At 68.4% G+C, this 57,671-nt stretch carries 51 protein-coding genes (1 of these 51 running past the window's edge); 18 read left to right on the top strand and 33 right to left on the bottom strand.

Annotated elements, in window-relative coordinates:
- Window positions 1-675, bottom strand: partial view of an LLM class F420-dependent oxidoreductase gene (locus JZ792_RS08095; protein ID WP_216908415.1) — the 5' portion only. It extends 363 nt beyond the left edge of the window; only the first 675 of its 1,038 coding nucleotides appear in the window; it begins with the start codon at window positions 673-675; its stop codon lies beyond the left edge, outside the window.
- A 138-nt stretch (window positions 676-813) separates the two neighbouring features.
- On the opposite strand from JZ792_RS08095, the gene JZ792_RS08090 reads away from it, so the two are divergent.
- The gene (locus JZ792_RS08090) at window positions 814-1,473 is read left to right on the top strand and encodes a cyclodeaminase/cyclohydrolase family protein (RefSeq protein WP_216908413.1); all 660 of its coding nucleotides are present in this window, start codon (window positions 814-816) and stop codon (window positions 1,471-1,473) included.
- Between the two features lie 42 nt (window positions 1,474-1,515).
- On the opposite strand, the gene JZ792_RS08085 is transcribed toward JZ792_RS08090, so the two are convergent.
- Window positions 1,516-1,938 carry an ester cyclase gene (locus tag JZ792_RS08085; protein ID WP_216908411.1) on the bottom strand — a complete coding sequence of 141 codons (423 nt, stop codon included), beginning with the start codon at window positions 1,936-1,938 and terminating at the stop codon, window positions 1,516-1,518.
- A 192-nt stretch (window positions 1,939-2,130) separates the two neighbouring features.
- On the opposite strand from JZ792_RS08085, the gene JZ792_RS08080 reads away from it, so the two are divergent.
- On the top strand, window positions 2,131-2,883 hold the full coding sequence (locus tag JZ792_RS08080; protein ID WP_216908409.1) for a L,D-transpeptidase: 753 nt from the start codon (window positions 2,131-2,133) through the stop codon (window positions 2,881-2,883).
- Between the two features lie 69 nt (window positions 2,884-2,952).
- On the opposite strand, the gene JZ792_RS08075 is transcribed toward JZ792_RS08080, so the two are convergent.
- The gene (locus tag JZ792_RS08075; protein WP_438804305.1) at window positions 2,953-4,710 is read right to left on the bottom strand and encodes an ABC transporter ATP-binding protein; all 1,758 of its coding nucleotides are present in this window, start codon (window positions 4,708-4,710) and stop codon (window positions 2,953-2,955) included.
- An 82-nt stretch (window positions 4,711-4,792) separates the two neighbouring features.
- On the opposite strand from JZ792_RS08075, the gene JZ792_RS08070 reads away from it, so the two are divergent.
- Together JZ792_RS08070 and JZ792_RS08065 are read left to right on the top strand one after the other, a co-directional pair.
- Window positions 4,793-5,221: a MarR family winged helix-turn-helix transcriptional regulator gene (locus tag JZ792_RS08070; protein WP_216908407.1), complete on the top strand. Its 429-nt coding sequence runs from the start codon at window positions 4,793-4,795 to the stop codon at window positions 5,219-5,221.
- Window positions 5,222-5,477: 256 nt separating this feature from the next.
- Window positions 5,478-6,212, top strand: a complete 735-nt coding sequence (locus JZ792_RS08065) for a DUF8176 domain-containing protein (RefSeq protein ID WP_216908405.1) — start codon at window positions 5,478-5,480, stop codon at window positions 6,210-6,212.
- Window positions 6,213-6,232: 20 nt separating this feature from the next.
- Here JZ792_RS08065 and JZ792_RS08060 read toward each other — a convergent pair whose 3' ends face one another.
- Window positions 6,233-7,087 carry a bifunctional 5,10-methylenetetrahydrofolate dehydrogenase/5,10-methenyltetrahydrofolate cyclohydrolase gene (locus JZ792_RS08060; protein WP_216908403.1) on the bottom strand — a complete coding sequence of 285 codons (855 nt, stop codon included), beginning with the start codon at window positions 7,085-7,087 and terminating at the stop codon, window positions 6,233-6,235.
- A gap of 209 nt (window positions 7,088-7,296) precedes the next feature.
- Here JZ792_RS08060 and JZ792_RS08055 point away from each other — a divergent pair, with 209 nt between their 5' ends.
- Entirely contained in the window at window positions 7,297-8,166 is an 870-nt protein-coding gene (locus tag JZ792_RS08055; protein ID WP_216908401.1) for a YdcF family protein, read from the top strand.
- A 140-nt stretch (window positions 8,167-8,306) separates the two neighbouring features.
- Complete coding sequence (locus JZ792_RS08050) at window positions 8,307-9,137, top strand: putative protein N(5)-glutamine methyltransferase (protein WP_216908399.1); 831 nt, start codon at window positions 8,307-8,309, stop codon at window positions 9,135-9,137.
- 35 nt (window positions 9,138-9,172) lie between these two features.
- Here the strand turns inward: JZ792_RS08050 and JZ792_RS08045 are convergent, their stop codons facing one another.
- The 4 genes from JZ792_RS08045 to JZ792_RS08030 are packed head-to-tail and all read right to left on the bottom strand — an operon-like array spanning window position 9,173 to window position 12,259.
- Window positions 9,173-9,493: a hypothetical protein gene (locus JZ792_RS08045; protein WP_216908397.1), complete on the bottom strand. Its 321-nt coding sequence runs from the start codon at window positions 9,491-9,493 to the stop codon at window positions 9,173-9,175.
- Window positions 9,490-9,777: a hypothetical protein gene (locus JZ792_RS08040; RefSeq protein WP_157978633.1), complete on the bottom strand. Its 288-nt coding sequence runs from the start codon at window positions 9,775-9,777 to the stop codon at window positions 9,490-9,492. Before JZ792_RS08040 ends, JZ792_RS08045 begins: the two co-directional genes overlap by 4 nt.
- A 46-nt stretch (window positions 9,778-9,823) precedes the next feature.
- Window positions 9,824-10,654 carry an SDR family NAD(P)-dependent oxidoreductase gene (locus JZ792_RS08035; protein WP_216908395.1) on the bottom strand — a complete coding sequence of 277 codons (831 nt, stop codon included), beginning with the start codon at window positions 10,652-10,654 and terminating at the stop codon, window positions 9,824-9,826.
- 30 nt (window positions 10,655-10,684) lie between these two features.
- Complete coding sequence (locus JZ792_RS08030) at window positions 10,685-12,259, bottom strand: succinic semialdehyde dehydrogenase (RefSeq protein WP_109527017.1); 1,575 nt, start codon at window positions 12,257-12,259, stop codon at window positions 10,685-10,687.
- Between the two features lie 169 nt (window positions 12,260-12,428).
- Between JZ792_RS08030 and JZ792_RS08025 the strand changes: the two genes are divergently transcribed.
- Window positions 12,429-13,133: a TetR/AcrR family transcriptional regulator gene (locus JZ792_RS08025; protein WP_216908393.1), complete on the top strand. Its 705-nt coding sequence runs from the start codon at window positions 12,429-12,431 to the stop codon at window positions 13,131-13,133.
- A 15-nt stretch (window positions 13,134-13,148) separates the two neighbouring features.
- Here JZ792_RS08025 and JZ792_RS08020 read toward each other — a convergent pair whose 3' ends face one another.
- From JZ792_RS08020 to JZ792_RS08005, 4 genes are read right to left on the bottom strand one after another with little or no spacing between them, the layout of a single operon-like run.
- Window positions 13,149-14,114 carry a short-chain dehydrogenase/reductase gene (locus tag JZ792_RS08020; RefSeq protein WP_216908391.1) on the bottom strand — a complete coding sequence of 322 codons (966 nt, stop codon included), beginning with the start codon at window positions 14,112-14,114 and terminating at the stop codon, window positions 13,149-13,151.
- The gene (locus JZ792_RS08015) at window positions 14,111-15,595 is read right to left on the bottom strand and encodes a flavin-containing monooxygenase (RefSeq protein WP_216908389.1); all 1,485 of its coding nucleotides are present in this window, start codon (window positions 15,593-15,595) and stop codon (window positions 14,111-14,113) included. The genes JZ792_RS08020 and JZ792_RS08015 overlap by 4 nt, the downstream gene beginning before the upstream one ends.
- Window positions 15,596-15,641: 46 nt before the next feature.
- Complete coding sequence (locus JZ792_RS08010; protein WP_254189497.1) at window positions 15,642-16,652, bottom strand: PDR/VanB family oxidoreductase; 1,011 nt, start codon at window positions 16,650-16,652, stop codon at window positions 15,642-15,644.
- A gap of 47 nt (window positions 16,653-16,699) precedes the next feature.
- Complete coding sequence (locus JZ792_RS08005) at window positions 16,700-17,575, bottom strand: metal-dependent hydrolase (protein WP_216908385.1); 876 nt, start codon at window positions 17,573-17,575, stop codon at window positions 16,700-16,702.
- Between the two features lie 74 nt (window positions 17,576-17,649).
- Here JZ792_RS08005 and JZ792_RS08000 point away from each other — a divergent pair, with 74 nt between their 5' ends.
- The 3 genes from JZ792_RS08000 to JZ792_RS07990 all read left to right on the top strand — a co-directional run bounded on the left by JZ792_RS08000 (window position 17,650) and on the right by JZ792_RS07990 (window position 19,554).
- Window positions 17,650-18,387 carry a TetR/AcrR family transcriptional regulator gene (locus JZ792_RS08000; protein WP_232839946.1) on the top strand — a complete coding sequence of 246 codons (738 nt, stop codon included), beginning with the start codon at window positions 17,650-17,652 and terminating at the stop codon, window positions 18,385-18,387.
- A gap of 208 nt (window positions 18,388-18,595) precedes the next feature.
- Complete coding sequence (locus tag JZ792_RS07995; protein ID WP_216908383.1) at window positions 18,596-18,985, top strand: hypothetical protein; 390 nt, start codon at window positions 18,596-18,598, stop codon at window positions 18,983-18,985.
- Entirely contained in the window at window positions 18,982-19,554 is a 573-nt protein-coding gene (locus JZ792_RS07990; RefSeq protein WP_308165195.1) for a DUF3558 domain-containing protein, read from the top strand. The genes JZ792_RS07995 and JZ792_RS07990 overlap by 4 nt, the downstream gene beginning before the upstream one ends.
- 33 nt (window positions 19,555-19,587) lie before the next feature.
- On the opposite strand, the gene JZ792_RS07985 is transcribed toward JZ792_RS07990, so the two are convergent.
- Window positions 19,588-20,232, bottom strand: a complete 645-nt coding sequence (locus tag JZ792_RS07985) for a TetR/AcrR family transcriptional regulator C-terminal domain-containing protein (protein ID WP_216908381.1) — start codon at window positions 20,230-20,232, stop codon at window positions 19,588-19,590.
- An 85-nt stretch (window positions 20,233-20,317) separates the two neighbouring features.
- On the opposite strand from JZ792_RS07985, the gene JZ792_RS07980 reads away from it, so the two are divergent.
- Window positions 20,318-21,778, top strand: a complete 1,461-nt coding sequence (locus JZ792_RS07980) for an FAD-dependent monooxygenase (RefSeq protein ID WP_216908379.1) — start codon at window positions 20,318-20,320, stop codon at window positions 21,776-21,778.
- Between the two features lie 20 nt (window positions 21,779-21,798).
- Here JZ792_RS07980 and meaB read toward each other — a convergent pair whose 3' ends face one another.
- From meaB to JZ792_RS07965, 3 genes are read right to left on the bottom strand one after another with little or no spacing between them, the layout of a single operon-like run.
- Window positions 21,799-22,842 carry a methylmalonyl Co-A mutase-associated GTPase MeaB gene (gene meaB / locus JZ792_RS07975; protein WP_216908377.1) on the bottom strand — a complete coding sequence of 348 codons (1,044 nt, stop codon included), beginning with the start codon at window positions 22,840-22,842 and terminating at the stop codon, window positions 21,799-21,801.
- Window positions 22,839-25,103 carry a methylmalonyl-CoA mutase gene (gene scpA, locus JZ792_RS07970; protein WP_216908375.1) on the bottom strand — a complete coding sequence of 755 codons (2,265 nt, stop codon included), beginning with the start codon at window positions 25,101-25,103 and terminating at the stop codon, window positions 22,839-22,841. Before scpA ends, meaB begins: the two co-directional genes overlap by 4 nt.
- A complete protein-coding gene (locus JZ792_RS07965) occupies window positions 25,103-26,959 on the bottom strand; it encodes a methylmalonyl-CoA mutase family protein (protein WP_216908373.1) in 1,857 nt (618 codons plus the stop codon). The genes scpA and JZ792_RS07965 overlap by 1 nt, the downstream gene beginning before the upstream one ends.
- A 177-nt stretch (window positions 26,960-27,136) precedes the next feature.
- Between JZ792_RS07965 and JZ792_RS07960 the strand changes: the two genes are divergently transcribed.
- On the top strand, window positions 27,137-27,841 hold the full coding sequence (locus JZ792_RS07960; RefSeq protein WP_216908371.1) for a TVP38/TMEM64 family protein: 705 nt from the start codon (window positions 27,137-27,139) through the stop codon (window positions 27,839-27,841).
- A gap of 446 nt (window positions 27,842-28,287) precedes the next feature.
- Window positions 28,288-30,282: a TerD family protein gene (locus JZ792_RS07955; protein ID WP_254189482.1), complete on the top strand. Its 1,995-nt coding sequence runs from the start codon at window positions 28,288-28,290 to the stop codon at window positions 30,280-30,282.
- Between the two features lie 25 nt (window positions 30,283-30,307).
- Here the strand turns inward: JZ792_RS07955 and JZ792_RS07950 are convergent, their stop codons facing one another.
- Window positions 30,308-30,829: a hypothetical protein gene (locus JZ792_RS07950; RefSeq protein ID WP_216908367.1), complete on the bottom strand. Its 522-nt coding sequence runs from the start codon at window positions 30,827-30,829 to the stop codon at window positions 30,308-30,310.
- A 633-nt stretch (window positions 30,830-31,462) separates the two neighbouring features.
- Here JZ792_RS07950 and JZ792_RS07945 point away from each other — a divergent pair.
- Both JZ792_RS07945 and JZ792_RS07940 read left to right on the top strand, forming a co-directional pair.
- Entirely contained in the window at window positions 31,463-31,984 is a 522-nt protein-coding gene (locus tag JZ792_RS07945; protein WP_216908365.1) for a DUF8020 domain-containing protein, read from the top strand.
- Window positions 31,985-32,172: 188 nt separating this feature from the next.
- Window positions 32,173-32,319, top strand: coding sequence for a DUF1059 domain-containing protein (locus JZ792_RS07940; RefSeq protein WP_109527364.1), 147 nt, complete (start codon window positions 32,173-32,175; stop codon window positions 32,317-32,319).
- 139 nt (window positions 32,320-32,458) lie between these two features.
- Here JZ792_RS07940 and JZ792_RS07935 read toward each other — a convergent pair whose 3' ends face one another.
- The 9 genes from JZ792_RS07935 to JZ792_RS07895 all read right to left on the bottom strand — a co-directional run bounded on the left by JZ792_RS07935 (window position 32,459) and on the right by JZ792_RS07895 (window position 48,503).
- Entirely contained in the window at window positions 32,459-33,499 is a 1,041-nt protein-coding gene (locus JZ792_RS07935) for a 4Fe-4S binding protein (protein ID WP_254189481.1), read from the bottom strand.
- Between the two features lie 151 nt (window positions 33,500-33,650).
- Entirely contained in the window at window positions 33,651-34,574 is a 924-nt protein-coding gene (locus tag JZ792_RS07930; RefSeq protein WP_216908537.1) for a S1C family serine protease, read from the bottom strand.
- A gap of 119 nt (window positions 34,575-34,693) precedes the next feature.
- On the bottom strand, window positions 34,694-36,088 hold the full coding sequence (locus tag JZ792_RS07925) for a condensation domain-containing protein (RefSeq protein ID WP_216908361.1): 1,395 nt from the start codon (window positions 36,086-36,088) through the stop codon (window positions 34,694-34,696).
- A gap of 9 nt (window positions 36,089-36,097) precedes the next feature.
- Complete coding sequence (locus tag JZ792_RS07920) at window positions 36,098-37,537, bottom strand: MFS transporter (protein ID WP_308165193.1); 1,440 nt, start codon at window positions 37,535-37,537, stop codon at window positions 36,098-36,100.
- Entirely contained in the window at window positions 37,534-43,938 is a 6,405-nt protein-coding gene (locus JZ792_RS07915; protein ID WP_216908360.1) for a type I polyketide synthase, read from the bottom strand. Before JZ792_RS07915 ends, JZ792_RS07920 begins: the two co-directional genes overlap by 4 nt.
- Before the next feature lie 361 nt (window positions 43,939-44,299).
- A complete protein-coding gene (locus tag JZ792_RS07910; RefSeq protein WP_216908358.1) occupies window positions 44,300-45,232 on the bottom strand; it encodes a CorA family divalent cation transporter in 933 nt (310 codons plus the stop codon).
- 276 nt (window positions 45,233-45,508) lie between these two features.
- On the bottom strand, window positions 45,509-46,324 hold the full coding sequence (locus tag JZ792_RS07905) for an Rv1486c family protein (protein WP_216908356.1): 816 nt from the start codon (window positions 46,322-46,324) through the stop codon (window positions 45,509-45,511).
- 82 nt (window positions 46,325-46,406) lie between these two features.
- Window positions 46,407-47,234, bottom strand: a complete 828-nt coding sequence (locus JZ792_RS07900; protein ID WP_216908354.1) for a DUF3097 domain-containing protein — start codon at window positions 47,232-47,234, stop codon at window positions 46,407-46,409.
- Between the two features lie 57 nt (window positions 47,235-47,291).
- Window positions 47,292-48,503, bottom strand: a complete 1,212-nt coding sequence (locus JZ792_RS07895; protein WP_216908352.1) for a DUF7373 family lipoprotein — start codon at window positions 48,501-48,503, stop codon at window positions 47,292-47,294.
- Between the two features lie 193 nt (window positions 48,504-48,696).
- On the opposite strand from JZ792_RS07895, the gene JZ792_RS07890 reads away from it, so the two are divergent.
- From JZ792_RS07890 to JZ792_RS07880, 3 genes are read left to right on the top strand one after another with little or no spacing between them, the layout of a single operon-like run.
- A complete protein-coding gene (locus JZ792_RS07890) occupies window positions 48,697-49,128 on the top strand; it encodes an NfeD family protein (protein WP_216908350.1) in 432 nt (143 codons plus the stop codon).
- Window positions 49,128-50,435, top strand: a complete 1,308-nt coding sequence (locus tag JZ792_RS07885) for an SPFH domain-containing protein (protein WP_216908348.1) — start codon at window positions 49,128-49,130, stop codon at window positions 50,433-50,435. The genes JZ792_RS07890 and JZ792_RS07885 overlap by 1 nt, the downstream gene beginning before the upstream one ends.
- Before the next feature lie 49 nt (window positions 50,436-50,484).
- Window positions 50,485-51,231 (top strand): S1 family peptidase, encoded by a 747-nt coding sequence (locus JZ792_RS07880; RefSeq protein ID WP_216908345.1) that lies wholly within the window; start codon window positions 50,485-50,487, stop codon window positions 51,229-51,231.
- Here the strand turns inward: JZ792_RS07880 and JZ792_RS07875 are convergent.
- The 7 genes from JZ792_RS07875 to JZ792_RS07845 form a co-directional block, all read right to left on the bottom strand.
- A complete protein-coding gene (locus JZ792_RS07875; RefSeq protein WP_216908343.1) occupies window positions 51,228-52,325 on the bottom strand; it encodes a hypothetical protein in 1,098 nt (365 codons plus the stop codon). The two genes, JZ792_RS07880 and JZ792_RS07875, sit on opposite strands and share 4 nt — an antisense overlap.
- A 96-nt stretch (window positions 52,326-52,421) precedes the next feature.
- Window positions 52,422-52,799 (bottom strand): DUF1330 domain-containing protein, encoded by a 378-nt coding sequence (locus JZ792_RS07870; RefSeq protein WP_216908341.1) that lies wholly within the window; start codon window positions 52,797-52,799, stop codon window positions 52,422-52,424.
- A gap of 42 nt (window positions 52,800-52,841) precedes the next feature.
- Window positions 52,842-53,915: a ferrochelatase gene (locus JZ792_RS07865; RefSeq protein WP_216908340.1), complete on the bottom strand. Its 1,074-nt coding sequence runs from the start codon at window positions 53,913-53,915 to the stop codon at window positions 52,842-52,844.
- The gene (gene inhA, locus JZ792_RS07860; protein ID WP_216908338.1) at window positions 53,915-54,748 is read right to left on the bottom strand and encodes an NADH-dependent enoyl-ACP reductase InhA; all 834 of its coding nucleotides are present in this window, start codon (window positions 54,746-54,748) and stop codon (window positions 53,915-53,917) included. The genes JZ792_RS07865 and inhA overlap by 1 nt, the downstream gene beginning before the upstream one ends.
- Before the next feature lie 53 nt (window positions 54,749-54,801).
- A complete protein-coding gene (gene fabG1, locus JZ792_RS07855) occupies window positions 54,802-55,524 on the bottom strand; it encodes a 3-oxoacyl-ACP reductase FabG1 (protein WP_109526989.1) in 723 nt (240 codons plus the stop codon).
- 94 nt (window positions 55,525-55,618) lie between these two features.
- Window positions 55,619-56,623 (bottom strand): VWA domain-containing protein, encoded by a 1,005-nt coding sequence (locus JZ792_RS07850; protein ID WP_109526988.1) that lies wholly within the window; start codon window positions 56,621-56,623, stop codon window positions 55,619-55,621.
- Window positions 56,620-57,570 (bottom strand): DUF58 domain-containing protein, encoded by a 951-nt coding sequence (locus JZ792_RS07845; RefSeq protein ID WP_216908336.1) that lies wholly within the window; start codon window positions 57,568-57,570, stop codon window positions 56,620-56,622. Before JZ792_RS07845 ends, JZ792_RS07850 begins: the two co-directional genes overlap by 4 nt.
- Window positions 57,571-57,671: the final 101 nt, after the last annotated feature.

The following is a 57,671-nucleotide window of genomic DNA, read 5'->3' as shown; positions in this document are numbered from 1 at the left end:
CGCCGGACCCGCGAAAACATCCAGGTCACCGAGGATCGGGTCGCGCTTGGCCTGGCCTGCGGCCAGGGATTCGCCCCAGATCTCCCCGGCCTTCTCCGGCAGGAAGAAGATGGGCTGCCAGCCCTCGGCGATCTCGGCGGCCAACTCGACGTTCTTGGGGCCGAGGGCGGCGAGCAGCACCGGGACGCGCTCGCGGACCGGGTGGTTGATCAGCTTCAGCGGTTTGCCCAGGCCGGTGCCGCGCTCGGCGGGCAGCGGGATCTGGTAGTACTTGCCCTGGTATTCGAGTTTCTCCCGGCGCCACACCTTGCGGCAGATCTCGACCAGTTCCCTGGTTCGCCCGATCGGCGCGTCGTAGGCGACGCCGTGGAAACCCTCGATGACCTGCGGCCCGGAGGCGCCGAGGCCGAGCAGGAAACGGCCGTCGGACACGAAGTCCAGGCCTGCCGCCGTCATCGCGGTCAGGCTCGGCGTGCGGGTGTAGATCTGGAGGATGCCCGAGGCGAGTTGCAGACGCTCGGTCTTGGCGGCGAGGGACCCGAGCGCGCTGACCGCGTCGAAGGAGTAGGCCTCGGGAACGAACACGACGTCGAGTCCGGCGCGCTCCAAATCGGCCACCTCGGCCGCTGCCTCCTTGAAGCCCCCCGAGTAGTTGATGCTCAATCCGATCCGCATGGCATTGAACATAACCGCAGCTACGGGCAGAGCCCGCATCGGCACGGCCCGAACACCCCGGCGCGGGCCGCTCGCGGCGCGCGACCCGGTAGGTTGAAGCTGTAGCGTCCGCGTCGCAGAACGAAAGGCAACAATTCCGTGTCGCAGTCAAGCACGTCGTACCAGGACACTGCGTCCTCCTTCGGCGGGGTCGCCCTCGCGCAGTACCTGTCCGAGCTGGCCGCCAAGGTTCCCGCGCCCGGTGGCGGCGCGGTCGCGGCACTGCACGCGGCACAGGGCGCGGCGCTGGTCGCGATGGTCGCGCGCTACACGACCAGGGCCAAGGACGCCGAGCATCGCCCCGTCGTGGATCGCCTCATCGACGCCGCCGACGCCGCCCGCGAACGCGCGCTCGCCCTGGCCGACGCCGACGCCGCCGCGTTCACCGCGGTCGGAAACGCCTACAAACTGCCGAAGACCACCGAGGCCGAGACCGCCGCCCGCACCGCGGCGATCACGGTGGCGCTGATCGAGGCCGCGCGGGTGCCCGCCGCCGTCGTCGACGAAGCCGACGAGGTGCTGTCACTGGCCGCGGAACTGCTGCCGATCGGCAATCCGAACGTGGTGACCGATATCGGAGCGGCGGCCGACGCCGCCCGCGCCGCCGCCACCAGTTCCCAGCTCAACATCGAGATCAATGTGGCCTCGCTGCCCGCCGAGCACGGTGACCGTTTCGCCCCGACCCTGCTGCGCATCGATGAGATCTGCGCCCGCGCCGACGCCCTGCACGCGGACGTCCTGCACGTCGTCCGGGGCTGAGCGGACCCCGCCGAATCATCGGGGCCTAACGAGGGATCCCGGTCAGCCCAGTCCGAGTTGCAGAAGCAGCGACGCCTGGTTCAGATATTGGCGATCGCGGGTGACCATGCCCCATTCGTCCACTTCGAGAACTTTCGCGTAGGACAACTCGAACGGATTACCGGTGGCGGGTAACAGCACCTTGCCGTCGAGGACGAAGGCGCCGGTGGCGGTCGCGCGGCCGACCAGTTCGTAGACGACCGAGGATCGCGTGGCGTGCACGTGGCCGACTTCCTCGGTGTAGTCGGGGAACGCGTAGAACCAGGCGCGGCTCCACCGCAGCGTCTCCTCCTGATTCATCCGGTAGCCGATGCCGGTGTCGAAGAGATAGTCCCGCGCGCAGGTGTCCGCCCAGTCTTCCCATCGCTGTGTGCTCCACGCTTGCTGAACTCGACGCTGCACACCGGTCACCGCGTCCGGATCCACTTCCCACTCCCCTCGATACGAACGACCGTGTTTCATCCTTGTTCGGGCGGGATGCAGGGTCAAGTTCGCCGATCGACCCCTGGCGTTCGCAAATCCGAAACAGGACTGTCACGTTCGGGTCGACGGTGTTGATCATGCTGACGTAGACTGAATTTCCGCCTACCACACCCGTCTCGAAAGGGGTGGATATCTATGAGGGGCGCATTAAGACAAATGTTCCTCGCCTCGGTGGTCATCGCTCTGGCCACCTTCGGGTCCGGTGCGGCGGCAGCGACACTGATCGGAAAACCTCCGGTGGACACGGTTGCGGCGATTTCGCCGGCGGTCGGTCAGACGGTAGGTATCGCGCATCCCGTGACCGTCCGTTTCGCCGCTCCCGTCGCCGACCGGGCCCGCGCCGAGAGCAAACTCGGAGTGAGTTCCCACCGACCGCTCGCGGGCACCTATTCGTGGGTCGGTGACACCGAACTGACGTGGACGCCCGATGAATTCCTGCCCGCGCGTTCGCCGATCACCGTGCAATTCGGCAATTCGCGCAGCGAGTTCACGACCAACGCGGGCGTGGTGGCCGAGGGCGACATGTCCGCGCACACCTTCACCGTCAGTGTCGGCGGCAAGGTGCAGTGGGTCATGCCCGCGTCGTTCGGCAAACCCGGATGGGAGACGCCGGTCGGCACCTATCCCGTGCTGGAGAAGTTCCGCTCGGTGGTGTTCGACTCCCGCACCATCGGCATTCCGCTGAATTCCGCGGAAGGCTATTACATCAACGGCGAGTACGCCGAAAGGCTCACCTGGGGTGGGGTATTCGTGCACTCCGCGCCCTGGTCGGTCGATTCGCAGGGCTATGCCAACGTCAGCCACGGATGCGTGAACCTGTCCGCGGAGGACGCGGCCTGGTACTACCAGAACGTCGGCGTCGGCGATCCGGTGACACTGCACTGGTGAGGACTCCGACGAGGATCGGCGAACGCTCGCGTGCCGCCGATCCTCGTGGTGTGTGCGCACTTTCGATTCTCACGCGGCGGTGAGCACCGTCTGGTCGCGGGCCACGAGTTCGGCGTAACGTCCGCCCTTGCTCATCAATTCCTCGTGGGTGCCGCGTTCGGCGACCCGGCCGTGGTCGAGGACCACGATCTGGTCCGCGCCGCGGATCGTCGACAACCGGTGGGCGATGGTGATGGTGGTGCGCCCCGTCGACAGCGCGTCGATGGCGGCCTGCACCTCGCGTTCGGTGTGGGTGTCCAGCGCGCTGGTCGCCTCGTCCAGGATGAGGATCGGCGGATCGCGCAGGATCGCCCGGGCCACCGCGAGACGTTGTTTCTCGCCGCCGGAGAACCGGTAGCCGCGTTCCCCCACCATGGTGTCGTAGCCCGCGGGCAGTGCGGCGATATGGTCGTGGATCTGCGCGGCACGGGCCGCCGCGTGCAGTTCCGCGTCGGTGGCGTCGGGTTTGGCGAACCGTAGGTTGTCGGCGACCGAGGCGTGGAACAGGTAGGTCTCCTGCGAGACGACACCGACGGCGGCCGCGAGATCGGCGAAGGACAGGTCGCGCACGTCGATGCCGTCGATCGTCACCCGCCCCGATGTCGCGTCATACAACCGGGCGACCAGGTAGCCCAGCGTCGTCTTACCCGATCCCGTCTCGCCGACGACGGCCAGACCCGATCCGGGCGCGACGGTGATATCGATATCGTCGAGTACCGTGCGCTCGCCCGGCGTGTAGGAGAAGTCGACGTTCTCGAAACGCACCTCGCCGCGCGGACGGGCCAGCGGCGTCGGCCGCGCGGGCTCCTCGATATCCGGTTCCAGATCGAGGTATTCGAAGATCCGTCCGAACAGGGCCAAGGAACTCTGCACTTCCACCCCGGTGTAGAGCAGTTGCACCATGGGCCTCAGCAGTCCCGCTTGCAGGGTGGTGAACGCGACCAGGGTGCCGATCGAGACCAGCGGATGGCCGGTGGCGACCGTCAGCCCGGCCACCCAGTAGATGATCGCGGGCATGGCGGCGAGCACGATCTGGATCGTCGACTGCCGCCAGCGGCCCGCCATGCTCGCGCGGATCTCCAGGTCGACCAGCCCGCGCGATTCCCGCGCGAAATCGTCGACGAGCGCCGGAGAGCGGCCCATCGTGCGGCCGAGCAGGATGCCGCTGACCGACAGCGATTCCTCCACGATCGCCGACATGGACGCGAGCTGACGCTGCTTCTGCCCGGTGATCCTGCGGCGTTCGTCGCCGACGCGGCGGCTGATCCACACGAACAGCGGCAACATCATCAGCGAGACCAGAGTCAGTCGCCAGTCCAGCGCCACCATGGCGACGACCGAGGCGAGGACGGTGGTGAAATTCGAGACCAGGGAGGTCGCCGTCGAGGTGACGGTGGACTGCATGCCGCCGATATCGTTGGCGAGCCTGGACTGCACCTCACCGGTGCGGGTGGAGGTGAAGAACGCCAGCGGCATCTGTTGCAGCCGGGCGTAGACCGTCGAGCGCAGGTCGTGCATGACGTCCTGGCCGACGGTGGTCGAGATATAGGTTTGCAGGACGCCGAACACGCTGGTCAGCGCCGCGACCGCGACCATGCCCGCGGCGAGCAGGGTCAGCAGGCCGGTACGGCCGTGCGGCAGGGCGTCGTCGAGAACCGCGCGCAACATGAACGGCGAGGCGAGCGCCACCACCGACGAGAGGCCGACGAGACCGGCGACCGACATCAGCCTGGCGCGATAGGGACCGAAGAGCCGGAGTATCCGGCGAAGTTGAGATGGGGGCTGCACAGGCGCCTCCTTCCGAGGATCAACTCATGAAACCGAGTATTACTCATAATTGTTCCATTGAACAATGAGTTAAGCTCAGTATATGGACAGCGGCCCCGAACCCGACCTCCCCGAACTCTTCCTACGTACCGCCAAACGCATCCGCCGCAATCAGATGACCCGCCTCGCGCCGCTCGGCCTCACCCCCGGACAGGCACGGGCGCTGCGCTTCCTCGGTCACGCGCCCGAACCGTTGCGCATGGCCGAACTCGCCGAGCGGCTCGGAATCGTCCCCCGCTCGGCCACCACGGTGGTGGACGCGCTCGAATCCGCGGGCCTGGCGGCCAGGACCCCGGACCCGGGCAATCGCCGATCCACCCTGGTCACCCCGACCGACGCCGGGACCGCCGTCCTCGAACGGATGGCACGGGCACGGCGCGAGGCCGCCGCCGAAGTGTTCGCCACCCTGAGTCCCGATCAGCGCGACACCCTGCGCGAACTGCTCGCGGCACTGGACGCCGCGGGGGCCTGAGCCGCGACATCAGCGCGCCACCACCCCTTTACGGCGGGTGCTGGCTAGAATCGGCTGCGATAGAACGGTTTCGAAGAACCGATCAGCACTGGCACGACCGAGACCCGTCGAGGTCGGCGCGACGGCAGTATCGTTCCGGGGGCGGAATCGAATGCGGGAACGAACTCGACGGGTGTGACCTGATGGAGGCGGGGTAATGGATCGACCGGACATAGGTCTGCGACCGGGAGCATGGCGAAGGACCTCCGGCGTACCGGTGTCATCCGACCGGGAATTCGACGGCGACTGGTCGGACTGGATGGCGGACGCACCCACCATTCCGATGTACCTACCGCGTTTCGACGAGGATCCATCGCCTTTCGAGCCGGGTCCGCAACGCGAGACGGTCCCCGCCGACGCCTTCGCCCGCCTCATCGATCGATCCACCCGCAGACGTCCCCAGCGCAAGCCGGCGATACCGAAATGGCTGATGCCGTTGGCCGGATCGGTCGCGGTGGCCGTTCTGCTCGGCGTCGCCTTCTTCCAGCTCCGTGGCGCTCCGGCCGCGGAATCGGTCATGTCGAGCAGTGCGACCGAAATCGTCGTCGTCCCCGCCTCTTCCCGGGGCACGGCGGTGGCGCAATGCCCCGCCGAACGTGTCGGCAATCGCATTCAGGGCAACGGCGCGGGCGGTTCGGATTCCGGGCCCGCGGCCATCTTCGCCTTCCAGCACGCCTACTACGTGGCCCGTTCCGCCACCGTGGCACGCTCGATCGTCGCGCCGAACGCGTCGGTGTCCACCGAGGCCGCCATCCAGCAGGGCATCGATTCCATTCCGGTCGGCACCACCCACTGCGTGAGCATCACCCCCGGCGCGTTCGCCGGGCAGTACCTGGTGACCGTCACCGAATACCGGCCGGGTGCGGCGGCGTTCACCTACAGCGCCCAGGCCGTCGCCACGGCGAAGGTCGACGGCAAGACGGTGATCACCGGAATCGCACCCGCGCCGTAATCGGCCCCGCTACTCGAACCTCAGTGGGCGCGAGCCTTTTCCGCGGCGACCACCACGTGTCGCATGAGCAGCGCGGTCGTGACCGGCCCGACGCCGCCGGGCACCGGGCTCAGGGCGGACGCTGTGCCGCGCACCGATTCCGCCTCGACATCGCCGACGATGCCGCCGTCCGCGGCCTCGTTGGTGCCCACGTCGACGACGACCGCGCCTTCGGCCACGTGCTTGCCGGTGACCAGCCCGATCCGGCCCGCCGCCGCGACGACGATATCGGCGGCCGAGGTCACGGCGGGCAGGTCGACGGTGCGCGAATGGGCGATGGTGACGGTCGCGTTCTCGGCGAGCAGCAGTTGCCCGAGCGGTTTGCCGACCACGTTGGAGCGGCCGACGACGGCGACATGTTTGCCGGTGAGCGGAATGTCGTGATGCTTCAGTAGTTCCACCACCGCCTCGGAGGTGGCGGGCACGAAACCGTCGAGTCCGGCGGCGAGCAGGCCGAGCGACAGCGGGCTGACGCCGTCGACGTCCTTGCTCGCGACGATGGACGAACTCACGTCGTCCAGGGTGACGCCTGCGGGCAGCGGGGTCTGGAGCATGATCGCGTCGACCGCGGCGTCGGCGCTGCGAGCCGCCAGTTCGGCGCGGATGACCTCGGCGCTCGCGTCGGCGCCGAGATCGATACGGTCGCAGTCGATTCCGAGTCGTTCGGCGGCTTTACGCAGCGAGTTCACGTACCAGGCGCTGGCCGGGTCGTCGTTGGCGACGACGAGGGCCAGACGTGGCGCGGTTCCCGGCTCGGTGAGCGTGGCGGCGCGCGCCTTGGTGTCGGCGTTGATGGCGGCGGCGAGTTCCTTGCCGGTCAGCGAAACGGTATCCACGGTGTTCCACCCTATCGGGGACGCCGCACGGCCGGTCATGCCGGACCACCGCTGCGGCCTGTCGCGGCCGACACAGTTCGCGCGATCCCCTTCGCAATTGCGCACCTATCGCGCTGACCAGCCGTATCGTATGGACAGCTTGCCCCCGGCTAACTGCCAGCTGACGTGCCGACAACCCCCGTTTCACGCGTGGAAAGGTGTCAACTGTAGTGAGAATCTCGAGGCATTGGAAAACCTTGGTCGCGTCCACCTTCGCGGCCGTTTCACTCACCGGACTGGTCGGCGTCCCCGCGCACGCGGCCGATACCGACGCACTGTACAACTCCGCCCAGCGCAATTTCGGCAACGGCAACGACGACGCGGGCCGCGCCGATCTACGGGCCCTGATCGGGGCCGATCCGGCCGACGCCGAGGCGTTGTCGCTCCAGGCCATCTGGTCGCAGTACGCGAATGATCTTCCCGCACTGGCGGATTCGATGGCCAGGCTGAACGCGGTCGATCCCGGCATGGCGGCGGGCACGACCAATGTGCTCAACGCCGTCAACGCCGCGGTCGGCACGCTGCCGAATCCGCTGCCCGCCCTGGTCGGCCCGCAGACCGGCATCGTGGTACTCGGCTACGGTCTGCTGCCGGGCGGGGTGTTGCGGCCGGAACTGGTGAACCGGCTCGCGGCCGCCTGGTTGCAGGCGATCGTGTCGCCGCTGTCCCCCGTCATCGTCACCGGCGGCGCGCCGGTGGACGGGATCACCGAAGCCGACGCCATGTTCCACTGGCTGGTCCGCCAGGGTCTGCCGCCCAGCCGCGTGTTCATCGAGAACCGGTCCGGGTCCACCGTGCAGAACGCGCTGTTCAGTACCCGCATGCTGCGCGATCTCGGGGCGTCGAGCGCGGTGGTCGTCACCTCCCCCAACCACATCAGGCGCGCCGTCGCGGATTTCATCGTCGCGGGCACCCACGTCGTCGGAGCGACCACGTCCATGGACGAACTCGTCTCGCAGTTGCCGCCGCCGTCGCGCGCGAGCCAGCGCTACATCTATCTGGACGCGACTCGCACGTTCCAGCTGTCGACCGCGCGCTGACCGGTGTCGGTCGCCGTGTTCGCCCGGCGTGACGCGGGCGGACACGGCTTCCCCCGAAGTATGTCGGTCGACTTCCGCCTCACCGACGCGCGCCCGGAATACGCTGGCGTCTCCCCGGCAGGAGAGGGCAGTATGGCCCCGTGACATCGACGGACCGTATCGAGGTGGTGGCGAGACTGCGCGCGGCCGGATGCGTATTCGCCGAGGCCGAGGCGGCGCTGCTGACCGAGGCCGCCGCGGAGACGGGCGCGGATCTGGACGTGCTGGTCGCACGCCGGGTGTCGGGGACACCGGTGGAGCATCTGCTGGGGTGGGCCGAATTCCACGGGATCAGGGTCGGGGTGACGCCCGGGGTGTTCGTGCCGCGGCAGCGGACCGGATTCCTGGTCGACGAGGCGGTGGCCGCGGTGCGGGCGGCGGGAATCGCTCGGCCCGTCGTCCTGGACCTGTGTTGCGGATCGGGCGCGCTCGCCATGGCCTTCGCCACGGCCTTGGCCGCCGATCGGATACCGGTGGACCTGGTGGCCGCCGATATCGAACCCGCCGCGATCGCCTGTGCCCGCCGGAATCTGGCCGCGTGGCACGCGCTGGTCTACGAAGGCGATCTGTTCGACCCGCTGCCGGTCGACCTGCGTGGACGCGTCGACATCCTGCTCTGCAATACGCCCTACGTCCCGACGGACATGATCGCGCGGATGCCGCCGGAGGCTCGCGATCACGAACCGCGCCGGGCGCTCGACGGCGGCGTGGACGGTCTGGACATCCTGCGCCGTGTCGCGGAAGCGGCTCCGACCTGGCTAGCTCCCGGGGGGCACCTGCTGGTCGAGGAGAGCGACGAACAGGCTCCCGACGCCGCCGATATCCTGCGCGCGCACGGGTTGGCGGCGGAGGTGCGGTCGAGCGAGGAGTACTACGCCACGGCGGTCATCGCACGCAGGCCCGTAGCGGGACAGCTACCGCTGTCCGAGTGACTCGGGACCGGCATCCTCCCTCGGACGAGGTTCCCCTACGCCGACGGCCGCAGATTCGAGAGCACGCGGATGGCGTCGGAGAGCGGGATCATGCGTTCCGGCTGTTCGGCGGCCAGGCCCATCTCGATGTATTGGCGGATGAGCATGGACTGGGTGACGCAGTGGGCGGCGGCGGCTTCTTTGACGCGCCGGTCCATCTCCGGTGACATCTTCAGTGATCTGACCACCGACATGGCGTGTTCGATCTCGGTGGTCGTCGGCGGCAGCGGGGGTGTCACCGCGGTATCCGCCGGGTTGTCGTAGGTCAGCGAGTCCAGGATCGTTTCCGGATCCTCGCCTGCGCGTAGATCTCTCACCGCTGGGCCTCCCATGCCTCGTACTCACGCATTTGGAGTGGTCGCATGGGGGCGGCCATCACGACCTCCCAGGTGCCCGGCGCGGACGGCGGCTGCCGCAGCAGCACCACGATCGGGCGGCCCTCCTCGGTACGGCCCCACACCGTGAGCACCGGCAGGTTCTCGGGCGTGCGCGCGGGCCTGGGCCAGCGCGTGGGCGAATAGAGGACTTCCATGACTTCCCAGGGTTCGACCCCGGCTCGTCGCAGATGATCCCGGGCTCCATACCACCACTCGTATTGCATTGTGTGTCGATAATACCAAGGTATTACCGCAGCTGGGAGTGCCGATTTATTTGTCGCGGCCGGTGTACTCGTCCATGGAGTGGTAGACGCCGACGGTATTCAGGAACAGATCGCGCGCCTTGATGGGCAGCACGCCCGACAGCGCCTTGTTCAGGCGCGAGGTCCACGGCAGGACGACCAGCGGATTACCCGCCTTCATCTGCTTCCACGAGGTGTCGACGACCGCGTCCTGTCGCAGGATCGGGGTGAACCAGAAACCCTTCGCACCGTCGAACATGCCGGTGTCGATATAGGTCGGGCAGACCGTGGTCACCTTCACGTGGGCATGGCCCGCCTGTTCCAGTTCGATGCGCACCGAATCCGACCAACCGAGCGCGGCCCATTTGGACGCGGCGTAGACGCTCATGCGCGGATTGGACACCAGACCGGCGGACGAGGCGATGTTCAGCACCCGCGCCTCGCCCGTGCCGCGCACCATGGCGGGCAGGAATTCCAGCGTGATGTACATCGGCGCCAGCGAATTGATCGCCATCGTCTTGTCGATATCGGCGCGATTCTCGGTTTCCCAGAAATACCTGTTGCCGCGCACGATGCCCGCGTTGTTGACCAGGATGTCGATATCGCCGACCTCGTTGCGCACGGCGGCCGCCGCCTCGGCGATGGCGTCGCGATCGGAGACGTCGACCACGTGGTGGTGCACCCGTCCGCCGCGTCCGGCCAATTCGGCGGCGGTCTCCTTCAGCGTGGTCTCGTTGATATCCCACAGCACCACCGCCGCCGCGCCCTCGCTGACCGCGCGCTCGGCGAACAGTTTGCCCAGGCCCATCGCGGCGCCCGTGACCAGGACCTTCTTACCGGCTACGGTGTCGAGCTTCATCGGTTTCCCATTCCTGAATCGTGGTGCGGGCTATTTCTGGCGCAGCGATTTCATGACCGAGAAATACAGCGTCATCGTCTTGGCCCACAGTTCCTCCGACATTCCCGGCAGCGGCGCGATCGGCAGCACGCGCTGCGTCGCGATCGTCTGGGTGTCGATGTACTTGAGCAGTCCTTCCGGACCGTGACGGCGCCCGGTTCCGGAGATGCCGAGTCCGCCCGACGGCGCGTCGGCGCTGCCCCATGCCGCGATGAAACCCTCGTTCACGTTCACCGATCCGGCGTTGATACGCGCCGCGACCGCACGCCCACGACTCGTATCCTTCGTCCACACACTGGCGTTGAGTCCGTAGGCGGTGTCGTTGGCGGCCGTGATCGCCTCCTCGTCGCTGCCGACGCGGTAGATCGAGACGACGGGACCGAAGGTCTCCTCGCGGTACACCGTCATTCCGGGGCGCACATCGGCGAGCACGGTGGGTTCGTAGAAGTAGGGGCCGAGATCGGGCCTGGCGCGGCCGCCCGCGAGCACCGTCGCGCCCTTGGCGACGGCGTCCTCGACGTGCGAACGGACAGTGTCGATCTGACGCCGGAAGGTCAGCGAACCCATGTCACTGCTGAAATCCAGTGCGCCGCCGAGTTTTATCGCCTTCACATGCTCGACGAACTCGGACACGAATCGGTCGTACACGCTGTCGTGCACGTAGATACGCTCCATCGATTCGCACAGCTGCCCGGCGGAGGCGAAACAGGCGCGAATGGCGATGCGGGCGGCGCGCGAGATGTCGGCGTCGGCCAGGACGAGCAGCGGATTCTTTCCGCCCAGTTCCAGCGAGTAGCCGATGAGGCGTTCCCCGGCCTGCTGGGCGATGGTGCGGCCGGTGGCGCTCGACCCGGTGTAGTCGACGTAGTCGGCGCGGGCGATGACCTCGCCGCCGATCGCCGAACCGCGGCCGAGAACCGCCTGCCACAGCCCGGACGGGAGTCCGGCGCGCTCGGCGGCGGCGATGGCCCACAGTGCGGTCAGCGCGGTCTGGTTGTCCGGGCGCGAGACCACGGCATTGCCCGCGACCAGCGCGGGCAGCGCGTCCGATACCGCGAGCGCGAGGGGATAGTTCCACGGTGAGATGACCGCGACGACGCCCTTCGGACGGTGGCGCACCTCGACGCGGGTGAGTACCGGCAGCACGCCGCGCGGTTTGCGGTCGGCCAGAAGTTTGTCCGCGACCGAGGCGTAGTACCTGGCGTTGACCGCGACGTCGCCGACCTCGTCGAAGGCGTGGGCGCGCGATTTCCCGGTTTCGACCTGCACTATGTCGAGAATCGTCTGCTGCTCGTCCAGCACGATGTCGTGGAAGCGGCGCAGGATCGCGATCCGCTCGCGCACCGGACGCAGCGCCCAGGCGCGCTGAGCTTCCCGCGCGGTGGCGAAGGCGCGGTCGATATCGGCCGTGGACGACTGCGGCAGATCGGCGATCTTCGCGCCGGTGGCTGGGGCGAAAACCTCCACGGCGGGCGCGCCGCCCGCGACGGCGAGATCGAGCAGGGGCTGCACCAGGGTGGCGGGCAGTGCGGTGGGTTCTGCGGCGAGCCTGCGGGCGGTCGTCATCGGTCGGCCCCTCTCGTGGATCGGATACGGCTCGTGGGTCCGGCGGTACACCGAGCCCGTCAGCTATTTACTGAACACTAGTGTTAGATTAATCCTTGTGCCGTATCCCGTGTCAAGCTCTCCGGTGTGCACCACAGATCCGCAGGTCGGGCCGCTGTGAGGAGTCACCATGTCGACAAGTAGCTCCGACGCGGCCGAAACCTCCACCACCCGGCGGGGCAGGCCGCCGCAGACGAGGGAGCAGGCCGACGAGGTCCGCGCCAGGATCGTGACCGCCACCGCCGCCGTGTTCACCCGAACCGGGTCGCGGGGGCTCAACGTCGCGCAGATCATCGAACAGGCCGGACTCGCCCGTCCGACCTTCTACCGCTACTTCGGCAACGCGGTCGAACCGCTGCACGTGCTGCTGACCACGTCCAATGCCGGGCTGGTCGGTGGCATCCGCACCGCGCTGTCGGGCACCGACGAACCCGTCGAACTCGGCATCCGCCTCATCGACGCCTATCTGGACTGGGCGCGCGGCCACGGCGCGATGCTGCGCCCGCTCTTCGCCGAACTCCACGACCCGGCCTCACCGGTGTCGGAATACCGCGAACGCGCCTTCGACGACATCCGGGCCTCGGTACGCGACACCTTCTCCGCGCTCGGCCGCCCCGCGCCCAGCCCCCTCGACCTCGACGCCGCGCTGCACGTCTGCGAATACGTGGTCTTCCGGATCTCCGCCGACGCCGGTCCCGGCGCGGAACCCGATCCCGAGGTGGTCGCCGAGGCCAGGTTGACGATGATCCGTGTCCTGCTGACCACCCTCGGGACGAGGACCGACCTGGAATACGCCCTCGGGCTGCCGGGACTGTTCCCCGAAAGCGTCGATTGAGGGGACCGGTTCCGGCTACTCGACAGCCGAGGGAGTCACGGTGCGCTCCCGCGATCCGTCACCCACCGCGCGACGGGCGATCACCCGCTGTTCCACACGCCGGATCAGGTCCGCGACGCGTGCGTCGCGGGTCAGGCGATCGTCGAGGACGACGTTGATCGCGCCGCGCAGCAGGGCGTAGGGCTCCCACTGGATGGGGGCGATGGTGCGGGGGGCGCGGCGGACGATGCCTTCGGCGACCGACGCGGCGGCCTCGCGGGCGGAGATGCGGCGGCTCAGCGGCCACGGCAGCAATTCGCCGACCGCGCGGCCCAATTCGTCGTCGTCGAGGGTGCCGTGGGTCATGGCGGTGTCGACGATGCCGAAGTAGGCGACGCCCGCGGTCGCGCCCGCCGCCGCCAGTTCGACGCGCAGTGCGCGACCGAATTGTTCGACGGCGGCTTTGGTCGTCATGTACGGCGAACCGGCCATGCCGGGGGCGAAGGCGGCGGCCGAGGACACCACGACCACGTGTCCGCCGACGTCGATGATGTGCGGCAGCGCCGGGTGCACGGTGTTGAACACGCCGATCAGGTTGATGGCCACGACACGATCGAAGACGGCCGGATCCATGGTCGCGATCGTCGCGGGTTCCGGTACCACTCCGGCGTTGGCGACGACCACGTCGATGCGGCCGAAGGTCGCGTGCACCCGCTCGACGGCGGCGCGCACGGTCTCCCGGTCGGCGACATCGGCGGTGACGGCCAGCGCGCGCTCCCCCAGCTCCCGCGCGGCGGTCTCGGCCGCGGTGGCGTCGATATCGAGGATCGCGACGCGCGCGCCGCGTTCGTGCAGATCCTCGGCCAGCGCCCGCCCGATCCCGGTGGCCGCGCCGGTGATGAGCGCGACCTTCCCTCGGAGGTCGAGGGTGCCCGCGCTCTGCGACACCGACGGCACCGCCGCGAGCAGTTTGCGTACCGACAGCAGGTCCGTCAGGCTCATCGGCCGCTCAATTCGTAGGATTCGGCGTCGAAACGCCTGGTGCGACGGCGGTATTCGAAACTCCAGTTCGGATACAGACCGGAATTGTGGCCGTCGGCGGTCTGGTAGTAGCTGCGGCAGCCACCGGTGAGCCACGCGGTCTCGCGGCTGCGTTCGGCGACCTCGTCGAGGAAGGCGCTCTGCACGTCCTTCCTGACCTCGACACGACCGAAACCCTGCTCGCGCATGGTCCGCAGCGCGTCGACGATGTAGTGCAGTTGGGCTTCGATCATGTAGATGGCGGACTGGTTACCCGCCGCCCCGAACGGACCGAGGGTGCAGAAGAAATTCGGGAAACCGGCGATGGCGGCGCCGAGGTAGCTGCTGGGACGGCGATGGTAGTGGTCGGCGATGGACAGTCCGTCCGCGCCGTGGATCCGCTCGAAAACGCCCGCGGGCATGCCGAATCCGGTTCCCCAGATCAGGGTGTCGACCGGATGTTCGACACCGTCGGCGGTGACGACGGAATGCGGGCGGATCTCGCGGATGCCCTCGGTCACCACCTCGACATTGGGCTGGGTCAGGGCGGGGAAATAGGCGTCGGAGAAGATCGCGCGCTTACAGCCGATGACATAGTCGGGGGTGAGTTTGCGGCGCAGTTCGGGGTCGCGGACCTGGCGCAGCAGTTGCAGTTTCGACAGCGTCTCGTAGGGATGCCGGAAACGTTTGTCGACGAATCCGACGAGTCCGAACCCCTCGATACCCGCGTAGAACGCGCCGCGAATCGCTTTGCCGAGCAATGGCATCCGGCGCAGCGCCGCGCGCTCTACGCCGGTGGTGGTGCGGTCGAGACGGGAGACGATCCACGGCGCGGAACGCTGGAAGACCGTCAGCGAGTCGACCACCGGCTGGATCTCGGGGATGAACTGCACCGCGGACGCGCCGGTGCCGATGACGGCCACCCGCTCGCCGGTCAGATCGTGCTCGTGGTCCCAGTGCAGCGAGTGGAACTGCTTGCCCGCGAAGGTGTCCCGGCCCGGCATCGCGGGGATCTGCGCCTCGCTGAACGGTCCGACGGCCGAGATCAGGATATCGGCGGTGAGTTCGCCGCGGCCGGTGCGCAACCGCCACCGGTTCTCCGGTTCGTCCCAGCGCGCCTGTTCGAGGTCCGCGCCGAAACGCATGTACCGCCGCACGTCGTGTTCGTCGGCGACACCGCGCAGATAGGCGAGGATCTCCGGTTGCGTGCCGTAGGTGCGCGACCAGTCGGGGTTGGGCGCGAACGAGTACGAGTACAGGTGCGACGGCACATCGCAGGCGGCACCGGGATAGGTGTTGGCCCGCCAGGTGCCGCCGAGATCGTCGGCGCGTTCGAAGACGAGGAAGTCCTCGAATCCGGCTTCGCGCAATCTCACCGCGAGTCCGATACCGGCGATACCCGCGCCGATGACGGCGATCGAGAGGTGTTCGGGAATATCGTGTGCGCGAATATCTACGGCCATGCCAGCCAAATCCTTTCCGGCGCGGGCATCCTCGCCCGCCGAGCAGCTAGAGGTCGAGCGTGAGTTCGCCACCGCGCGAGCGTGATACGCAGGTCAGCATCGAATCGGGGCGCTCGGTGTCGGCGAGCAACCGGTCGCGGTGCTCGACCGTGCCGTCGAGCACCCGAACCTTGCAGGTTCCGCAGAATCCCTGCTGGCACGAGTAGGCGACGCCGGGCAGCACCCGCCGGATGGCGGAGAGCGCCGATTCCCGCGCGCCGACGCGCACGGTGCGGCCGGTCCTGGTGAGCGCGATATCGAACGCGACACCGTCACGCACCGGCGGCGCGGAGAATCGTTCGGTGTGCAGGGCGACCGACGGATCCAGGGAAGCCACCCGCGCGCAGGCCGTCTCCATCAGCGCGGGCGGACCGCAGATGTAGACGGTGGAATTCGGGGCCACCCGGTCGACGAGATCGGCCGGGCCCGCGAGGCCGAATTCGTCGTCGGGTCGCACGATCAGCTCCCCGCCGCGCAACCGCGACAGTTCTTCCAGGAACGGCATACTCGCGCGTGAGCGCCCCGCGTACACCAGCCGCCACGGGATGCCCGCGCGAGCGGCCGCGGCGACCATCGGCAGGATCGGTGTGATGCCGATACCACCGGCGACGAAGAGATAGGATTCGGCGGCGATGAAGGGGAATGCGTTGCGGGGGCCGCGGATTCGGAGTCGGTCACCGGGACGCAGCGCGTCGTGCACCTCGGCCGAACCGCCGCCGCCGTCGGCGATGCGACGTACCGAGATCCGATAGCTCGCGCGATCGGCCGGGTCGCCGTCGAGCGAATACTGGCGTTGCCTGCCCGACGGCAGGAATACATCCAGGTGCGCACCCGGCGTCCATTCGGGTAGCAGCTCGCGTCGCGGATCGCGCAAGGTCAGGCTGACGACGTCGTCGACTTCGACTCGGACGCGGTCGATCACCACGGTGCGGTCGTATCCCTCGCGGCGCACCGGACGCGGGCGCGAGAGCACCCGCGCGGCAGCGGTTTCCACGAAAACCAGCTTGTAGGCGTCCATCGCCGAGACCAGCAGCCGCACCCCCGCGCCGGGACGGAACCCGTCGCTCACGACACGCCGCCTCGCGCGGCGGGCGATTTCGCCAGGTAGCGCAGCGCGTTGTCCATCGGGCCCAGTTGCGAGGGATGGAATCCGGGACGCAGGTAGCGCGGGATCTCGGTGAAGAAGGTGGTGAAACTCGGGACCACGCCCCGCACCGAGGCGCTGGCCAGTTGCCACGGCCACCAGCGGCCCTTCGTCGGCTCGGGATCCCGGTGGAACAGGTAGCCGCCGGAGGCGGCGAACAGGGCGAGCAGTCCCACGCTCGCGATGACCGCCTGTCGCGCCTTCCTGGCGTAACTGCCGTCGACGTACATGTACGCGTCGTAGACGACGCTGCGGTGTTCCACCTCTTCGGCGCCGTGCCAGCGGATCAGGTCGAGCATCGCCGGATGCATTCCCGCGGCTTCGAGTTTGTCGTTGGTGAGCAGCCATTCGCCGATCACGGCGGTGTAGTGCTCCATCCCCGCGAACAGAGCGAGCCGTTCGCACAGCCACGCGTGTTTGGCGCGGCCGGTGAGACCGTGATCGCCGAGCAGTCGATCGGTCAGCCACGACATCAGTTCGACCATCGGTCCGACCTCGAGACCGAGCTGTTCCAACTGCCGACGCGCTTGTTCGTGCGAACCGGCGTGCATGGATTCCTGGCCGATGAATCCGCGGACTTCCTCGGCGAGGCGTTCGTCGGAGATCAGCGGAAGCGCTTCGGTCAGCGCCTGCGCCATGGCCCGCTCCCCTTCCGGGAGCACCAGGTGCATGACGTTGATGATGTGCGTCGCCATGACCTCGCCGGGAATGTAGTGCATCGGCACCGAGGCGAAGTCGAAGCTGACATCGCGGGCGTGGATGGCGTGCGCCTGATCGGTATATGCAGCGGAACCCATGGTCCTCACGTCTCCTCGATGAAACCGGACATACGAAATGTATTTCTGAAATCACATGATGTCAACATCAGCTGATGTCTACTTCTGGATATGAGAAGATCGGCGTCATGGTCGCCGAATCGGACGCAACCCAGCCCGGCACCCGACGCTGGCGCGGGCTCGCCCCCGCCGAGCGGGTCACCGCGCGCCGCGAACAGCTGGTCGCGGCGGGAATCGAGCTGATGGGCACCGTCGGCGCGGGCGAGACGTCCATGCGCGGCATCTGCCGTCAGGCGGGACTCACCGAGCGGTACTTCTACGAGAGTTTTCCCAATCTCGACGCCCTGATGACCACCGTGCTCGAAACCGTGGTGCTGGCCGCGCGCGACCATCTCCTCGACGCGCTGACCACCGCGCCGATCGATCGCGACGCCATGTTCCTGCACTGCGTCGCGGCGTTCACCGATTTCCTGACCGACGATCGCCGACGCGGGCGGATCATGTTCGTGGAATGCCAGGCCACCCCCGCGCTCACCGCGCGCGCCGACGAGCTCATCGAATTGTTCACCGCGCCCATCGCCCTGACGATCGGCGCGGGCGACTACCGCAATCCGGCCCCGGATCACACCGACAGCGTGCTCAACGCCAACGCGATCTTCGGATCACTGGCGTATCTGTACCGGCCGTGGCTGACCGGTTCGATCCCGGTGTCGCGGGAGCGGTTCGACGAACACGCCGCTCGACTGCTCACCGGTATCGCGCTGATCCGCTCCGGGCCGCCGGAGCCCGAATCCGTCGCGCGGGAACGTGGTTCGCGCGAATCGGAATTCTAGGATCGTGGATCCGCGAGAGGGTCGCGCCCGCGCCCCGGCGGCGGACTTCCGGTCCGCGGTTCCCGATCCGATGATCGACGGCCGTGTCATTCCAGGACGCTTCGTCCGTGAATGACACGGCGCGAACCGCCTCTCCTGTGTTTCGATGGAACCGTTTTCCCGGCGCGTGCGTCTCAATGGGTAACGCGACTATCGGAAGGGGCGACGGATGTCCGTGGAGAGTCCGTTCGGGGGGTTCGTCGAGGACGCGAAATCCGGCGCGCTGACCGTGCGCATGGAACCGCAGACCTTCCTCGAACTCGACAGGGCCTGCGAGGAGCTGATTCTCGAACTGTCGCTGGCCCGGAACGACGCGCGGGCGCTTGGTGAGCGCACGGCCTGGGGACTCGGCGAGACGAACACGCGCCTGTCCTCGGCACGGGAACTGGTCACCCTGTTCAGGCAACAGGCGTTCGGCGGGCCGGACAACGCGTACGACACCCTCGCCGAATACATCGACGTCGCCACCGAGATCCGGTCGCTGCTCACCACGATTCGCGAAACCTACGAGCGGACCGACGAGGACTTCGCGCGCGGGATCCGGGAAATACGGCAGTGAACCGCCGAAGACACGGCGGGCGTGTCCTCGGATTCGGCGTGGTGGCACTGTCGCTCGCCCTCACCGCGTGCGGCGCCGACGGTACCGCGATGCCCACCGCCGACGCACCGGTCACCACGGCGACACTCACCACCAGCGCCGACTCGGGATCCATCAATTTCGACCCGTGCGCGGCGTTGACGCCACCGTTCCTCGCGCAGCGCCGATGGGATGCTCGCCCGCCACAGCCACGGATCGACAATGCGGGCGGCTCCTCCTGGAAGGGATGCGCCTACACCGCCTCGGGCGCGTACACCTTCCGCGTGCAGACCACCGACACGACCCTGATCGCCGTGCGGGAGAAATTCCCCGTCGCCATGGCGACGACCGTCGGCGGACGCCGAGCGATGCGGTACGAGGCACGCCCCGACGTGCCGGGCGGGTGCAGCATCAATGTCGAGATGAAATCCGGCTCCCTGTTCATCCTGGTGGACGATCCGCGTCGCGCCCATCCGCGCGGACTGTCGCCCTGCGACAACGTCACCGAGATCGCCGAAGCGGTGGTTCCGCTACTGCCCGAAGGCAGTTGACACCCGAACCGCCGAACGGCAACGCGGGGCAGCTCAGCCGGTCGTACCGGTGGCGACGATTCCCGCGAGAATGACGCGCAGGCCGTATTCGAACTCCGCGTCGGGGTCGGCGGACGCGACCTCGGTCACCATCGCGGCGGTGCGGGGATAGCGCGCGGGATCGACGACCGAACCGATCCGTTCGGATCGATAGGGATTGCCCTCGACGTAATCCTCGCCCGCGCGGGCCTGCTCCTCGATGACGTATCCGACGGTGTAGTGCAGCAGGATCGGGAACACGCGCCGCGCACCGGACTTCTCGAAACCGGCGTCCTCCAAGGTACGCAACGTCAATTCCACGGTACGCCACATGCTCTCGTCGTCGACGTAGGTTCCGGACAGCACCTTCGCACCGTCGCGATAGCGCGTCATCGAACGACGCAGTCGGGCGCTGAGGCCGACCAGCCAGTTCTGCCAGTCCTCGCCCTGCCGTGGCGCTTCGACGCCGTCCACCGCATCGACGAACAGCGACCGCGCCATCTCGTCGAGCAGTTCACGTTTGTTCTTGACGTGCCAGTAGAGCGCGGGCGCCTGCACGTCCAGCGCGGCGGCGACCTTGCGCATGGTCAACCCGTCCAGGCCGATCTCGTCGAGCAGTCCCAGTGCGGCGTCCGCGATAACCCTCGCGTCGAGTTTCACCCTCGTCTCCTTCGTCCTTGACAGCTTAACAACGTTCTGCTGTCCTTAACATCGTTAAGGTTTTAACGTTGTTAAGGAGTGGATCGTGGACACGACCGATGTGGTGATCGCCGGCGCCGGACCGACCGGGCTGATGCTGGCGTGCGAACTGCGGCTCGCCGGGATCGAGGTGACGGTGGTCGATCGGTTACCGGCACGGACCGGGGAATCGCGCGCGGGCGGAATCCACGCCCGCACCATGGAGATCTTCGATCAGCGCGGAATGCTCGATCCACTGATCGCCCGGGGTCGGCGGATCGCCTCGGGACATTTCGCCGGGCTCCCGTTGGATTTCACGGACCTCGACACCCGCTACCCCTTCACCCTCGCCGTACTGCAATCGGTCATCGAAGAGGAACTCGATATCCGCGCCGTCGCCGCGGGGGCGTCGATCCGATGGGACGCTCCGGTGACCGGTGTCAGGCAGGACACCGACGGCGTCGACGTCGAAATCGGCGGCGCGCGCACGATTCGCGCGGCCTATCTGGTCGGATGCGACGGTGGACGCAGCGCCGTGCGCAAGTTGACGGGGATCGACTTCGCCGGAACCGACGCGACGATGACCGGCATGATCGCCGACGTCGAACTGTCCGATCCGCCCGAGGGGCCCGTGTTCGGCCGCAGGCGCGGCGCCGGTGACTACTCGATCATCCAGTTCGAGCCGGGCTGGTACCGGCTCATGCTCCAGCGCTACGACCGCGCCCTCGATCGCGGTGCGACACCGGATTTCGAGGATTTCCGCGCGCGGTTCATCGAGATCGCGGGCACCGATCCCGGGATGCACAGCCCGCGCTGGGTGACACAGTTCGGCGACGCCGCTCGGCACGCCGAGCGTTACCGCCACGGCCGCGTCTTCCTGGCGGGCGATGCCGCGCACATCCATTTCCCGGCGGGCGGGCAGGGGCTGAATCTGGGCGTGCAGGACGCGGTCAACCTGGGGTGGAAACTCGCCGCGGCCGTCCGAGGACGCGCACCGGAGGGCCTGCTGGACACCTACGAGAGCGAGCGATATCCGGTCGCGGCGCGGGTGCTGCACAACACCCGCGCCCAGACGGCGTTGTCGCGGCCGGGGGCCCATACCGACGCGCTTCGCGACATGGTCGGGTCGTTCCTCGATTCCGACGAGGTGCGGCGGCGACTCGCGTCGATGATCACCGCACTCGACATCCGCTACGAGACGGGCGGCGCGCACCCGAGCACCGGATATCGGGTGCCCGACGCCGATCTCCGTGTCGGCGGCGCCGATACCCGCGTGCACGCCCTGCTCCGGACAGGTCGCCCGATCCTGCTCTGCCACAGGCGGATACCCGATATCGCCGGTTGGAAGGATCGGGTCGACGTCATCGAGACGCACGACCCGGCCGGAACCCGGACGACGACGAGATCGGGCGAAATCACCACTCCCCCCGCCGTGCTTGTCCGGCCGGACGGCTATGTCGCCTGGGCCGGACCTGGCGACGGCGGCCTGACCGAGGCTCTGACGAGATGGTTCGGTCAGGCTGCCTGATCCGGCAGACACCGGCGGGATCAGGATCCGTCGAAGGCGTCGAGCAAACGCTGAGCGGCGAGCGCGGCGGTGAGAGTGCCTTCGCGAACCTGCGATTCGACCTCGGCGCGAAGGGATTTCACCCTCGGATTGTCGGCGAGACGGCGCAACAGTTGATCGTGCACCATGGTCCAGGTCCAGTCGATCTGCTGACGTCGGCGCTTCTCGTCGAATTCGCCCGCGTCGGTGAGGACCCGGCGGTGTTGCAGGACGGTGTCCCAGAACTTGTCCAGGCCGATGCCTTCCAGCCCGCTCATGGTGAGAACCGGTGGGCGCCACAGTGCGTCGTGCGGGTGGATCAGACGGAGCGCGCCCTGGAGTTCACGGGCGGCGGCCTTGGCCTCGATCTCGTGTCTGCCGTCGGCCTTGTTCACCGCGACCAGATCGGCGAGTTCGAGAACGCCTTTCTTGATGCCCTGCAACTGATCTCCGGTGCGGGCCAGGGTCAGGAAGCAGAACACGTCGACCATATTGGCGACGGTGACCTCGGACTGGCCGACGCCGACGGTCTCGACCAGGATCACGTCGTAACCCGCCGCCTCCAACAGCACGATGGTCTCGCGGGTCGCCTTGGCGACACCGCCGAGCGTGCCGGCGGTCGGCGACGGCCGGATGAAGGCGTCGCGTTCCACCGAAAGCCGCGCCATCCGGGTCTTGTCGCCCAGGATGGAGCCGCCGGTGCGGGTGGAGGACGGGTCGACAGCCAGGACCGCGACCCGATGGCCCTTCCCGATCAGCGACATGCCGAGCGCGTCGATGAACGTCGACTTGCCGACGCCGGGAACACCGGTGATGCCGACCCGATTCGACACCACGGTGCTGTCGGATCCCTGCACCTCCGGTGTCAGCTTCAGCAGCAGCCGCTGAGCCAGATCCCGGTGGTCGGCCCTGGTCGATTCCACCAGGGTGATGGCCCGCGCCAAGGCGGCCCGCTCGTTGGCGCGGACCGCGTCGGCGAGTGCGTCGACATCGATGGCACGGCGCGTGGCCGCCCGCTGCGGGGCGGCCGAACCTGCTTCGCTCATTCCGTCGCGGTGGCGTCCGCGCCGTGACCGAGTTCGGCGCCGAGCTTCTTCAGCAGGTCGATCGCCGCGTCGGCGATGACCGTGCCGGGCGGGAAGATCGCCGCGGCGCCCGCCTCGTAGAGCTCGTCGAAATCACCGGGCGGGATCACGCCGCCGACGATCACCATGATGTCGGGACGACCCGCGTCCGCCAGTGCCTGCCGCAGAGCGGGCACCAGCGTGAGGTGGCCCGCCGCGAGCGAGGACACACCGACGACGTGCACGTCGTTGTCGGCCGCCTGCTGCGCCACCTCTTCGGGGGTCTGGAACAGCGGGCCCACATCGACGTCGAAGCCGATGTCGGCGAAGGCGGTGGCGATCACCTTCTGTCCTCGATCGTGCCCGTCCTGACCCATTTTCGCGACGAGGATACGCGGGCGACGGCCTTCGGCCTCCGCGAATTCCTCGACGAGTTCGACCGCGGTGGTGATGTTGGTGACCTTCCCTGCCTCGTCGCGGTACACGCCGGACAGAGTGCGGATCTCGGCCTGATGCCTGCCGTAGACCTTCTCCAGCGCGTCGGAGATCTCGCCGACGGTGGCCTTGGCGCGCGCGGCGTCGATGGCGAGGGCGAGCAGGTTGTTCTGCATGCCGCCCTCGGAAGAGCCCGCCGCACGGGTCAATTCGTTCAACGCCCGCTCGACCGCGTCCGAATCCCGGTCGGCGCGCAGCCGCTGCAACTTCTCGATCTGCTCGGCCCGCACGCGGGAGTTCTCGACCTTGAGAACCTCGACCTGCTGATCCTCTTCGACCTGGTACTTGTTCACGCCGATCACCGGCTGCTGCCCGGTGTCGATGCGCGCCTGGGTGCGCGCGGCGGCTTCCTCGATGCGCAACTTCGGGATGCCCTCGCCGATGGCCTGGGCCATACCGCCGTGCGCCTCCACCTCGGCGATATGGGCCCTGGCCCGGTTGGCCAGCTGGTGGGTGAGCCATTCGACGTAGTACGAGCCGCCCCACGGATCGATCGGGCGGGTGGTGTTGGACTCCTGCTGGATCAGCAGCTGGGTGTTGCGGGCGATGCGGGCGGAGAAATCTGTCGGCAGCGCCAGCGCCTCGTCCAGGGCGTTGGTGTGCAGCGACTGGGTGTGGCCCTGGGTCGCGGCCATCGCCTCGATGCAGGTGCGCGCCACATTGTTGTAGGCGTCCTGGGCGGTCAGCGACCAGCCGGAGGTCTGCGAATGGGTGCGCAGCGACAGCGATTTGGCGCTCTTGGGGTTGAACTTCGCGACGAGCTCGCTCCAGAGCAGCCGTCCCGCACGGAGTTTGGCGACCTCCATGAAGAAGTTCATGCCGATGGCCCAGAAGAAGGACAGTCGCGGCGCGAACTTGTCCACCTCCATACCCGCCTCGATACCGGCCCGGATGTACTCCACGCCGTCGGCGAGGGTGTAGGCCAGTTCCAGATCGGCGGTCGCTCCCGCTTCCTGGATGTGGTAGCCGGAGATGGAGATCGAGTTGAACTTCGGCATCTTCGAGCTGGTGTAGGCGAAGATGTCGGAGATGATCCGCATCGAGGGCTTGGGCGGATAGATGTAGGTGTTGCGGACCATGAACTCTTTCAGAATGTCGTTCTGAATGGTTCCGGCCAGCTGTTCGGGCGTGACGCCCTGTTCCTCGGCGGCCACGACGTAGAGGGCGAGAATCGGCAGCACCGCGCCGTTCATCGTCATCGACACCGAAACCTGGTCCAGCGGAATGTGATCGAAGAGCTGGCGCATGTCCAGGATCGAGTCGATCGCGACACCGGCCATGCCGACGTCACCCTGCACGCGCGGATGATCGGAGTCGTAACCGCGGTGCGTGGCCAGGTCGAAGGCGACCGAGAGGCCCTTCTGTCCCGCCTGGAGATTGCGGCGGTAGAAGGCGTTGGAATCGGCGGCGGTGGAGAAACCCGCGTACTGGCGGATCGTCCACGGCTGATTCACGTACATGGTCGGGTACGGACCGCGCACGAACGGCGCGACACCGGGAACGCTGTCGAGCGGGAAGCCCTCGGCGACGATGGCGTCACGATCGGCCTTGGTGAACACCGGCGGCACGTCGATGCCCTCGGGGGTCGCCCACACCAGCTGATCGGGGGTGTAGTGATTCGCCTCGGCGGCCTCGGCGACGAATTCCTTCACCTGCGCGGCGTCGACCGCGGCGGGTTCGGGCGCGCGCTCGTGCAGCGGCACATCGGCGAAACTGCCGATCACATGTTCGACTTCGCGCGTAGTCATCAGGCTCCTACCTTCTCCAGCAGGCCGGACAGTGCCGCGACCGCGTCGATCTTCGCGGCGAGGTATCCGTCCGGACGCTGTGTCTCACTCAGATCGGCGACCGCCTTCGCGGCACCGGCCAGCAGTACCGTGCCGACACCCGCCGCGCGCAGGGCGTCGACAGCCGCGCCCGCCTCGGCGCCGTAACGCTTGTCCGAACCGCACAGCACCGCGATCGTGGCGCCGGATTCGGCGGCGGCAGCGGCGATCGCGTCCACGTCGAGCGGTCCCGGGTTGACCGATTCGATACCGCCGGAGGCCAGCAGGTTCGCGATGAAGGTGACGCGCACATTGTGTTCGGCCACCGTGCCCAGCGGAACCAGCAGCGCCTTCGGCCGCGCGCCGTTCGCCGCCAGGTAGGCGTCGGACCGGTTGCGCAACCCTTCGAAGGCCGCGCCGTATCGGGTGGTGAGACCGCTTTCGCGAGCGGTTTCCGACAGCGGCTTCTCGGCCAGGTTCGGGAATTCGTTCACACCCGTGACCGCGGTCTTGCGGTGGGCCACATCGGCGTCGCGGGCCGCGCGGGTCTCGGCGATCCGCTCGGCGAGCAGACCCGAGTCGAGCGCGGCGGTGTAGCCGCCCGCGGCCTCGAGTTCCCGCATGAACTCCCACGCCTTGTCCGCGAGGGCGGCGGTGAGGTCCTCGACGTACCAGGAACCCGCGCCCGGGTCCTGGACGTGCCCGAGGCGCGATTCCTCGAGCAGCAGCAACTGGGTGTTGCGCGCCATGCGGTCGGAGAACGACTTCGAGACGCCGAGTTCGCCGACGGGAAGCGCGGAATCGAAGGGCAGCACCGTCACGGTGTCCGCGCCGCCGACGCCCGCGCCGAACGCGGCGAGGGTGGTGCGCAGCAGGTTCACCCACGGGTCGCGCTGGGTCATCATGGCCGCCGAGGTCACCGCGTGCTGGGGCGCGTCGCCGAAGGCGGGCGCACCGCACACGTGCGCCACTCGCGCCCACAGCTGACGCGCGGCGCGGAATTTGGCGATGGTGGCGAACTGGTCGTCGATGGCGGCGTACCGGAATTCCAGCTGACCGAGCACATCGGCGATATCGCGGCCGGGGCTCAGCGCGCGCAGGTATTCCAGGCCGGCGGCCACGGCGGCGCCGAGTTCCTGGGCGTCGGACGCGCCCGCGTCGTGGAATACGGTGCCGTCCACGGTGATCGCGCGGATCGTCTCCTCGCGTGCGATGGCCCGGTCGGCGAGGGTCAGCGTCTCCGGCAGGCCCGCGTCGTCGACGCCGGCGAAACGGCTCGTCAGCGGAGCGGCCCCGAGGGCGACCGTGATCGCCGCCCGGTCCGGGGTCTTGTACTCGTCGAGTACCGCGAAGATCCGCGTGGCGGCGGCGGCGACCTCGGGGCCCGCGCTCACCGTGAGCGGCGCGAGTTCGAAGAGCAGTCCGGCGATCGCGGTCGGCAACTGCTCGACCGGCACTCCGCGCTCGCCCGTGGCGATCCACGCGGCGCTGTGGCCGTTCTCCAGACCGAACAGGATCTCCCGGTTGGCGGCGGCCGCGTCGGACGAGGTGACCGGCGCGGTCACGTACCAGCCGCGGTGGACGTCACGGGTCGCGTCGCGTCCGCGTACGAAAGGGAAGGCGCCGGGCAGCGGCTGCTCGGGCAGCTCGTCTCGACGGGTGTACAGGGGGGCGACGGTGAGTCCGTCGTAGGTGGTCTCCGCGAGCAGATGCTCGGGCTCCTCCGGCAATTCGGCGATCTCGACCCTGCGGGCCTTCGCCAGGACGCCGGCCACTCCCTTACGCCATGCGGCGTACTCCGGTACCGACTCGGCGGCCGGTTCTGAAGCAATCGGCACTGCTTTCCCTCTTCCACTCGAGATGGCGCACCCACTGTGCGCGCCCATTACCTCCATATCCGCCCAGGTCAGCGAGTACTTCGGTTAACGAGCATTCGTCCCGTTTCTTCTGATGCTAGCGGCAGTGTCCCCGAGGGTTGACCCTGGCCGCCACTACCAACCGGTAACCTCCCTCGCGTGACCTGGCTCATTCGCAACCGGCGTATCGTCGCGCTACTTCTGGGCGTCGGCATCCTGTTCGTCGGCGCGATGCTGATTCCGCTGCCGGGTCCGCAGCGGATGCAGGAGTGGGCCGATTCGGTCGGCCCCTGGTTCCCACTGGTGTTCTTCGTCGTCTACGCCGTCGCGGCGACCGCGCCGATCCCGCGCACCGTGCTCACCGTGTCGTGCGGGGTCCTGTTCGGTCCGCTACTCGGCAGCGTCGTCGCCCTGTCCGCGACCACCGTCGCCGCCGCCCTCGCCCTGCTCCTGGTCCGGGCACTCGACCGCGACCACGTCGCCGCCCGTCTGACCCATCCCGCCGTGCGCGCCATCGATCAACGCCTCGAACGACGCGGCTGGCTCGCGGTCGGATCACTGCGCCTGGTCGCCTTCGCCCCGTTCTCGGTCGTGAACTACTGCTGCGCGCTGTCCTCGGTGCGTTTCTGGCCCTACCTCGCCGCGTCCCTCATCGGCTCGGTCCCCGGCACCGTCGCCACCGTCATCCTCGCCGACGCCCTGACCGGGGGCACCCACCCCGCGATGCTCGCCGTCTCCGGTCTCTGCATAGCGATCGGGCTGATCGGCCTCGTCGTCGACAGCCGATGGAACCCCGACCCGCCGGCACCCGTCGAGGCCCCCGACGAGGTTCCGGCCCCCGCCGCCGCACTCCCGCCTCGGTAGCGAGAATCGCGCGATCGTCCGAGTGGTCGAACCACCACACAATGCGCTGCCGAATCCTTTGATCGGTAGTAGACGCGGACTCGAATCAGGCCGTCCGTATTTCTTCACTCGATGACAATTTCGGTCCGAGAATCGCGCGCTTCTCGGCACGCCCCGAACCGGCCCCGGGTATCGAGCCTCGAATCACACTCGGGGAGCGGACGCCGATAGATATCGGACCGAAAGGTTCGATATAGCAATCACTCTCGACATTTCGCCGAGGAATGTAAAGCAGCATGATCGGGCAGTGAACCGTTGTAACGGGGCACGGCATCCAGCCGACTACCTCAGCGTCACCGCCCGATACGCGGTGCTGCTCCAGGGGTCGGCATTCGAATCATTCGAACACGAACCCTCTTGTCATCATGCGTGCCGAATCGTAGACGGGAATTGCCGTGTTGCCTCCGATGCTGTCCAAAGGACAGAATATTCCGCTGCCGGATGATGTCGTCGGGATCGATGTGGTGACCGGATGGACGGAATCGGATATCGAGGTCGACGCGTCCGCACTTCTGCTCGGCGCCGACGGGAAGGTCGGCTCCGACTCCGATTTCGTTTTCTACAATCAGCCCGAATCCTCGGACGGGTCGGTACGTTTCCTCGGCACCAGCGCCACCGAGGAAGGTGCTCAGGCCAGGATCACGATCGACCTGTCGACCGTTCCCGCCCATGTGCACACGGTCGCGCTCGCGGGCAGTATCGGCACCGGCACTTTCGGTGAACTCGGCAAACTCACCTTCCACGTGGTGGACGGTGCGGGCCATTCCCTGGCCGAATACGTCACCGCCGACGCGAGCACCGAATCGGCCTTCGTGTTCGGCGAGATATATCGACGCGGTGAGGGCTGGAAGGTCCGCGCCGTCGGACAGGGCTGGGATTCCGGATTGGCCGGTCTCGCCGCGGATTACGGTGTCGCCGTCGATGACGAACCGGAGGCCGATGTCGCCGTGCCGGTCGAATCCGCTCCCGAACCGTCGGTCGTCCCCGATCTCGCGATCGTCGAGCAGGCGAAGAGCGCCCCCGTGAGCCGAACCGCCGGTCGCGGCAGTGGCGTGCGCACCGCCAAACGGGTGGCGAAGAAAGCCGAACCGATCGAATTCAAGCTCGCGGAACTCGATACCTGGCAGCCCGCCCGGCTGTTCTCGGTATTCGGTGTCGGCGCGGGCGAGGAACAGGAGAAGCGCGCGACATCGGCGCTGATCGCGACGATGCAGGCGGTACGACCGCTCGCACGGGCACTCTGCGCCCGACTCGGAGCGCCCGCCGGAGCGTTCGAAGGTTACGTCGAAGTCCAGTACGAGCGCGGTGAGTCGAAGGTCATCCCCGACGCGGTGCTCAAGGTGGTGCGCGGTACTCGGGTGTGGACCGGATTGCTCGAGGTCAAGACAGGAACCGGGAAGCTCCGCCGCGAGCAGCTCGAGAGCTACCTCGATGTGGCCAGGAAGAAGAAGTACGACGCGGTGATCAGCCTGTCCAACGATGTGCCCGCCGGTCCGGGAGAATTGCCCGTCGAGGTCGACCGCCGCAAATTGGCCAAGGTCGCGCTGCGGCACCTCTCCTGGGCCGAGGTGACCCACGAGGTGCGCATGCTGCTGTCGCACGGCAGCATCGAGAACGACCTCCAGGCGTGGATCGCGAGCGAATTCCTGCGCTACCTCGAACATCCTCGGTCGGGAGCGACCGAACTCGTGGACATGGGCAGGCACTGGGTCGCGGTGCGGGACGCGGTGACCGCGGGCACGCTGCGCTCGGGCGATCAGAAGGGGCTCGCCGTCGCCGAGAAATGGGTATCGCTGTCGCGGCATCTCGCGCTGCGGTTCACGGCGGAGCTCGGGGTGACGGTCAAACATGTGCTGCCGCGCCGACACCAGTCGGATCCGACGGCGCGCAATGCCGCGGTCGCCGAACGTTTGGCGGCCGACGGCACGTTCGAGGCGGTGCTGCGGATTCCGGATGCCGCCGGTGACCTCGTCGTCGTCGCCGACGTACGCACCAACCGGATCCGGTGCCGCACGGTCCTGGACGCGCCGAACGAGGGGACGTCGGCACGCCGCGTGTCATGGTTGCTCCGCCAGCTCGCCGACGCTCCCGGCGAAGTCCAGGTGGAGGCGGTGTTCTCCGAACGCGGCAACGAGACCTGCGAAGTCCTCGGGAAGGTTCGCGCGAATCCCAAGGTGCTCACCGAACAGCGCGGCGGCACCATCGTGTCGTTCTCGCTCGAACAGACCTTTCCGCTGGGCAGCCGCCGGTCCGGTACCGCGGCGAGTTTCATCGCGAGTGTGGCCGCGGCCGCCGACGGGTTCTACGGCTCGGTCGTGCAGCCGCTGCGCGTGTGGGTCCCCGCGGCGCCGAAACAGGCGGAATCGGCGGTGGTCGACGCGGCGGAGACCACGCATCCCTGAGCCGAGGGGCTCAAGGATGTCCCGGCTAGCGGCGGGTGCGGGCGGTGAGGTCGTCGAGCAGGATCATGACCTCGCCCGCTCGTTTGATCACCTCGGCCAGGCGGATGCGTAGGCCGAGGATCGCCACGCCGGCGGCGGGGTCGGGTAGCTCGTGGCCCGCGCGTTGCCACTCGCCGTTGGCGGTGATGCGGCCCAGTGGCAGTTCCTGTTCCTCGGCGCCGACGCCGACGCGGGCGAAGACCCGGATCGAGGCGTGCGGTGAACGGACCCAGAGGTTCAGTTCCTCCAGCTGTCCCGGGACGGTGAACGCGGAGCCGGGTTTGGGGTTCAGTTCGATGTCGAGACCTTCCGCGGCGGCCTTGACCAGTAGGGCGACGGCCCGGTAATCGGCACCGGCCGCGCCGTTGGCGTACACGCCGGGTTCCTTGCTCGGCGCGCCCTCCGCGAAGGTGGTGATATGGGTCTGCCCGGCCCCCGGGCCACCGAGATCCCAGTTGTCCTTGTTCTCGAAGTCTTCCAGGAGAACTTCGACCGACGTATCCGCCATCAGGGCATCCCTTCATCCACACCAGCCGATCGCTCCGGCTTTCCGAGCACCCTACAAGTCACCCGATCTGCCACGCCCGGATATCGATTCGTTCACCTGCGGGTCGGATCGGTCCGGTAGGGGCGGCGATCGGCTGTCATCGCGGACGCCCGGGTGTGCCGGTTATCACACAGCGTGTGTGATCGCGGGCATCCCGGCGGGTGCCCGGGTGGCGGCGCGGACACGTCGTCGTACCCGAGACCGGGAACGGGCGATCGGGTCGCTAATCATCCCGGCGACAGGATGTTTCGAGTATCCGGTGCGGGACGCGCACGGGCGCGGACCGGGTTCCCCCAGGGTGGTTCACGGATCGGCGAGAGGGTTTCGGCCGTGCGGAGCGGATCGGTCCGTGGAACGACGGCTGCCCGGCTTCGGGACCGCGAACACCGGGCGACGTGAAAAGTGTTCGCGGGCAAGCATGGTGGACCTCGGGACAACCCGGCCGGGCTCCGCGAACACCGAGCGCCACGGATCGCAGCGATGTGATCGAAACCTTCCGACGCGGCGGTCGACTGGGTGAGAATGGGGTGGCCGAGATCCGGCCGTCAGGGGAAATGTCGGCGCACGATCGGCCGACGGAACATGGGGAAAGCAATGAGAGCCAACACGTTCGCCGCCACTGCTCTACTCGCCATCGGCGCCACCGGCATCACCGCCGGCGCCGCAGCGGCACAGCCCGTATCCGATACCGAAGCCGCGATCCACGGGGTCGAACACGGCATCGGCTACGTCGCGGCCGCCACCGCCGATCGCACCGGGGTCATCGCGACCGTGGACGCGGGTCGGTTCACGCTCGCACCGGATGCCGCGTCGGTGGCACTGACCGACAACGCGGGAAATATCGTCGCGAGCATTCCGCTCGCCGCCGGACAGAGCACCGCTCGGATCGGCGCCGAGGGCCGCACGCTCACCCTCACGCCGCAGTCGGCGAGCGCGCAGGCCATCGACGAGGCCGCCGACACGCTGGCCCGCAAGCAGTACAACGCCGGAATCGGGGCACTGGTCGGCGCCGGTATCGGCGCGGTACTGGGTTTCTTCCTCGGTGGCGTCGGCGCCCTGGTCACCGTCCCGATCGGGGCGGGTATCGGCGCGCTCGTCGGTTACTCGACGCCGTAGTCGCGGGTCCGCTGCCGCCGGTGCCGGGTCGCACGCACCGGCGGCAGCGGCGCGGGCGGGGGGCTTCCATGCGTTCGGCCGGGCTGGATACGATGGCCGAGCGCTCGTTCGTGCCAAGCCCGCCGACCCGCGCGCAGCACGGGTGGGCGCACGTCCGGGCAGGCCGTTTCAAGGAAGAAGGACCACGCATGAAGCGAAATCTGAACTGCCCCTGCGGCGAGACCATCGTCGGCACCGACGAGGACGACCTGGTCACCAAGACCAAGGCCCATCTCGCCGCGAACCACCCCGGGCACGACTACTCCCGCGAGGAAATCCTTTTCATCGCCTACTGACCCGCCCCCGCGTCACGGCGTCATCGCCGAGGCGCGGAGCGGGCTGTATGTACTGCCGCGATCGGGGGCGGTCCGCGGTATCACCCGCCGCCCCCGGCGCGACTTCCGGACGGATCGACCGCCGAAGCGTCGATGGCGTTCAGTCCGGATCCACCCGGGGTCGCGGCCTCGGCCCGATCTGGTCGAGCAGCGCGTTGACCTCGTCGGGAAAACCGTTCGTCACCGGTTTCGCCGTCTTGTGCGGGAAACGACGGGTGACGTGTTCCTCTGCCGCCGATCCCGACAGCACATAGACCGGTTCCTCGGTGTTCTGTAGCGGCCGCACCACCTCGTCCAGGTGGGATTTCCGGTCATCGAGATAGGCGCCGATCACGTCCTCCCCCGCCGGGCACACCGCCATGCAGTACCCGGCCTTGTAATTGGGTTTGAACGACAGGCTCTGCCACATCGAGAACGATTCCCCGGTGCTCACCCGCTCGCGGTAGTCCGCGCGGCTGTCGCTGTCGGCGATGGTCTCCGCCCAGTCGGTGAATCCGCCCATGAATTCCCGGTAGTTGTGGGTGTAGCAGGCCTGGAAGTCGAAACCCGCGTCCTGGGTGATCGCACCGACCGGGCACGCGGAGACGCACAGTTTGCATTCCAGGCACGGATTGAAATCCAGCGGCGCACTCGGCTCGTCGACGACGGCGTCGGTGACGATCGTGCCGAGCAGGATGAAATTGCCGAATTTCGGGTGGATGACATTGCGGTGGATGCCCATCACCCCGAGCCCGGCGGCCTCGGCCACCACTTTGTGCGCGATGACCCAGATGCGGCCGGGGAATTTGTCCACCTCCATCGGATAACCGGGTGCCGGGTACACCGCGCGATAACCCGCGTCCTGCAATGCCGTGGTGATTCGACGCGACACGGCGTTGGCCTCGTCGTCGGCGTGGTTGAACTCGGTATTGGCGAGGCTGCGCTGCGGACTGCGCAGGTTGTCGCGGTTCATCCGCACGCAGAAGGCGACGAAGGTGCGTGCCGACGGCAGGATCGCGCGCGCGTGCTCGTATTCCGGTGCGACGCGCGGATCATCGACGGGAACGAACCCCACGTCCTCGGCGCCCGCCGCCAGGCACAGTTCCCGCAGCCGGGACGCCGCGAGCACCGGATCGGGTTTCGTCCGCCCCCGTTCGGCCATCCGTCGCACTGTCGGATGCTGCGCCAGGCGCCGTTGCGCCGATGATTCCTGGTCCATGGTCGACCTCCCGAACTCGACGAGACCTGCGTGGCCTCATAAGGTCGGACCGCCCCGGCGGCCGGAATTCATCGGTCGGCCGGCCGGGCATTCGTCAACCGAGTTCCACCGGGATCGCGACGACGTCGACCGTCGCACCGTGACGGACCGCGCTGATCGGCACGGCCCGGCCGATCGCCTCGGCGAAGAGCGCGCGTTGAATCCCCTGTGCGTCATGCACTTCCACGTCGCCGACGGTGAGAACCAGGTCACCGCGAAGTAGTCCGGCCCGTTCGGCCGGTCCGCCGCGCACGACGTCGACGACGCGCACACCGACGGATTGTCCGGCGCGCCCGGCGATTCCGGCGGTGATCGGTGCGGGCGCGCCGACGATTCCGAGGTAGGCGCGGCGAATCCGGCCTTCGGTGCGCAGTGTGTCGATGATGCGGCGGGTGGTGCCGTTGATCGGCACGGCGAGGCCGACGCCGACCACGGCCGCTGAGGTCACCACCCCGACCACTCGTCCGCGCGAATCCGACAGCGCGCCACCGGCATTACCCGGATTCAGCGCGGCATCGGTGTGGATGACGTCCTCGATGACCCGGCCCGCGCGACGGGAGGCGACCGGGGCCGCTCGACCGAGCGCCCCGACCACTCCCGCGGCGACCGAACCCGCCAACCCCAGCGGGCTCCCCACCGCGACAACCAGTTGACCGACGACGAGGGTGTCGGCGTCACCGAAGGTCACCGCACCGGGCGCACCGTCGCGCGCCCGCAGTACCGCCAGATCGGACAGCGGGTCGACACCCACCGCCTCGAAACGCGATTCCACACCGTCGGCGAAGACGATCTCGCCCTCGGTGGCGGCACCGAGCACCCGCGCGGCGGTGAGCAGGAAACCGTCATCGGCGCAGACCACGGCGGAACCGCCGCCGTACCGGGTCCGGATTCCGGCGATGTGGCCGGTCACCGCCGCCGCGACGGCGATCACCGTCCGGGAATACGCGTCCATCGCGGTGTCGTCCACACTGACCACCATCCTGCCCACCCGCACCAAGAGCAACCACTTCCCAGCATGCGCCTCGGCGGGCATGGACATGCCGGGTTCGCCACAGCCGCAGATGAATTCGGGATGAACGGGAACCCTTCGCCGCGACGCTAGCGCGCGCCGTTCACCACCTCGAGGAAGACCGATCTCAGCGCGTGCACGTAGCGGTCGACGGAATCGTGGGCGACCGGGGTATCGGGGTAGATCACGCTCAGCGAGGTCGCGGTGGGAAATCGGTTGATCCACATCAGCACTTCCTCGGCGGCCGCCCGGTTGGCGTAGACGCCGCCGCGGGCCACGTCGAAGAATTCGCTGCCCGCGAAATCGCGGGCGTCCACGTAGGACAGCATCGGATTCGACCAGCCCGCCTGGACCGAGATTCCGGCGTCGTCGGGCACCAGTTCCAGCACCCGGTGGAAGGACACGGTGGTCAGTCGGAGCCCGCTTTCGTACGCGCGTTGCGCCGCGACCACCGCGCGGGCGAAGGAGGCGTTCGCGCCGATCGGGAAGGCCACCGGGATCAGGGTCGCGTACCACCCGACCGAGCCGAGTTCGGCGAGTGTGCCCCTGGTGCTGATGGGGGTCATGGTGAAGTAGTAGTCGGCGTCGACGAGTTCGCGTTCGGCCAGCGCGGCAGCGGCGAAGATGCCGCCGGTGAATTCGGCGCCGTTGTCGCGGCACACCCGTTCGAAACGCGCCGCGCCCTCTTCGTCGAAGAGCGGGACGGTCAGGTGGGCGCTGCGGTGGTAGCCGCCGCCGCGTCCGCCGAGATCCAGGGGGAAGGACGGCAGTTCACCCTCGTTGCCGTGGACCAGTTCGAGCCATTTCCTGACCCCGGGCGACGCGGGAGTCAGGAGCGCGGACTGCGCGCGTTCGCGCACGCAGTAGTCGAGATAACTGGCCGGGGCGGGGAGTTCGGTGCCGCCGTCCCACACCTGCGCGGCGTAGAGCTGGGCCAGGTCCACACACGAGAGGTACTGCGCGACACCGTCGGTGTGCAGGTGATCGACGGCGATGTAGACGGTGGTCGTCTCCTCGTGTTCGATGGCGCCGAAGGTGAAACAGTCCCATTGGAACGGTCCAGGCGTCTGCTTCTGGACGTGTTCGCGGATGGCCTCGGCATTGTCGATCTCGCCGTATCCGGTCGGCACGAAATCGATGACATCGGGGTCGACGAGATGGGTGCGCACCGCGCCGTCCGCGCCGATGTCGAACCAGGTGCGGAAGGTGTCGTGCCGCAGCAGGAACGCGTTGACCGCCCGCGTCATCGCGTCGAGATCCAGCGCGCCCGGCACCTGCGCGGTGACGACACACAGCCCCGAATAGCGGAAGTCGGCGGTGGCATTGCGATGGGCCAGGCGCAGATAGGACTCCTGCTGGTGCGAGGGCGGCGCCGGGTGGACGGGCGCCGACGCGGCCCGCGCCACCGAATCCGGCGACGCGGACCAGCTCACGAGCCGGCCGGGGGCCGGATCCCATTCGTCGATCAGACCGAAACTGACCACGGGAAACCTCTATTCGATGCGTGCGAACGGCTGGGGCCGCGCCGGTGTGTCGGGCAGCGCCAGGGTCAGGACACCCATGCCGAGGGCGACGACCGCGATGGCCGACAGCATGGTGACGCTGCCAGCGAGGGTGTGAGCGCGGAAGAAGACCGTGCTCAACAGCGCCAGACCGACACCGTTGCCGATCTGCTCGATCGTGGGAAGCAGGCCCGACGCCGCGTCCATGCGGCGCTGATCCAGGCCCGCGAGCATCAGGGGTTGTAGTTGGACGCCGAACAATCCGACGCCGAGCCCGGACAGGAATACCGGGCCCGCCGCCAGGGCCAGATTCACGACGCCGCCGGTGATGTGGAGATAGGCGGCGCCGATCGCGATACAGACACCGTAGGAAGCGATTCCGACCGCGAGCACCCGCACACCCCACCGCCCGACCAGCAGCGGCGAGGCGAGCGCCCCCGCACCGGCGCCCAGCGCGAAGGGTGTCATGGCGAGTCCGGTGCGCAGCGGCGAGAAATCCAGTTCGTCCTGCAAGGTGATCGAGATGGTGTACACGAACGCGGTGAACAGCCCGAAGAACAGGGTCACCAGAATCGAGCCGACGCGAAATCCGCGGTCCGCGAACAGATCGAGCCGTACGAGCGGTGTCCGGCCGCGCCGGTCGAGCAGTCGCTGGTGGCCGACGAAGAGCGCGCCGAGCCCGAGCGCGCCGACGGCGACCGCGAAAGGTCCCGGCCGCCAGCCGTTCTGTTGCAGATCGGCCAGTGCCCCGAGCAGGGCGAACAGACTCACCGTCGACAGGATCGCGCCGACGGGATCGAGCCTGCCGCGTTCGGAGGGTCTGCCCAGACGCAGGTAGCGCAGCGCGAGCGCGAGCGCGACGATCCCGAGGGGCAGGTTGATCAGGAATATCGAATGCCAGCCGAATCCCCAGGGCGACAGGGTGATCAGCGTGCCGCCGAGAATCGGTCCGAGCATTCCGGCGAATCCGGCCGTCGCGCCGTAGAGGGCGAAAACCTGAGGATGCCGTTCGCGCGGAAAGCTCGCGGTCAGGATGGCGATCGTTTGCGCCGCCATGCCCGCGCCCGAAATCCCCTGCGCCACCCTGGCGATGATGAGTTCGGTGGCGCTGGTGGACATACCGCACCACACCGAAGTCGCGGTGAAGGCGACCACCGACACCAGGAACATGGTGCGACGGCCGGTCAGTTCGCCGATCCGGGCCGCGACCAGCAGGGTGCAGGCGAAGGCCAGCGAGTAGCCGGAGATCACGAACAACTGCTCCGACCGCGAGGCATCCAGGTCCGCGGTGATGTCCGGGAGCGCGGTATTCACGATCGTCACGTCGATCATCTGCATGAACACCGCGATCAGACATCCGGCGAAGGCCAGCCACGCGGCGCGCTCGCCGTTCGCCGTATCCGTGGACGCGCGAGTGCCGATCTCGGTCACGCGCCCACCGGCACTGGTTGTTCCGCAGCCGGTTCCTCGATCGCGGCGGCGGGTGCGCTCGGCGCTTCCGAGGCTGCCAGCAGCGCTGCCGCCGAGGCGCCCGCGTCGGAGGCGAGGATGAGCTCGGCCACCTTGGGTCCGACCTGTTCGAGGCTGAACGAGCGTCCCATCTGCAACGACATCAGCTCGATACCGAGCGATTTGCTCACGCGGGTACCGAATTCCACCGCCATCAGGGAATCCAGACCGAGTTCGGGGACGGGTACGGTCAGGTCGATCGACTCGGGGGCCACGCCCATGACGACCGCGAGCTGGTCGGCGAGCATCCTGGCGACCGCCTGGCCGCGTTTGCCCTCGTCGAGCGCGGCCAGTTCGGCCTTCATCTTCGCCGCCGCCGAATTGTCCTCCACCGAGGCCGCCGCGAGCGCGGCCAACCTGCCGGTGCGGCTCATCTGCGGGAACGCGGCGGTGAGTTTGGTCCAGTCGGTCGGGATGATCGCCGCGCGGGTCTGCCCGAGCCGCAGGGTCTGCTCGAGATAGACGGTGCCGTCGGTCATGTCGATCGGGCCGAACCCGACCACCTCCAGATATTTGGCGACCTTGTCGTCGGAGGCCATACCGCCGGTGGCCCCGGACATATGGCCCCATCCGACACAGGTCACGCGTTCGCCCGCGCGGGCCCACTGCTCGGCCAGCGCCTCGACCGCGACATTGGCGGCGGTGTAGTTGTACTGCCCGAAGATGCCGAACATCGAGCCGCCCGAGGAGTACAGCACGAACATGTCCAGCGTGATGCCCGCTTCGGTGACGGCCTTGTGCAGGGCGCGCGCGCCGTGCACCTTGGGCCGGTACACCCTGGTGAGCTGGTCGAGATCCATCACCGCGATCCGGTTGTCGGCCACCGCGCCCGCCGCGTGGAAGATGCCACGCAGCGGATGACCGCCCCCGTGCGCCCGCTCGACGATGGCCGCGACGGCCTCGGCATCGGCGATATCGGCGAGTTCTTCGACGATGTCGACTCCCCCGGCCCGCCAGGCGGCCAATTGTTGACGTGCCGCGTCGTTGTTCGCGCCGCTCCGTCCGACCAGCACGATTCTGCGCGCCCCCTTGCTCACCAGCCAGCGCCCGGTCGCCAGACCGAAACCGCCGAACCCACCGGTGATCAGATAGCTCGCGACACTGTCGATCTCGACGTCGGGCAGGGCGGGCCGCACCGGCGGCGCGACCTGGTCCATGTCGATGGCGATCCGGCCGATCCGGGTCGAGCGGATGACCTCGTCGAATGCCCTCGACACGTCCTCGACGCCGAACAGTTCGTAGGGCAGCGGGCGGTAGACCCCGCTCTCGATCTTGTCGTAGACCCGGCGCAGCAGGTCGGCCAGCTGGGCGGGGCGTACCGCGCACATGCGGTCGAGGTCGACCGAGAAGTAGGACAGATTCTTGTCGAAATTGGCCAGTTCCAGCAGGCCGCCGGTGTACACGTCGGCCTTGCCGACTTCGACGATGCGCCCGAATTCGGTGACCGCCTTGAAGTTCTGGCGCAGGATCTCACCGGGCGCGGTGCTCAGCACCACGTCGACGCCGATACCGTCGGTCAGGCCGAGCACGTCGTCGGCGAAATTCAGCGACCGCGACTCGAGCGCGTGATCGGCGCCGAGTTCCAGGATGTGGGCACGCCGCTCGTCGGTGCTCGCGGTGCCGATGATCCGCGCACCCGCGGCTTTCGCCACCTGGATCGCCGCCGAACCGACGCCGCCCGCCGCGCCGTGGATCAGTACCGTCTCACCCGGCTGGATGCGCGCCAGGTCGAGCAGCGCGTACTCCGCGGTGCCGAATGCCGTGGTACTGGTGCAGAATCCGGGTTCCGCGCCTTCCGGCAGCCGGATCACCGAATGCTGTCCGACGAGGTGGAAGCGCCGCATCATGCCCTTGGCGGCGACGGCGACCACATCGCCTTCGGCGACGGTGTCGACGCCGGGACCGAGCCGCACCACGGTGCCGACACCTTCCATACCCGGCGAGGTCCCGAAGAAGGTTCCGGCGAGTTCGCGTTCACCCAGGATTCCCATCACCTTGAGCGGGTCCTTGTAGTTGAGCCCGACGACGCGCATGCGCACCTCGATCTCACCCGGCCCGGGATCGCGGCGTCGGCACTGCCGCCACGCCAGCGCCGACAGCAGTCGCGAACGCGGCACCTCCAATTCGAAATCGGATTCGGGATCGTCGAGCGGGACCGCGGTTTCCAGGACGTCGATGCGCTCGGACAGCGGCTTGTGCACCACGGGAACCCAGCGCACGCCCGCGCGCAGCAGCACCTCGTCGGAATTGTCGTAACTGAACGCACCGGGGATCAGCAGTTCCCGCACCAGGTCAGCGACCGCGGTGTCGGTGTCGACGTCGACCAGGCGCCAGCGCAGCCTGCTCTGCTCGTTCAGCAGGACGCGGCGTGCGCCCGCCAGCGCGGCGTGCGCGGAATCGGGTGCGTCCGCGCTGTCCGGCAGGGTGAACGCCCGCTCGGTCACCAGGGTGATGTGGCAGGAACCGTCGCCGATTCCGGACAGCACCTCGGTGTCGGCGGCCTCGGCGACCGCGTCCACGGCGAGAGCGATCCGCTTCAAGGTCCACAGGTCGGCGACATCGTCGTCGACCGAGCCCGCGACCACGCACACGTGCCGCCGTTGGACGCCGTCCGCGGCGGCGGCCGCCAGCAGTTCGGTCACCCGGGTCTCCAGGTCCGGATCGTCCCCCTCGACGAGGTGGAATCCGGAGCCGGGCAGCGCGTCGGCCAGCAGTTCGGCGCGCGCGCTCGCACCGAGCGCGACCACGACGGTGGCCACGCTCTCCGCGGCGGGCAATGCCGCCGGGTCGACCGGGTCGAGCTGTTCCATGGTGTCGGCGTAGAAGAAGTCGGCCATCCGATGCAGCGGGCTCAGCCCCGGTGTCAGCGCGCCGACCTGCACGCCGATCAGTCGCAGGCACACATTGCGGTCGTCGTCGAGCAGATCGACGTCGGCGCACAGCCGTACCGCCGGATCGCGGCGGGCGACCACGGTGACCTGCTCGGGCAGCGGGGCGAACATGCGTACCGCGTTCACCCCCACCGGCACCATCGCGCCCTCGCCCAGACTGTCGGCGGCGAACAGCAGCGCCACCGTCTGCATCGCGGCATCGACGACGGCGGGGTGCGCCAGGTGACCGGAGTCGGCGGCGATGGTGGCGTCGACGGTCGCGACCACCGCATCGGTTCCGGCGCGCACCGAGGTCACCCGCCGGAAGCTCGGACCGTAGTGCAGACCTCGCGCGGCGAGTGCGGCGTAGAACAGATCGGGGGCGAAATCGACCGCGGAATCGTCCTCGGGGACGGTGCCTTTCGCGCCCTCGTAGCTGCCGGTCAGCAGTCGGCCGATCGCGTTGACCGTCCAGACCGTTCCGGTGGCGCTGCGGGATCTGATGAGGAAACGTCCGCTGGATTCCTCGATGGTGAATTCGAGCAGCGGCACATCGGGAGCGCTCATGATCAGCGGCGCGACGAACCGCACCTGTTCCAGTGCCACCCGTTTGTCGACCATTCGGCTCGAGGCCGCGCTCAGCGCCGCGTCGAGATAGGCCGCACCGGGCAGGATCCGTGCGCCGCCGACCACGTGATCGACCAGCCACGGCAGTTTCTCGGTGCCGATCTGTAGTTGCCAGCCCGGCCTGCCCTCGAAATCGGGATCGCCCAGCATGGCGTAGCCGCCCGGGGTGCCGAGACGCAACTGCTCGAAGACGGGCAGCGGTGCGTGCAGGCGGGTCTGCTGCCACGGGTAGCGCGGCAGCGGCAGATGCGGGGTGACCGCGCCGTCGGCGGGGAAGAGGGTATCCGGATCGAGGACGCCCGCGCTGTAGAGACCGATGATCGTCCGGCGGATGCTCTCGCTGTCGGGCTGTTTGCGGTCCAGGGTCGAGACGGTCGCGCCGGTTTCGCCCGCGCCGAGCAGGATCTCGCGGATATTGCCAGAGAGCACCGGGTGCGGACCGACCTCGACGAACACCCGGTTACCCGCCCCGATCGCCGCGGAGACGGCGTCGGCGAAGCGGACCGGCTGACGCACGTTGGCGCACCAGTACTCGGCATCCCAGTCGCCCGCCGTGACGGGCGCGCCGGTGACCGTCGAGTACAGCGCGACGGTGGGCGGGCACGGCGTGAGTTCGGCGAGCACGGTACGCAGTTCGTCCAGGATCGGGTCCATCAGGTTGCTGTGATAGGGCACCTCGACGCGCAGCCTGCGGGCGAAAGCGCCCTGTTCGGTGAGTGTTTCGGCGATCTCGTCCAAGCGGTCGGCGTCACCGGACAGGGTCAGCGCGCCGGGGCTGTTGACCGCGCCGATATCCACACCGGGGATATCGGCGATGAGCTGCTCGGCCTGTTCCCGACCGAGACCGACCGCGAGCATCCCGCCCGAGCCCGCCGTCGTCGCCTGGAGGCGCGCACGGTGATAGGCGACGAGCACCGCGTCCCGCAGCGACAGCAGACCGGTGACGTAGGCCGCCGATACCTCGCCGACGCTGTGACCGATCACGGCCGCGGGGGTGATCCCGAATTCGGCGAGTTCGCTGACCAGCGAGACCTGGACCAGGAAGTTCGCCGGCTGTGCCACTTCGGTTTTCGCGACCCGTGATTCCTGCTCCGGTCGCAGCAGTTCCTCGATGATCGACCAGCCCGCGAGTTCGACGAACACCTCGTCGATCTGCTCGGCGGTCTTCGCGAAGGCGCCGCCCGCGACGAGCAGTTCGCGTGCCATCGCCCACCACTGCGGTCCCATACCGGAGAAGACGAATACCGGCTCGGCGGTGCGCCGCGAGACGGTGCGGGTGGCGTCGCGCCCCTCGCCCGCCGCGAACAGGCGCAGATCCCGGACGACGTCGGCGCTCTCGCCGACGAGGACGCCGCCGCGGAACTGATGGTGCGCCAGCCGCGTCCACGCCGCCTCCGCGAGGTGGTCCACGTCGGCACCGTCGGCGAGCAGATCGGCGAATCGTCCCGCGATGGCACGCACGGCGGGCGCGCTCCGCGCCGACAGCGGGAGCACACCGTAATGCCGCGCCGTGGCGGGTACACCGGCCTGCTCGGTGCGGAACTCCTGGAGGATGGCGTGGGCGTTGGTGCCGCCGTAGCCGAAACCGTTGACGGCGATCGTCATCCGATCGACGTCCGGCGCGACGGTTTCCGGCTCGGTCTGCACGTGCAATCCCAGCTCGGCGAAGGGAATGTCGGGATTGGGCTGATCGAGCCAGCCCTGCGGCGGAATCGTGCGGTGCCGGATCGCCAGGGCGGATTTGATGACGCTGGCGATCCCGGACGCGGCTTCGGTGTGCCCGAGGGTGGCCTTGAGCGAGCCGACCCCGAGGGAGGCCGGGCGGCCCGCGTCGGCGCCGTAGACCCGGCCGAGCGCGCGCAGTTCGATGGGATCGCCCACCGGCGTGCCCGTGCCGTGCGCCTCGACATAGGTGATCCCCGAGGGCGGTAGCCCGGCGCGCGCGCAGACCGCCCGCGCCAGCGCCTCCTGGGAATCGGCGTTGGGCACCGTGATCGCGGTGGTCCGCCCGTCCTGGTTGGAGCCGGTCGCCTTGACCACGGCGTAGATCCGGTCGCCGTCGCGCACCGCGTCGTCGAGCTTCTTGAGCACGACGATCCCGCCGCCCTCACCGCGGCCGTATCCGTCGCCGGTGGCGTCGAAGGATTTACAGCGGCCGTCCTCGGCGAGGAATCCACCCTTGCACATCATGACGAAGGTCTCCGGCTGGAGCATGACGTTCACACCACCCGCCAACGCGACCTCGCAGTCGCCGTTGTCCAGCGCCTGGCAGGCGAGATGGAACGCGACCAGCGACGACGAACAGGCCGTATCTACCGTCAGTGCCGGTCCGATCAGGTTGAGCGCGTACGCGATTCGGTTCGACAGCATCGTGTACGAGGCACTGGCGGCGGTGTGCATGTCCACGTGCGCGAGCGCGGGGCCGACCACCCCGACCACCGACTGGTCGACCACGAATCCGCCGACGTAGACGCCGACCGACCCACCCGCCGCGCGCCCGGCGAATCCGGCGTCGTCCAACGCCTCCCACGCGACTTCCAGCAGCAGCCGCTGCTGGGGATCGAGGCCCGTCGCCTCTCGCGGCGAGATACCGAAGAAATCGGGGTCGAATTCCCACGGGTCCGAGGTCAGGAACGCACCGCGTTTGGTGTAGCTGCGTCCCGGCGTGCGCCGGTCCGAGTCGTAGTAGCGGCGATAGTCCCAGCGGTCCGCGGGGATCTCGACCACCGCGTCCCGCTTGTCGACCACGAAATCCCAGAAGCTCTCCGGTGAGTCGATTCCACCGCCGAATCGGCAGCCGATACCCACAATGGCAATATCCGACAACTTGGTCCTCCCGAACACGGGCAATCGAAGGACCCACGTCGCGCCCCGCGCACGAAATGGTCCTGTACCTGCCCCGGCGACCGCAGCGGCCGATACACACCGGGACTTGATCGATACTCAGCAAACATCCTGCGCCACTGCTGGATTCGCTCGATCGTACCCACGGCCCCCGGCGGGACGAACACACCGGATCGGAGATTTCGTGGGTTCCACAACCCCGGGAAGGGGGGACTGTGAACCACACCAAGCGCACGACGGCGACCGCTGTTCCGCGCGTATCCTGTCGGCCGAACGCGCAGATCCAACGGGCACAATGTATTCGGGACAGCGGCGCGCCGAATATTCACTCGCGCCGTGAATTTCAGCGTTCGCCGATTCTCCGGACGACATAGACGAAGGGGATCACGGCCGAAGCGACGGTGATCGCCGTGGCGGCGAGGTAGCCGAACTCCCAATCCGGCATGCCGATGGCGTGCACGAACGTGGAGATCAGGGTCGGCGGGAGACAGACCGCGGCCAGGAGGGTGAGGATCTCGACGAGACGGTTGCGTTCGACGTCGAGCCGGGAACGCAGCGAGTGCTGGAGATAGCGCAGCGTGTCGTACTCGGCGGCCGCGTACTTCTCCACGCTGTCGATATCGGCCACGAGCGCGATCGTCCGCCCGTCGAGTTCACCTGCGCGCCAGGCGAGTTCACCCCGCATCCGGTGCGCGGCGCGGGCCAGGTGGCGTTGCGTCTCCCGCACCGGGGCGACGGCGCGCTCGACGGCGTCCAGGGCGGCGGGCACGCCGCGCAGTTCCCCCGTGACACCACCGCGGTCGCGTCGACCGTCCTCGGTGCTCGCCGCGGCGAGGTCCGCGCGCACCGAGGCCAGCGTCGCGTCGACCGAGCACAGGATTTCGCGCGATCCGTCGTTGAGCGCCCACAGCAGCGCGTACATCACACCGTAGGACGATCCGGTCAGCAGCGGGTCGCGGCTCATCTTCGCGATCGCCGCGTCGAAGGGCACGAACGGTTCCGTCGGCTGCCAGGTGACCAGGAATTCCTCGTTCACCGCGAAGACGATGGTGTCGCGCACCGGATCGCCGTCACCGAGCCGATGATTCACCACCACCGGCACATAGAGGAAATCGTCTGCCGCCCAGTCGCGTTCCCTCGCGGCCGGGAAATCGACGCCCAACCGCTCACGCAGAACCACCGCCGTCTCGGCATCGGTCATCGACAGCGGTATCCAATGTTTACCGAGCACTTCGGTGTCGAAGTGGTCGGCGGCGGGCGCGGTGGGGGTACGCACCGCTACCGCCCGCCGCCGCGGCGCGCCGGGCGCACGAACAGTTCTGCCATGGCTGAACTCCAGATTCGGATTCGGTGTACTTCGTGGCGCGGGCCGGTGTGGACCGCGCTCGCGCGCGGGAGAAGGCACAGGCCGCTCGTCCCGCTCGGAGGGTGTCGATCGCGCACGAATCGTGCGCTCCAACATTAGAAACCGCCCCGTGTCCGCGTCAATCGACGAACAGGTTAAGCGGTGTAGACCACGTCGCGGCGGGGACCGGTCGGGTACGTGTCGGAACTAGCGACCGTCGCGCGCCGCCGCGTGCACGGCGACCAGTCTGGCCGCGCGGATCGCGTCCCACAGCGGACGCAACAGCGTCTCCTGCGCGCCGATGGCGCTGGCCGAGGTGGGTGAGGACGCCGGTTCCCGCTGCGCCACCGTGAGAATCGCCGCGACATGATCGGCGGTGTCGAGGATGCGCTTGGCGCGCAACGGAATCGACTCCGGGTAATCGTGACGTGAATAGTCGGCCAATTCCGCTTCGATCAATTCACGCGGATCGGATTCGACCGTGCCGACGGCGGTGGTGTGCAACTGCATCAGCGCGTCGGCGGCGTCGCGGACCGCCTCGCGCATCGTGTACTCGGCCTCGCCGAGGCTCATATCCGATCCCGGCTCGGGGGGAATCGGGGTGGTGTAGATCGTCCACTGCAACGATCCGTCGTCGGCCCACAGCGGAATCAGGCCGGTGCCGTCCTGTCCGGGAACACCGATCAGCAGCCCTTCCTCGGCCTCGACGGCGTCGGCGGCGAAGATGGTGCCGACCGGGAGTCCGCGCACGTCACCCGGTACCGGGAGCACCAGCCGCAGCCGCGCACCGGGTTGGGCCATGGTCTCCCGAATGACCTTGAACAGGGCCATCATCGCACTACCCGCCACATTGCCGCGCGAGGACCACGGCAGGTCGGAACGACCGCCGGTGACCGGATCGCCCGCGGCGATGGTGTGCTTGGGCGCCCACTGCTGTAGGGCTTCCAGCACGTCGTCGGGCGCGCTGTTCCCGGCCAGCCAGGAGCCGGCCCACACCGTCAGCGTGGCACTAGGAGAGCACATAATCATCGAGCATAATATGACTGCCGCGATGAGGTGCGGCTGTCGCACAACCCTGGTGAGCTGCGCATTACGGCTCGGGGTGTTACGGCTCGGGTTCGGTCACGAAGTCGATCAGCCGTTCCACCGCGCCGATCAGCGGCGCTTCCAGGTCGCGGAAGGATCCGACCGCCTCGTAGACCCGGCGCCACCCCTGCTGCGGGGTACCCCACCCCAGCCTGGTGCAGATACCGGTCTTCCAGTCCTCACCGCGCGGCACCCGGGGCCACTCCTCGATGCCGACCGCCGCGGGCCGCACCGCCTGCCAGACATCGATGAACGGGTGCCCGGTCACCAGCACGTGTGGGCCCAGCCCGGTGGTGAGCTGAGTCTCCTTGGACCCGGTGACCAGATGGTCGACGAGCACCCCGACCCGGCAGCCGGGACCCGGCCCGAAGTCGGTGAGACGCTGCGCCAGATTGTCGAGCCCCTCCAGATGTTCGACCACGACCCCCTCCACGCGCAGGTCGTGTCCCCATACCCGCTCGACCAGGGCCGCGTCGTGCACGCCCTCCACCCAGATCCGGCTGGTCCTGGCGACGCGAGCCCGCAAACCCTCCACCCGTGTGGAACCCGACGCGGACCTGGTCGGCTGTTTCGGCGCCGCCGCGCGCGGACGCACCAGCGTGACCGGATTGCCGTCGATCAGGAAGGCCGCCTCGCGCAACGCGAAAAGCCGCACCGCGCCTCGCGCGTCCTCCAGTTTCACGAACTCGCCGTCGTAGCTGCGGTCGAAACCGACTACCGCGCCGCAGAATCCGCTCGCGGCGTCCTCCACCACCAGGTCCCGCTCGGCGGTGACCGTCGGCACCACCCGCTTGTTCGCCCTCGGATGTCCCGAGAAGATATCGCCGTATCCGTCGCGCCCGCTCACCGCCCGAAACTAACACCGCCGCTACCGATCGCGGTGCAATCGGCAGCGGTGTGCCGGTCACAGACTGTTGGCGAGCAACGCGTATTGCGCGGCCACGCGCTGGCGCACATCGGCTTCGCTGTCTCCGGCGACGCCCGCGACGTAGCGCTTGTAGGAAACGAAGCACACGTACCGGTAGTGCGTTTCGCTGTCGCCGCGATGGTTGAGGTGCTGGCAGGTCGCGCCGGGCACATCGTGCGGCGCGTCGACCGGATCGAAGGCATCGCCCGAATTCGCCCGCAGGTAGGCGATGAGCGCGGGCGCGCCGGAGGCGTCGCGCAACCGGTAGACGACGCTGTTGTCGATACCGCCCGCCGCCTCGATGCCGGTCTCCTCCACCATGCGCCCCGCCACCGCCTGGTTGGACGCGCCGTGCACGATCGCCGAGGGCGGGTGCACGCTGAAGGTCTCCGGGTCGAGTTCGCGATCACGGTCCTCGACCACCACGCGGGCCAGCAGATCGTCCGGGTCGACCCGCAGGGTGTCCAGTTTGTCGATCGCGGTGGGTGCGAACGCGTTCGCCGTCGGGATCTCGGCGCGCAATGTGGCACCGACCCAGCCGAGCAGGTTCTGCTCGTCGGCGTTCTGGCGCTGGACGAAGACGAACAGGACGTATTCGCCGATGGCGACGAAGGTGCCCATATTGGGCACGCCAGGACGCCAATGGATCAGCGCGTCGGGGTAATCGGGGTGCCGCACGCGCCGGTTCTGCTCCGGCGCGACCTGGAAATCGGTCTCCTCCAGATCGCGCGCGGCCTGCTGCGCGACGGCGGCGCTGCGGAAGCGCATCAGCGACTGCAACACGACGGTGTCCGGCGTCGGCCCGGTCTGCTCCTGCGCGAACGGCTGGAACGGCCGATCCGCACCGATCGTGCGGTAGGCGACCACCATGTCGTGGCGCTCCAGCACCGGTTTCGCGACATCGGCGAGGAATCCGTACACGGCGCTGTCGACGTCGGAGACGACGTCGGAGTAGACACCCGCGGTCAGCGCCGAATCGATCCGGACGGCGGGAACGACCGCGTCGGCCATCCGGATCCCCTCCAGCAGTGCGCCTCCGCCGTGCGAGTCCTGGTCGTACCGGTGCCGGTCGACGGGATACGGGCCGACCTCGAGCGTGCGCACATCGGGTTCGCCCGCGACGGGTGTGCCGGTGACGCCGCAGCCGGTCAGCAGACTCGCCAGCGCCACCCCGGCGGCGAGCAACGTGATGCGTGATCGTCGAACCATCTCGGCATATCCCTCGTGTCGGTCGGAAACGGGGGCGACACGGCTCGCCTCCCTACACCGTCATCGCGGTACGCGGCGGCGGCGCAACCGCGCGCCCGTCCGCGCACCGCATTCGTGACGCGGGTGTGATCGGTGCCGTCGCGGTTCGCGCGCTCGGGCCCACGATCACCGTGATCGCACTACAGTGAATTTCGTGGCCGCAGTCGTGTGGCTCGTCGCGGGAGTACTGCTCGCGGCGGCCGAGATGCTCACCGGGGACCTCACATTGTTGATGTTGGGCGCCGCGGCACTCGGCACGGCCGGTGTCAGCGCCGCCGCCGACACCTCACTGGTCGTCGACGCGATCGTCTTCGGGGTGATCTCCGCGATCCTGTTCCTCGGGGTGCGTCCGATGCTGCGCAGGCGTTTCGGCACGCCGCCGCCCATTCCGACCAATGTCGATGCGCTGACGGGTAAGTCGGCACTGGTTCTCCAGGAGGTCTCCGCCCATTCCGGTCGCGTCAAACTGGGCGGCGAGGAGTGGACCGCCCGGCCGATGAACGCGGACGAGAGCTACGAGCCGGGCACGACCGTGTACGTGATGAAAATCGACGGCGCGACCGCCGTCGTCTGGAAGGGACCGTAATGGCTGTACTGATCGTGGCCGCCGTTCTCGTCCTGCTGGTCGTGGTGGTGGTCTTCAAATCGATCGCCCTGGTGCCGCAGGCCGAGGCGGCGGTGATCGAACGACTCGGGAGATATTCGCGCACCGCATCCGGGCAGCTGACGTTCCTGGTGCCGTTCGCCGACCGCATCCGCGCCAAGGTCGACCTGCGCGAACGCGTCGTCTCCTTTCCACCGCAACCGGTGATCACCCAGGACAACCTGACCCTGCAAATCGATTCGGTGGTGTATTTCCAGGTCACCAGCCCGCAGTCGGCCGTCTACGAGATCAGCAACTACATCGCCGCGGTCGAACAGCTCACCGTGACCACGCTGCGCAACGTGGTGGGCGGGATGACGCTGGAGGAGACGCTGACCTCCCGGGATCAGATCAACAGCCAGCTGCGCGGCGTGCTCGACGAGGCGACCGGCCGCTGGGGTCTTCGGGTGGCGCGCGTGGAACTCAAGGCGATCGATCCGCCGCCGTCGATCCAGGAATCGATGGAGAAGCAGATGAAGGCGGACCGCGAGAAGCGAGCCATGATCCTGACCGCGGAAGGTCAGCGCGAATCGCAGATCAAGACCGCCGAGGGCGCCAAACAGGCGCAGATCCTGTCCGCCGAGGGTTCCAAGCAGTCGTCGATCCTGTCCGCGGAAGGCGAGCGGCAGAGCCGCATCCTGCGCGCCCAGGGCGAGCGCGCGGCCTCGTACCTCCAGGCCCAGGGCCAGGCGAAGGCCATCGAAAAGGTTTTCGCGGCAATCAAATCCGGTAAGCCGACCCCCGAACTGCTCGCCTATCAGTACATGCAGACGCTGCCGCTGGTCGCGCGCGGCGACGCGAACAAGGTGTGGTTGGTGCCGAGCGATTTCGGCAAGGCGCTCGAGGGATTCGCCAAGAGTTTCGCCACGCAGGGCCAGGACGGCGTGTTCCGGTACGAACCGCCCACCGAGGAACCGGCCGAGGTCAGGGTCGAAGACGATTCCGATGTCGCCGACTGGTTCGACACCGCGCCCGACCCGACCATCGAACGCGCGGTGCGCGCCGCCGAGGCGACCGCGCGCACATCGGTCGAAGGTCTCGGCGTCACGCCGGGGCACCCGCCGGTGCCCTCACCACATCAGCAGGTGATTCCGACGCCGGACCAACCACAGCAGTCACCCGCGTTGCAGAAGCCACCCGCGCCGCAGGAACCACAGCAGACCCGGGAACCACAGCAACCTCCCGCCGACCCGCCGACCGCCGACCCCTACGGTCGGCCGTGGCAACCACCGGAGAGCTACCGCCAGTAGTGTGCGGCGACCGAACGAACAGTCGACGCGCACGCACGGGAGGCCCCGGATGACACGTGCGCACCGCGCGGCCGCGCTCGCCACAGCCGCGCTCGTCGCCTTCGCCGTCCCCGGTGCGGCCGGGGCGATCGTCGGCGGCGGCGAGGTCGACGCGGCGAGCTATCCGTGGCTGGCCGCCATCGGCAGTCCGCTGTTCTTCACCCGCCCGTCGGGACAGTTCTGCGGCGGTGCGCTCATCGCGCCCGACAAGGTCCTCACCTCGGCGCATTGCGTGCAGATCGCACAACCCGTCCCCCGCGCGCTGTCGGTGACGTTCGGCCGCGACGATCTGCGTTCGTCGGACGGCGAGACGGTGGGCGTCACCGATATCCGCCTGCATCCCGGATTCCGCGAGAGCTCCTTCGGCGGCACCGCCGTGTACCACGACGATCTGGCGATACTCACCCTCGCCGCGCCACGGCCCGGCCCCTTCGCCGAGATCGCCGCCGCCGACGCGACGACGGGATCGATACTCGGCTGGGGCGCCACCTCGGAAACCGACACCTCCGGCACCCGATTGCGCGCGGCGAGCGTCCCGATGGTCCCCGACGCCGAATGCGCGGCGGCCTACGGTCCCGCCTTCGACCCGCGGGATATGCTCTGCGCGGGCTCGACCACGGCGGACACCGGCGAATACGACAGCGGCGGACCACTTCTCGTCGACGGATACCTCGCCGGAATCACCTCGTGGGGTAACGGTGTCGCGCGCCCCGGGTTCCCGGGCGTCTACTCCCGACTTCCCGCCACGGACTTCTAGGGATTGGCGCCGAATATCTCGGCGGCCACGGGGGCCAATTGATCGGCAACCGCGCAGGAGCCAGCGAACACGCGGATGACCACCTGGCCGCGTGTGGCGGCGGTGCTCGCGGTGCCGGTGGTCGTGCCGGAGGTCGTCGTGGACGGTTTGGGTGTCGCGGACGAGGCGAGGGGCGGACCCGCCGTCATGCTGACGAAGCAGGAGCCGGTCCCCAGGGATTCCTCGCGCAGGGCGGCGTGCCCGGCGACGTCGACCGCCCGCTGCCCCTCGGCGGGCTCCAGGGCCTCGGCGGCGGGACGGAGCAGGAAATCGACGGTGACCGTGGAGCCGTAGCGACCCGCGGCGGATCCGTCGACGCGGAAACTACAGGTGTAGGGGCGGGTTTGGACGTCGAAGCGGGAGATCGTGTAGCCGGTGGGGACGGCGGGCATGAGTTCGCACGGGCTGCGATCGGCCAGTGTCGCCGTCACCGTGGCGTCCTCGCGGCGGGGGGCTCTGTTCTCCCGTAGCGCCGAGACCAGCGCGGTGGCGGCGTCGGTGGCGGCCTGACAGTTGAGCTCGGAATCGTCGAACCCGGAGCCCTCGACCCGCGCCCAGGGCGTCGCGGTGGAGGCCCCGTCGTGCGAGGTCGTCGGCGAGCCTGGCAGCCGCAGCGGCACTTTGAACACGCAGTCGACGTCCTCGGCGGCGGTCCGGGCGACGATCACCGTCTCGCCCGCGATCGGACGTGTCTCGGTCTCGTCGGGGGCGGGGGCGTCACCGGCCAGCGCGATCGTGGCCAGGCCGGAGGCCCGGGTGCGCCCGGTCGTGGTCAACCCGACCGCGCAATCGTCCAAACCCCGCGCCGGTCCGGCCGTGGCCGCCAGGGTGTAGGCCGCGAACTCCTCGCCGTCGAAGAAGCCGCACGGATCGAGCCTGCGCACCTGATCGGCGATCTGCAATTTGTGTTGGTCGACGGCGGGCACCCGGACCCCGAATGTCGCCACCGCGGCCGACGGCGCCGCGGGCTCCCGTGCCTGCTGATCGGTCGAACATCCGGCGAGGGTCGCCGAGGCCAGGGACACCGCCAACAGCACACGATGTCTCGCACGCATGCACTTCCCCCTCGCAGACAGGACTGGGGCGGAGGGTACCAAACCGCGCGCGTCACCGGGACCTCGACCGGCTACCCGCGAGCCCGCGCCGGTGGATCAGCTCTCGCCGAACCCGGGCCACGGCACCGTGGCCTGGAGGACGGCCTCGCTGAGGGCCTGTGTCCGCAAGGAGGTGATCTCCAGGTATCCGGGGTCGGCGACCATGCTCGAGAACGCGTCCCGGCTCGGATACCACACGACGAGAACGGCATCCCAGGCCTGGCCGGTCTCCGCGACCAACGCGGTCGACCCCTGACCGCCGTAGAGGACCCGTCCGCCGTACTTCCCCAGGAATTCCGCCGCACGGCGGGAGTACTCCTGGTACGCCGCCGCACCGTCCGGCGCGAACCGCAGCAGATTGAGCATCACCACCGGCCCGCCGGGATCCTCGGAGATCAACCGGGCCAGATCGGCGCCTCGTGGGTCGACAGCCATTTCCGCTCCTCGTGTTCGTGCGTCCGTGGACGCTCGACTACCTCACGCCGGACGTCCGCCGGTTCCCGACGGCCGCGCGGGCCTGGTCGACGCACAGCAGCCGATCGCGCACGACTGCCCGTCGGCGGTATCGCCGTATCCGGGGACCGCGCCCATCCGGCGCACCTGCCCGCCGGACACCTGCTCGCCGATCAGTTCGACGACCATGCGGGCGAAACGCGGATCGGTGCCCGGCGTGGCCGCCCTGGCGAAGGCCATCCCCAATTCGTCGGCGCGTGTCTTCGCCTCGTTGTCCAGATCCCAGATCACCTCGAGGTGGTCGGAGACGAAACCGACCGGGCACACCACGACGGCGTCGACACCCTCACCGGACAGATTCTCGAGGTGGTCGACGATGTCGGGATCGAGCCACGGCACCTGCGGCGGACCGGAACGCGACTGCCACACCAGATCGAAGTCGGCGAATCCGGTTGCCGCCGCGCACAATCGGGCGGCCTCGGCCACCTGACGACTGTAGAGCCTGCCTCCGTCGGCGGGCGGGCCCGCGGCGATATCGGCCGACACCGGAATCGAATGCGCGGTGAAGACCAGGCGCGCGCGATCACGCCGCTCGGCCGGGATCTCCAGCACCGCCGCGCGAATGGCGTCTGCGAAGGCGTCGACGAACAACGGATGGTCGAAATATTGGCGCAATTTCACTAGATGCGGCGCATCGGCGCCGAAAGCCGCACGCGCCCTGGCGATATCCTCGTCGTATTGCCGGCAGCCCGAATAGCCGCCCCACGCGGAGGTCGGGAAGACCAGCGCCGAGGTGACACCGTCGGCGGCCATCCGCGCGACGGTGTCCTCCACCATGGGATGCCAGTTCCGATTGCCGAAATACACCGGCAATCGCGGACCCGAGCCGTCCAGTTCGGTGTCGATCGCGGCGATGATGTCGCGATTGAGCCGGTTGATCGGCGACACCCCGCCGAAATGCAGGTAGTGCCGCGCGACCTCTTCGAGTCGTTCGCGCGGCACTCCACGCCCCCCGGTGACGTTCTCCAGGAACGGCATCACGTCCTCGGGGCGTTCGGGGCCGCCGAAGGAGAGGACGAGCAGGGCCTGGTAATCCATCAGGCGGTCGGCATATCCTCCGGCAGCCACGTGTTGTGGCTGGCGCCGCCGTCGACGTAGATGATCGAGCCGGTGGTTCCCGGCAGCCAGTCCGACAGCAGCGCGCAGATGGATTTGGCGACGACGGTCGGGTCGTCGACATCCCAGCCGATCGGCGAAGCGCCGTCCCAGTAGGTGTTGAGCTGGTTCATCTTCGCCGCGTCGTCGGTGGCGGTGCCCGCGATGGCCTTGGCGGCCAGCGTCTTGATCGGGCCGGCGGCGACCAGGTTGGAGCGAATCCGCTTGGCCGCGCCCACCTCTCGCGCGACGTAGCGGTTCACCGACTCGAGCGCGGCCTTGGCCACACCCATCCAGTTGTAGTACGGCATCGACGTGCGCGGATCGAAGTCCATGCCGACGATGGAGCCGCCCTCGTTCATCACGGGCAGCACGGCGCGGGCCAGCGAGGCGTAACTCCACGCCGAGATCTCGAACGCCTTGGCCGCGTCGGGGCCCGGTCCCTCGAGGAACGGTTTCGCGTCGGGGCCCATCAGGGTGCGCGGGGCGAACGCGATGGAATGCAGCACGCCGTCGATGCCCTCGGGCGCGACGGCGCGGATCCGCTCGGCGAGGGTGCTCAGGTGCTCCTCGTTGGTGGCGTCGAGTTCGATGGCGGGCGGCACCTCCTTGGGCAGCCGCTGCGCGATCCGGTCGATCAGCCGGAGCCGGTCGAAACCGGTGATGATGACGCGCGCGCCCTGTTCCTGCGCCACCGCGGCGGCGTGGAACGCGATCGAGGCATCGGTGATGATGCCGGTGATCAGGATGGTCTTGCCCTCGAGCAGTCCGCCCATGAGTGTGTGGTTCTCCTGTGTCAGGTTTGTCGGGTCGGGGAAGGACAGGGGCCTCAGTGGCCCATGCCGAGACCGCCGTCGACCGGGATGACCGCGCCGCTGATGTAGGCGGCGTCATCGGAGGCCAGGAAGCTGACCGCGGACGCGACTTCCTCGGGCTGGCCCATGCGCTGGGCCGGGATGCCGTATTTGAGGACTACCTCGCGCATTTCGTCGGTGACGTCGTTGCGCGTCATATCGGTATCGATGAAGCCGGGGGCGACGACGTTGGCGGTGATGTTGCGCGAGCCGATCTCCATGGTGATCGAACGCGCCATACCGACCAGGCCCGCCTTGGAGGCCGCGTAGTTGACCTGACCCGGTCCGCCCTTGAGGCCGACCACGGAGCCGAGGAAGATGATCCGGCCGAATTTCGCGCGCAGCATCGCCCGGTTGGCGCGCTTGGCACAGCGGAAGGCGCCGGTGAGGTTCGCGTCGATGACGCGCTCGAACTGTTCCTCGCTCATCCGCATGAGCAGCGTGTTGTCGGTGATGCCCGCGTTGGCGACGAGCACCTCGACCGCGCCCTGCTTCTGCTCGATCTCGGTGAACGCCTGATCGATCGATTCGGTGTCGGTCACATCGCATTTCACGCCGAGCATGCCTTCCGGCGCTCCGGAACCGCGATGTGTGACGGCGACCTTGTGACCATCGGCCAGCAGACGCTGGGCGACCGCGAGTCCGATACCGCGATTTCCGCCGGTCACCAGGACCGACCGGGATGTGATGTTGGACATGAGCACAACCTATCTGTTCGGGTTCGCATGGCGACGCCCGGGCACCACACCCTGTGAGATGCCACTACGCGGCGGAGCCGGGGCAGTCGTCGGGCTAGGGCAGGCGTTGACGATAGAGCAATCCGGTGACGACACCGGCCGCGACGAGGAGCATGCCGAGCAGCAGCCACGGTCTGGAGGCGTCGCCCCTGGTCGTCTCGTAGCCGATCTGCTCTTCCAAGGTGTCGTAGACCGCGGTCAGTTCCTCGAGACTGGACGCGGTGTAGAACTCGCCGCCGGACAGTTTCGCGATCTCCTGGAGTGAATCGTTGTCGACGGGCACCTTCACCCGCTGCGCGCCCTGACCGTCCTGGTCGGGAATCTCGACCGAACCCCATTCGGTGCCGAAGGAGATCGTCGAGACCGGGATGCCCTTCTGCTTGGCCAAGCGCGCCGCGGTGAAACCGTGTCTCGGATTCTCGGTGTCCTTGTCGTCGGGCACGGTCTGCTTACCGTCCGACATCAGCACCACCCGGGCGGGCGGCGGTGTCTCCGCGCCGCCGAGCACGCTGGCCAGGGTATCGATCGAATTGAGCGCGGTCAGAATGCCTTCACCGGTGGCGGTGCGTTCGGCGAGTTTGATGTTGTCGATCGCGGCCTTGACGGCCTCACGGTTGGTCGTCGGCGACACCATCACCGACGCCGTGCCCGCGAAGGTGACGAATCCGAGGTTGATGCCGGGGGTCAGGCCGTCGACGAATTCCTTACCGGCTTCCTGGGCGACCTGCAACCTGCTCGGCGGCACGTCGGTGGCCTCCATGGACAGCGAGACGTCCATGACGAGCACCACGGTCGCGCGGTTGCGCGGCACCTTCTGCACCGCGGTCGGGCCCGCCGCCGCGATGGTCAGGAACACCAGACCGACCAGCATCAGCGCCACCGGCACATGCCGCATCGGGCTCGGCCGCGACGGGGCGACCTTCTCCAGCATCTCCATATTGCTGAACCGCAGCATGTGCTTGTGCCTGCTGCGCTGTACCAGCACGTAACCGAGCGCGATGAGTCCGACGACGATGAGGAAGGCGAGCCAGATCAGCGCGGTGAAATGCGAAATACTCACTGGCGCGGGGCCTGTCCGCTCGGGGCGCCGAAACTGTGACGCCGGGTGGAGACGAACCGGACCACGTCGGTGATCCAGTCCCGATCGGTCTGCAGGGTCATCACCGGGGCGCCGCAGCTGCGCAGCGCCTGCTCGACCTGCTGCCGATGACGTTGCGCGGCGGCGGCGAAATCCGCGCGCAGCGTCGGCGTCACGCTGAATTCGCGGGTCCGCCCGGTCTCCGGGTCGTGCAGCACCACATCACCCATATCGGGCAGTGTCAGATCGCGGGGGTCGAGCACCTCCACGGCGAGCAGGTCGTGGCGTGCCGAGATCGCGCGCAGCGAACGCTGCCAATCGATATCGCCGAGGAAATCGCTGATGATCACCGCGAGACCGCGTTTGCGCTGCGGGCGGCGCAGCGATTCGATCCCGGTGCGCAGATCGCCGCGCACCCCGTCGCGGGCGTGCGGGGTGGTCGCGATACTGCGCAGCAGCGATTGCGCGTGCACCCGGCCGCTGCGGGCCGGAATACGGACGAGTTGTTCGCCGGTGGCGACCACGGCGCCGATCCGGTTGCCGCCGCCGCTGGTCAGATGGGTGATCGCGGCCGCAGCCGCGATGGCGAGATCACGTTTCTGGCAGTTGGCCGTGCCGAAATCGAGGCTGGCCGACAGGTCGACGACCATCCACGTCTCGAGTTCCCGGTCGGCGATCATCTGCCGCACGTGCGGGTGGGTGGTGCGGGCGGTGACCGACCAGTCCATCTGCCGCACATCGTCGCCGGGTTGGTAGGCGCGCGCCTCACCCGGTTCCGAACCGGGGCCGGGGATCAGGCCGAGGTGGTCGCCGTGCAGGACGCCGTCGAGACGGCGACGCACGGTCAGTTCCAGCGTCTTCAGCGCCGCGGTGAGCCGGGGATCGGTCAGTTCACCCGAACGGAACGAGGGCGGTACGTGTGCGGACATCGGCGCTCGGGCAGCGGGATCCGGTGCGGCCGTCACTTGGGCTGGTTGTTGCCGGCGGCCGGTGCCATCTGGCCGACGTGCGGCTGGGGTGTCGCCTGCGG

The organism is Nocardia noduli (genome assembly GCF_019038455.1).
Lineage (GTDB): Bacteria > Actinomycetota > Actinomycetes > Mycobacteriales > Mycobacteriaceae > Nocardia > Nocardia noduli.
The sequence above is the reverse complement of the archived record's forward strand: the minus strand, read 5'-3'. Positions and strand labels throughout refer to the sequence as shown.

Bases quoted from the DNA above. Each gene is read 5' to 3' on its own strand.
- JZ792_RS08080 (WP_216908409.1), top strand. From the start codon at position 2,131: ATGAGGGGCGCATTAAGACAAATGTTCCTCGCCTCGGTGGTCATCGCT.
- JZ792_RS08070 (WP_216908407.1), top strand. From the start codon at position 4,793: ATGGACAGCGGCCCCGAACCCGACCTCCCCGAACTCTTCCTACGTACC.
- JZ792_RS08040 (WP_157978633.1), bottom strand. From the start codon at position 9,777: ATGCAATACGAGTGGTGGTATGGAGCCCGGGATCATCTGCGACGAGCC.
- JZ792_RS08035 (WP_216908395.1), bottom strand. From the start codon at position 10,654: ATGAAGCTCGACACCGTAGCCGGTAAGAAGGTCCTGGTCACGGGCGCC.
- JZ792_RS08030 (WP_109527017.1), bottom strand. From the start codon at position 12,259: ATGACGACCGCCCGCAGGCTCGCCGCAGAACCCACCGCACTGCCCGCC.
- JZ792_RS08025 (WP_216908393.1), top strand. From the start codon at position 12,429: ATGTCGACAAGTAGCTCCGACGCGGCCGAAACCTCCACCACCCGGCGG.
- JZ792_RS08020 (WP_216908391.1), bottom strand. From the start codon at position 14,114: ATGAGCCTGACGGACCTGCTGTCGGTACGCAAACTGCTCGCGGCGGTG.
- JZ792_RS08015 (WP_216908389.1), bottom strand. From the start codon at position 15,595: ATGGCCGTAGATATTCGCGCACACGATATTCCCGAACACCTCTCGATC.
- JZ792_RS08010 (WP_254189497.1), bottom strand. From the start codon at position 16,652: ATGGACGCCTACAAGCTGGTTTTCGTGGAAACCGCTGCCGCGCGGGTG.
- JZ792_RS08005 (WP_216908385.1), bottom strand. From the start codon at position 17,575: ATGGGTTCCGCTGCATATACCGATCAGGCGCACGCCATCCACGCCCGC.
- JZ792_RS08000 (WP_232839946.1), top strand. From the start codon at position 17,650: ATGTCTACTTCTGGATATGAGAAGATCGGCGTCATGGTCGCCGAATCG.
- JZ792_RS07995 (WP_216908383.1), top strand. From the start codon at position 18,596: ATGTCCGTGGAGAGTCCGTTCGGGGGGTTCGTCGAGGACGCGAAATCC.
- meaB (WP_216908377.1), bottom strand. From the start codon at position 22,842: ATGAGCGAAGCAGGTTCGGCCGCCCCGCAGCGGGCGGCCACGCGCCGT.
- scpA (WP_216908375.1), bottom strand. From the start codon at position 25,103: ATGACTACGCGCGAAGTCGAACATGTGATCGGCAGTTTCGCCGATGTG.
- JZ792_RS07955 (WP_254189482.1), top strand. From the start codon at position 28,288: ATGCTGTCCAAAGGACAGAATATTCCGCTGCCGGATGATGTCGTCGGG.
- JZ792_RS07950 (WP_216908367.1), bottom strand. From the start codon at position 30,829: ATGGCGGATACGTCGGTCGAAGTTCTCCTGGAAGACTTCGAGAACAAG.
- JZ792_RS07945 (WP_216908365.1), top strand. From the start codon at position 31,463: ATGAGAGCCAACACGTTCGCCGCCACTGCTCTACTCGCCATCGGCGCC.
- JZ792_RS07940 (WP_109527364.1), top strand. From the start codon at position 32,173: ATGAAGCGAAATCTGAACTGCCCCTGCGGCGAGACCATCGTCGGCACC.
- JZ792_RS07935 (WP_254189481.1), bottom strand. From the start codon at position 33,499: ATGGCCGAACGGGGGCGGACGAAACCCGATCCGGTGCTCGCGGCGTCC.
- JZ792_RS07930 (WP_216908537.1), bottom strand. From the start codon at position 34,574: ATGGTGGTCAGTGTGGACGACACCGCGATGGACGCGTATTCCCGGACG.
- JZ792_RS07905 (WP_216908356.1), bottom strand. From the start codon at position 46,324: ATGTGCTCTCCTAGTGCCACGCTGACGGTGTGGGCCGGCTCCTGGCTG.
- JZ792_RS07895 (WP_216908352.1), bottom strand. From the start codon at position 48,503: ATGGTTCGACGATCACGCATCACGTTGCTCGCCGCCGGGGTGGCGCTG.
- JZ792_RS07885 (WP_216908348.1), top strand. From the start codon at position 49,128: ATGGCTGTACTGATCGTGGCCGCCGTTCTCGTCCTGCTGGTCGTGGTG.
- JZ792_RS07880 (WP_216908345.1), top strand. From the start codon at position 50,485: ATGACACGTGCGCACCGCGCGGCCGCGCTCGCCACAGCCGCGCTCGTC.
- JZ792_RS07875 (WP_216908343.1), bottom strand. From the start codon at position 52,325: ATGCGTGCGAGACATCGTGTGCTGTTGGCGGTGTCCCTGGCCTCGGCG.
- JZ792_RS07870 (WP_216908341.1), bottom strand. From the start codon at position 52,799: ATGGCTGTCGACCCACGAGGCGCCGATCTGGCCCGGTTGATCTCCGAG.
- JZ792_RS07865 (WP_216908340.1), bottom strand. From the start codon at position 53,915: ATGGATTACCAGGCCCTGCTCGTCCTCTCCTTCGGCGGCCCCGAACGC.
- inhA (WP_216908338.1), bottom strand. From the start codon at position 54,748: ATGGGCGGACTGCTCGAGGGCAAGACCATCCTGATCACCGGCATCATC.
- fabG1 (WP_109526989.1), bottom strand. From the start codon at position 55,524: ATGTCCAACATCACATCCCGGTCGGTCCTGGTGACCGGCGGAAATCGC.
- JZ792_RS07845 (WP_216908336.1), bottom strand. From the start codon at position 57,570: ATGTCCGCACACGTACCGCCCTCGTTCCGTTCGGGTGAACTGACCGAT.